The sequence below is a fragment of the Pseudarthrobacter oxydans genome (assembly GCF_030812335.1).
In the GTDB taxonomy this organism is placed as follows: domain Bacteria; phylum Actinomycetota; class Actinomycetes; order Actinomycetales; family Micrococcaceae; genus Arthrobacter; species Arthrobacter oxydans_B.
On the sequence record NZ_JAUSSN010000008.1, the window covers coordinates 113942 to 171361 of the forward strand.

49 protein-coding genes (1 of these 49 running past the window's edge) are annotated in these 57420 nt (G+C 67.5%); 31 read left to right on the forward strand and 18 right to left on the reverse strand.

What is annotated here, in order from left to right; translation table 11 throughout:
* Positions 1–269 precede the first annotated feature (269 nt).
* On the forward strand, positions 270–845 hold the full coding sequence (locus tag J2W14_RS14335; RefSeq protein ID WP_307463683.1) for a helix-turn-helix domain-containing protein: 576 nt from the start codon (positions 270–272) through the stop codon (positions 843–845).
* 167 nt (positions 846–1012) lie between these two features.
* On the opposite strand, the gene J2W14_RS14340 is transcribed toward J2W14_RS14335, so the two are convergent.
* Complete coding sequence (locus tag J2W14_RS14340) at positions 1013–1843, reverse strand: type IV toxin-antitoxin system AbiEi family antitoxin domain-containing protein (protein WP_307463685.1); 831 nt, start codon at positions 1841–1843, stop codon at positions 1013–1015.
* A gap of 308 nt (positions 1844–2151) precedes the next feature.
* Here J2W14_RS14340 and speB point away from each other — a divergent pair, with 308 nt between their 5' ends.
* From speB to J2W14_RS14360, 4 genes are all read left to right on the forward strand, one after another.
* On the forward strand, positions 2152–3240 hold the full coding sequence (speB, locus tag J2W14_RS14345) for an agmatinase (RefSeq protein ID WP_307463688.1): 1089 nt from the start codon (positions 2152–2154) through the stop codon (positions 3238–3240).
* Positions 3237–4925 carry a thiamine pyrophosphate-binding protein gene (locus J2W14_RS14350; protein WP_307463691.1) on the forward strand — a complete coding sequence of 563 codons (1689 nt, stop codon included), beginning with the start codon at positions 3237–3239 and terminating at the stop codon, positions 4923–4925. Before speB ends, J2W14_RS14350 begins: the two co-directional genes overlap by 4 nt.
* Before the next feature lie 202 nt (positions 4926–5127).
* The gene (locus J2W14_RS14355) at positions 5128–5607 is read left to right on the forward strand and encodes a MarR family winged helix-turn-helix transcriptional regulator (protein ID WP_307463694.1); all 480 of its coding nucleotides are present in this window, start codon (positions 5128–5130) and stop codon (positions 5605–5607) included.
* Positions 5608–5617: 10 nt separating this feature from the next.
* Positions 5618–7399, forward strand: a complete 1782-nt coding sequence (locus tag J2W14_RS14360) for an MFS transporter (RefSeq protein ID WP_307463696.1) — start codon at positions 5618–5620, stop codon at positions 7397–7399.
* 29 nt (positions 7400–7428) lie between these two features.
* On the opposite strand, the gene J2W14_RS14365 is transcribed toward J2W14_RS14360, so the two are convergent.
* Positions 7429–8181, reverse strand: coding sequence for a class F sortase (locus J2W14_RS14365; protein ID WP_307463699.1), 753 nt, complete (start codon positions 8179–8181; stop codon positions 7429–7431).
* Positions 8182–8284: 103 nt separating this feature from the next.
* Entirely contained in the window at positions 8285–9037 is a 753-nt protein-coding gene (locus tag J2W14_RS14370; RefSeq protein ID WP_307463702.1) for a hypothetical protein, read from the reverse strand.
* A 447-nt stretch (positions 9038–9484) separates the two neighbouring features.
* Here J2W14_RS14370 and J2W14_RS14375 point away from each other — a divergent pair, with 447 nt between their 5' ends.
* The 6 genes from J2W14_RS14375 to J2W14_RS14400 all read left to right on the forward strand — a co-directional run bounded on the left by J2W14_RS14375 (position 9485) and on the right by J2W14_RS14400 (position 17736).
* Positions 9485–11218 carry an ABC transporter ATP-binding protein gene (locus tag J2W14_RS14375; RefSeq protein ID WP_307463705.1) on the forward strand — a complete coding sequence of 578 codons (1734 nt, stop codon included), beginning with the start codon at positions 9485–9487 and terminating at the stop codon, positions 11216–11218.
* On the forward strand, positions 11215–13302 hold the full coding sequence (locus J2W14_RS14380) for an ABC transporter ATP-binding protein (protein ID WP_370871305.1): 2088 nt from the start codon (positions 11215–11217) through the stop codon (positions 13300–13302). The genes J2W14_RS14375 and J2W14_RS14380 overlap by 4 nt, the downstream gene beginning before the upstream one ends.
* 47 nt (positions 13303–13349) lie before the next feature.
* Positions 13350–13778 carry an acyl-CoA thioesterase gene (locus tag J2W14_RS14385; protein ID WP_307463962.1) on the forward strand — a complete coding sequence of 143 codons (429 nt, stop codon included), beginning with the start codon at positions 13350–13352 and terminating at the stop codon, positions 13776–13778.
* A 96-nt stretch (positions 13779–13874) separates the two neighbouring features.
* Positions 13875–14153, forward strand: a complete 279-nt coding sequence (locus J2W14_RS14390) for a hypothetical protein (RefSeq protein ID WP_307463707.1) — start codon at positions 13875–13877, stop codon at positions 14151–14153.
* Between the two features lie 93 nt (positions 14154–14246).
* Positions 14247–16478, forward strand: coding sequence for an McrB family protein (locus tag J2W14_RS14395; RefSeq protein WP_307463709.1), 2232 nt, complete (start codon positions 14247–14249; stop codon positions 16476–16478).
* On the forward strand, positions 16465–17736 hold the full coding sequence (locus J2W14_RS14400) for a 5-methylcytosine restriction system specificity protein McrC (protein WP_307463964.1): 1272 nt from the start codon (positions 16465–16467) through the stop codon (positions 17734–17736). The genes J2W14_RS14395 and J2W14_RS14400 overlap by 14 nt, the downstream gene beginning before the upstream one ends.
* A gap of 13 nt (positions 17737–17749) precedes the next feature.
* Here the strand turns inward: J2W14_RS14400 and J2W14_RS14405 are convergent, their stop codons facing one another.
* From J2W14_RS14405 to J2W14_RS14415, 3 genes are all read right to left on the reverse strand, one after another.
* Positions 17750–18058, reverse strand: coding sequence for a hypothetical protein (locus J2W14_RS14405; RefSeq protein ID WP_307463712.1), 309 nt, complete (start codon positions 18056–18058; stop codon positions 17750–17752).
* Between the two features lie 188 nt (positions 18059–18246).
* Positions 18247–18678 (reverse strand): very short patch repair endonuclease, encoded by a 432-nt coding sequence (locus tag J2W14_RS14410; RefSeq protein WP_307463715.1) that lies wholly within the window; start codon positions 18676–18678, stop codon positions 18247–18249.
* 40 nt (positions 18679–18718) lie between these two features.
* Positions 18719–19153 carry a pyridoxamine 5'-phosphate oxidase family protein gene (locus tag J2W14_RS14415; RefSeq protein ID WP_307463718.1) on the reverse strand — a complete coding sequence of 145 codons (435 nt, stop codon included), beginning with the start codon at positions 19151–19153 and terminating at the stop codon, positions 18719–18721.
* Positions 19154–19375: 222 nt separating this feature from the next.
* On the opposite strand from J2W14_RS14415, the gene J2W14_RS14420 reads away from it, so the two are divergent.
* Together J2W14_RS14420 and J2W14_RS14425 are read left to right on the forward strand one after the other, a co-directional pair.
* Complete coding sequence (locus J2W14_RS14420) at positions 19376–20032, forward strand: DUF6318 family protein (protein ID WP_307463721.1); 657 nt, start codon at positions 19376–19378, stop codon at positions 20030–20032.
* 110 nt (positions 20033–20142) lie between these two features.
* On the forward strand, positions 20143–20955 hold the full coding sequence (locus J2W14_RS14425) for a PKD domain-containing protein (protein WP_307463724.1): 813 nt from the start codon (positions 20143–20145) through the stop codon (positions 20953–20955).
* 45 nt (positions 20956–21000) lie between these two features.
* On the opposite strand, the gene J2W14_RS14430 is transcribed toward J2W14_RS14425, so the two are convergent.
* Positions 21001–22338, reverse strand: a complete 1338-nt coding sequence (locus J2W14_RS14430) for a GAF domain-containing protein (RefSeq protein ID WP_307463726.1) — start codon at positions 22336–22338, stop codon at positions 21001–21003.
* A gap of 204 nt (positions 22339–22542) precedes the next feature.
* Between J2W14_RS14430 and J2W14_RS14435 the strand changes: the two genes are divergently transcribed.
* The 3 genes from J2W14_RS14435 to J2W14_RS14445 all read left to right on the forward strand — a co-directional run bounded on the left by J2W14_RS14435 (position 22543) and on the right by J2W14_RS14445 (position 26678).
* On the forward strand, positions 22543–24333 hold the full coding sequence (locus J2W14_RS14435) for an NAD(P)/FAD-dependent oxidoreductase (RefSeq protein ID WP_307463728.1): 1791 nt from the start codon (positions 22543–22545) through the stop codon (positions 24331–24333).
* Between the two features lie 133 nt (positions 24334–24466).
* Entirely contained in the window at positions 24467–25522 is a 1056-nt protein-coding gene (locus J2W14_RS14440; protein WP_307463730.1) for a 2,3-butanediol dehydrogenase, read from the forward strand.
* Positions 25523–25604: 82 nt separating this feature from the next.
* Positions 25605–26678 (forward strand): alkene reductase, encoded by a 1074-nt coding sequence (locus J2W14_RS14445; RefSeq protein WP_307463734.1) that lies wholly within the window; start codon positions 25605–25607, stop codon positions 26676–26678.
* 338 nt (positions 26679–27016) lie between these two features.
* On the opposite strand, the gene J2W14_RS14450 is transcribed toward J2W14_RS14445, so the two are convergent.
* On the reverse strand, positions 27017–27469 hold the full coding sequence (locus J2W14_RS14450) for a hypothetical protein (protein WP_307463736.1): 453 nt from the start codon (positions 27467–27469) through the stop codon (positions 27017–27019).
* A 231-nt stretch (positions 27470–27700) separates the two neighbouring features.
* Between J2W14_RS14450 and J2W14_RS14455 the strand changes: the two genes are divergently transcribed.
* The 9 genes from J2W14_RS14455 to J2W14_RS14495 all read left to right on the forward strand — a co-directional run bounded on the left by J2W14_RS14455 (position 27701) and on the right by J2W14_RS14495 (position 36141).
* Positions 27701–28411 carry a GntR family transcriptional regulator gene (locus tag J2W14_RS14455; RefSeq protein WP_307463740.1) on the forward strand — a complete coding sequence of 237 codons (711 nt, stop codon included), beginning with the start codon at positions 27701–27703 and terminating at the stop codon, positions 28409–28411.
* A gap of 204 nt (positions 28412–28615) precedes the next feature.
* Positions 28616–29620: a sugar phosphate isomerase/epimerase family protein gene (locus J2W14_RS14460; RefSeq protein WP_307463742.1), complete on the forward strand. Its 1005-nt coding sequence runs from the start codon at positions 28616–28618 to the stop codon at positions 29618–29620.
* 97 nt (positions 29621–29717) lie between these two features.
* On the forward strand, positions 29718–31475 hold the full coding sequence (gene dhaL, locus J2W14_RS14465; RefSeq protein WP_307463743.1) for a dihydroxyacetone kinase subunit DhaL: 1758 nt from the start codon (positions 29718–29720) through the stop codon (positions 31473–31475).
* Positions 31472–31954, forward strand: a complete 483-nt coding sequence (locus J2W14_RS14470) for a ribose-5-phosphate isomerase (RefSeq protein ID WP_307463745.1) — start codon at positions 31472–31474, stop codon at positions 31952–31954. The genes dhaL and J2W14_RS14470 overlap by 4 nt, the downstream gene beginning before the upstream one ends.
* 2 nt (positions 31955–31956) lie before the next feature.
* Positions 31957–32943, forward strand: coding sequence for a 3-hydroxyacyl-CoA dehydrogenase family protein (locus tag J2W14_RS14475; protein WP_307463747.1), 987 nt, complete (start codon positions 31957–31959; stop codon positions 32941–32943).
* Positions 32944–32976: 33 nt separating this feature from the next.
* On the forward strand, positions 32977–33744 hold the full coding sequence (locus J2W14_RS14480) for an SDR family NAD(P)-dependent oxidoreductase (RefSeq protein WP_307463751.1): 768 nt from the start codon (positions 32977–32979) through the stop codon (positions 33742–33744).
* Between the two features lie 12 nt (positions 33745–33756).
* Entirely contained in the window at positions 33757–33882 is a 126-nt protein-coding gene (locus tag J2W14_RS14485) for a hypothetical protein (protein ID WP_307463754.1), read from the forward strand.
* A 63-nt stretch (positions 33883–33945) separates the two neighbouring features.
* On the forward strand, positions 33946–35331 hold the full coding sequence (locus J2W14_RS14490; protein WP_307463756.1) for an MFS transporter: 1386 nt from the start codon (positions 33946–33948) through the stop codon (positions 35329–35331).
* Positions 35332–35343: 12 nt separating this feature from the next.
* Positions 35344–36141, forward strand: a complete 798-nt coding sequence (locus J2W14_RS14495; protein WP_307463759.1) for a triose-phosphate isomerase family protein — start codon at positions 35344–35346, stop codon at positions 36139–36141.
* A gap of 166 nt (positions 36142–36307) precedes the next feature.
* On the opposite strand, the gene J2W14_RS14500 is transcribed toward J2W14_RS14495, so the two are convergent.
* Positions 36308–39937 (reverse strand): TM0106 family RecB-like putative nuclease, encoded by a 3630-nt coding sequence (locus J2W14_RS14500; protein WP_307463761.1) that lies wholly within the window; start codon positions 39935–39937, stop codon positions 36308–36310.
* Positions 39938–40163: 226 nt separating this feature from the next.
* Here J2W14_RS14500 and J2W14_RS14505 point away from each other — a divergent pair, with 226 nt between their 5' ends.
* From J2W14_RS14505 to J2W14_RS14525, 5 genes are all read left to right on the forward strand, one after another.
* The gene (locus tag J2W14_RS14505) at positions 40164–40778 is read left to right on the forward strand and encodes an SOUL family heme-binding protein (protein ID WP_307463763.1); all 615 of its coding nucleotides are present in this window, start codon (positions 40164–40166) and stop codon (positions 40776–40778) included.
* Positions 40779–40936: 158 nt separating this feature from the next.
* Positions 40937–43384, forward strand: a complete 2448-nt coding sequence (locus J2W14_RS14510) for a Tex family protein (RefSeq protein WP_307463965.1) — start codon at positions 40937–40939, stop codon at positions 43382–43384.
* A 169-nt stretch (positions 43385–43553) separates the two neighbouring features.
* Positions 43554–44948 (forward strand): OFA family MFS transporter, encoded by a 1395-nt coding sequence (locus tag J2W14_RS14515; protein ID WP_307463765.1) that lies wholly within the window; start codon positions 43554–43556, stop codon positions 44946–44948.
* A gap of 1 nt (position 44949) precedes the next feature.
* Entirely contained in the window at positions 44950–45081 is a 132-nt protein-coding gene (locus tag J2W14_RS14520) for an MFS transporter small subunit (protein ID WP_307463767.1), read from the forward strand.
* A 100-nt stretch (positions 45082–45181) separates the two neighbouring features.
* Positions 45182–46990 carry a gamma-glutamyltransferase family protein gene (locus J2W14_RS14525; protein ID WP_307463967.1) on the forward strand — a complete coding sequence of 603 codons (1809 nt, stop codon included), beginning with the start codon at positions 45182–45184 and terminating at the stop codon, positions 46988–46990.
* A gap of 106 nt (positions 46991–47096) precedes the next feature.
* Here J2W14_RS14525 and J2W14_RS14530 read toward each other — a convergent pair whose 3' ends face one another.
* The 7 genes from J2W14_RS14530 to J2W14_RS14560 form a co-directional block, all read right to left on the reverse strand.
* Complete coding sequence (locus J2W14_RS14530; RefSeq protein WP_307463769.1) at positions 47097–47495, reverse strand: VOC family protein; 399 nt, start codon at positions 47493–47495, stop codon at positions 47097–47099.
* A gap of 87 nt (positions 47496–47582) precedes the next feature.
* On the reverse strand, positions 47583–48623 hold the full coding sequence (locus tag J2W14_RS14535; protein ID WP_307463771.1) for an alpha/beta hydrolase: 1041 nt from the start codon (positions 48621–48623) through the stop codon (positions 47583–47585).
* Positions 48624–48734: 111 nt separating this feature from the next.
* A complete protein-coding gene (locus J2W14_RS14540) occupies positions 48735–50657 on the reverse strand; it encodes an HNH endonuclease (RefSeq protein ID WP_307463773.1) in 1923 nt (640 codons plus the stop codon).
* Positions 50658–50753: 96 nt separating this feature from the next.
* On the reverse strand, positions 50754–51605 hold the full coding sequence (locus J2W14_RS14545) for a DUF2071 domain-containing protein (RefSeq protein ID WP_307463775.1): 852 nt from the start codon (positions 51603–51605) through the stop codon (positions 50754–50756).
* 154 nt (positions 51606–51759) lie between these two features.
* Positions 51760–52149, reverse strand: a complete 390-nt coding sequence (locus J2W14_RS14550) for a DUF1622 domain-containing protein (protein ID WP_307463777.1) — start codon at positions 52147–52149, stop codon at positions 51760–51762.
* A 45-nt stretch (positions 52150–52194) separates the two neighbouring features.
* Positions 52195–53127, reverse strand: a complete 933-nt coding sequence (locus J2W14_RS14555) for an SDR family oxidoreductase (protein WP_307463779.1) — start codon at positions 53125–53127, stop codon at positions 52195–52197.
* A 47-nt stretch (positions 53128–53174) separates the two neighbouring features.
* Entirely contained in the window at positions 53175–54077 is a 903-nt protein-coding gene (locus tag J2W14_RS14560; protein WP_307463781.1) for an MSMEG_6728 family protein, read from the reverse strand.
* 215 nt (positions 54078–54292) lie between these two features.
* Between J2W14_RS14560 and J2W14_RS14565 the strand changes: the two genes are divergently transcribed.
* Positions 54293–54820 (forward strand): hypothetical protein, encoded by a 528-nt coding sequence (locus J2W14_RS14565; RefSeq protein ID WP_307463783.1) that lies wholly within the window; start codon positions 54293–54295, stop codon positions 54818–54820.
* 178 nt (positions 54821–54998) lie between these two features.
* Here J2W14_RS14565 and J2W14_RS14570 read toward each other — a convergent pair whose 3' ends face one another.
* On the reverse strand, positions 54999–55685 hold the full coding sequence (locus tag J2W14_RS14570; protein WP_307463785.1) for a transglycosylase family protein: 687 nt from the start codon (positions 55683–55685) through the stop codon (positions 54999–55001).
* A gap of 188 nt (positions 55686–55873) precedes the next feature.
* Positions 55874–57420 carry the 3' portion of an excinuclease ABC subunit UvrA gene (locus J2W14_RS14575; protein ID WP_307463787.1) on the reverse strand. It continues 1087 nt past the right edge of the window, so the window shows 1547 of its 2634 coding nt (coding positions 1088–2634); its start codon lies beyond the right edge, outside the window; the stop codon is at positions 55874–55876.

A 57420-nucleotide genomic window follows, 5' to 3' on the forward strand; every position in this document is an offset into this window, starting at 1 on the left:
GCGCACGCGGAGGTTCTGCTGCTTTATCGGATTGATGGGGGATGACCCCGCAGGGCTCCCGGTGGTTTGACTCGTAAATACAGTGACTTGTGGTCGCCGTATCCGGCAATTGCCTAATAGGCAACACTTGTTGCCCAAGAGTATGTTGTGATGCGGGTAACAGTCAAGACGTATTCCGCGTCCTTGGCGGATCAGGCCTCCAGCAGGGGCGGTCCCGCTAGTATTGCTCCAACAATGGGGCCGAGCGGCCGGCCGTGAAAGGTTCCAAAATGAAGGCTCTACCAGTTGAACCGAGCAACGTTCCCGTTGCCATCGGTTCCCGGATCCGCGCCGCCCGCCAGTCGCAGCGGCTCACCATCGAGCAGGTGGCCGACGCCACCGGGCTGACCAAGGGCTTCCTCAGCCGCGTCGAGCGGGACCTCACCTCACCCTCGGTCGCATCCCTCGTGACGCTGTGCCAGGTGCTCTCGATCTCGATCGGCGACCTCTTTGCCGCCCCGGAAACACACCTGACCAAGAAGAACGAAGGCCCCCGGATCTCGCTGGGCGGCGAAGGGATCGTGGAGCGGCTGCTGACCGCCCGCTCAGAGCGCCGGGTCCAGATCATCCAGGCCGTCATCGAGCCCCGCGGCCGCGGCGAATCGGAGCTGTATGCGGTGGACTGCGACGTCGACGTGCTGCACGTGGTCAAAGGCAGCATCCGCCTGATCCTCACGAATGAGGAATTCGAACTCCACACGGGGGACACGGTGACCTTCCCGGGCCGCGAGCCGCACACGTGGGTCAATCCGACGGATGAAGCGGTCGAGGTCCTCTGGGTTCTGGTCCCCGCCGCCAGCCGCTAGGTTCCCGTACGTCGGGCTGCGTTCCTGCCCAGTTACTTGCCTACTGGCCGCCCTCCGGAAGCGGCGGACCCCGGAAATCCGCGGGCGCCCCGGCCGGAGCTCGCCGGTAACTGGGCGGGAGTGTCAGGGCCCGGGCCGCGGGCGCCCCCGGTAACTGGGCGGGAGTGTCAGGGCCTGTGCCGCGGGCGCTGATCCAGCACCGTCCGGATCTCGTCCAGGACGCGCTGGGGTTCGAACCAGATGTGCTCGGGCATGTACCGGAGCACCGCAAAGCCGCTCAGGGTCGAGGCATTGTTCCGGCCCAGGTCCCGGCGCATGGCCTCGCGGCTGGAGTGGAACGCGAAGCCGTCCACTTCCACGATCAGGAACCCTTCGATCAGGAAGTCCACCCTGCCGATCCCGGGCAAGTAGACCTGGGCGTCGTAGCCGATTCCGTTGGCCCGGAACAAATGCTGGGCATCGACCTCCACGATGGACTCGGCCCGCAGGTCCAGCTCGTGCAGCGCCTTGCGGACCTGGCCGGACCGGTCGGCCGTGAGCTGGGCCTTTAATAATTCCAGCGGGACGCCATGCAGGCGCATCGCCGATGTCGCGATGGCCGTTGACGCCGGGGGTGCGAGGCACGACATGGCATGCAGCACCACATCCTCGACCGCGGCCAGCGGCAGCGTCGGATGCCCGTCGAACCGTACCGTGCGGTGCCGAACGAAGCCCGCGCCATGGCCGTGGTTGCATGCCAGGTGGTGCTGTGCCGGCGGTTCCCGGAGCCAGAGCCCGTAGTCACCGGCCGCGCTGGCGCACGTGACACGGGCGTTGTGCCGAAGCGCTGCCTCGAATTCCGGCCGGCATTCCGGAAGGGCCAGCACGCCGCGCCCCGGTCGGCGGATACCCGAGGAACCCGCCAGCCGGGCAATATCCGTCCGGGAAAAGCCGGCCGCCAATAGTTGCCCGGTCCGGGCGACGCCGCCGAGCTGGGTCAGGTAGTCCAAGGGGTCCATTAAGCCAGTACAGGGGGTGGCGGATACCCGCGAAACCCTGGAACCGGGCTATCTGGACAACCGGGCTGGGGCCGGCCTGTGCTCCCGCCCAGTTACTCGCCGCGGCACCGGACCCGGCTCGCTTGAGAACCCCGGATTTCCGCGGTTCCGCGGGGCGCGGGCAGGCTGCGGTGGACAGTAACCGGGCTGGAGCGTCGGGACCCGCCAGCGCTCCTGAGTTCAGGTAAACATTTGATGCACAAGAGGCAACTTCAAGTGTATGATGGCTGTCACACCCGTCGGTCAATCCTCGAAGGAGAGGCTTTCTTTTGGAAGAGCTGCGCATCGAGGCCAATGGCAACCTTGGCCCCATCGATTCATCCCGCATTCCGCGCTACGCGGGAGCCGCCACCTATGCGCGCCTGCCGCGGCTAGACCAGGTCGCCAAAGCGGACGTCACCGTTGTCGGCGTCCCCTTTGACTCGGGCGTCTCGTACCGGCCCGGTGCCCGCTTCGGGTCCAACCACATCCGCGAGGCCAGCCGGCTGCTGCGCCCGTACAACCCGGCCTGGGATGTCAGCCCCTTCGAGAACATCCAGGTGGCCGACGCCGGCGACATGGCCGTCAACCCCTTCAACATCCATGAAGCGATCGAGACCATCCAGCAGAACGCGCTGGACCTGACCGCCTCCGGCAGCAAGCTGGTGACCCTCGGCGGAGACCACACCATCGCGCTGCCGCTGCTCCGCGCCGCGGCCGAACGCGCCGGGCAGCCCATCGCCATGCTGCACTTCGATGCGCACCTGGACACCTGGGACACCTACTTCGGCGCCGAATACACCCACGGCACCCCGTTCCGCCGCGCCGTCGAGGAAGGGATCCTGGATACCGAGGCGATCAGCCACATCGGTACCCGCGGTCCGCTCTACGGCAAGAAGGACCTCGACGACGACCACCGCTTCGGCTTCGGCATCGTCACCTCCGCGGACGTCTACTACCAGGGTGTCCTGGAAACCGTCGCCAAGGTCCGCGACCGCATCGGCAACCGCCCGCTCTACATCTCCGTGGACATCGACGTGCTCGATCCCGCCCACGCCCCCGGCACGGGAACCCCGGAAGCCGGCGGCATCACCAGTCGTGAGCTGCTGGAAATCATCCGCGGCTTCCGCGGCATGAACCTGGTCGGCGCCGACGTCGTCGAGGTCGCCCCCGCCTACGACCACGCCGACATCACCGGCGTGGCCGCCAGCCACGTGGCCTACGAACTCGTCACCCTGATGGCGGACCGCGCGGTGGACGGTGACCGCTTCGGCGCGGCCACCGGCTACGCCGCCCAGGCCCTCGGCCAGGAATCCCGCCGGCCGGCCGGCTTCGCGACTCCGGCGGCCGAGCGCGCCGGGAGCGGGGTTTCCCAGTGACCGGCGTGCGCAACGGCGGCGACCTCGTCGTCGAAACCCTTGAAGCGCTCGGCGCGAAAACCGTCTTTGGCATCCCGGGCCAGCACGCGCTGGGTCTCTTCGACGCGATGGGCCGCGGCAACCTGCACTTCGTCTCCTCCCGGGTGGAGAACAACTCGGCCTTCGCCGCGGACGGCTACTCCCGGGCGACCGGCGAGGTCGGTGTTCTCTTCCTCTCCACCGGCCCGGGCGCGCTGACGTCCCTGGCCGGCCTGCAGGAGGCCTACGCCACCGGCGTCCCGATGGTGGTCATCGCGAGCCAGATCCCGCTCGAGGGACTCGGCGCGCGCCGGAAGGGCATGCTGCACCAGCTCGATGACCAGAAGGCCTCGGCCGCGAACGTCACCAAGAGCCAGCGGCTGATCCAGCATGCGTCCGGTATTCCCTCCGCCATCCAGGACGCGTGGACCGAGGCGATCTCCTCGCCGCAGGGTCCCGTGTGGCTGGAAATCCCGCAGAACGTGCTGCTGGACCCCATCATGGTGCCGCCGGTCGAGGACGCCCTCGCCGAAGCTGCCGATAATCCGCCGCGCGTCGAGCTGGTCCGCGAGGCCGTGAAATGGCTCGCGACGGCGGAACGTCCCGCCATCATCGCCGGCGGCGGAACACGCCGCGGCCGCGCCGAGAAGTCGCTGCTCTCCATCGCGGAGAAGCTGCGGGCCCCCGTCATCTGCACCCCCGGCGGCAACGGCGCGTTCCCGTGGAACCACGAGCTCTCGCTGCAGGCCTGGATCGAAGACCAGTACATGACGGAGCTGCTCGAGGACGCCGACGTGCTGATCGTGATCGGCTCCTCGCTCGGCGAGGTCACCTCCAACTACTTCACTTTCGAGCCGCGCGGCAGGATCATCCAGATCGACGCCGAACCGCGCGTCCTCGAGTCCAACCGCCCCGGCCTGGGCATCCGGGCCGACGCCGGCCAGGCGCTCGCCGCCCTGGACGCCGCGCTAGACACGGCCCTCGACGCCGCGCTGACGGAACCTCACGGAGAGCGCGCGAACTGGCACGGCACCCCGCCCGAGACCCTGGTCCGGGAAACGCTGGCCAAGGTCAAAGCCCGGCTGGAATCCCAGGATCTCGGCAAGGAACTGAAGTTCATGGCGGACATCCGGGAGGCCGTTCCCGCCACCATGCAGACGTTCTGGGACATGACCATCTCCGCGTACTGGGCCTGGAGCTGCTGGGACGCCCGCGAGGGCCAGTTCCACTCCGCCCAGGGCGCCGGCGGGCTCGGTTTCGGCTTTCCCGCGGCGATCGGCGGAGCCGTCGGCCTCGAAACCACCGGCACACCCGGCGGTTCGGCCCGCGTGCTCGCAGTCTCCGGTGACGGCTCGGCGATGTATTCCATCTCCGAACTGGCCACGGCGAAGCAGCACAACGTTCCGGTCACCTGGCTGATTGTCGACGACGGCGGCTACGGCATCCTGCGCGAATACATGGTCGGTGCCTTCGGCAAGGCCACGGCCACGGAACTCGCCCGTCCTGATTTCGTCAAGCTGGCCGAGGCCTTCGGTGTGCCGGCTGTCCGGGTGGCCCCCGAGGGTGTCGGGGACGCGCTCAAGGCCGGGTTCGCCGCCGACGGGCCGAACGTCGTCGTCGTCGAAACCCTGCTGAGGATGTTCGCCCCCACCCATATGGAGGCCTAGGAACCACGCTCCGCGCTTCCATCCATAGGGAGGCCTCAGCACCACGTTCCATGCCACGCTCCACGCCAAGCGCGGACCTGCAGCACAGCTGCCGGTCCGCGCTTGGCATTTAAGCGGAAAGCCCGGCCGGAAAGGGTTAGTTTCCCAAAGTAACTAAATTCCTGCTATATTGTTGCCTTAGGCAAGCAAAGAGGGGGCCGCTATGGCAGTTGCGCCGGACACCGCAGCCAAACTCGTTCATCAAATCTTCGATCTGCAGCGCGCCGTGCGGTGCGTGGCCGCGGTCAAGCTCCGCGGGGAGGACACCGGCGTGGCCCTCCAGGGCGTGCTGCGCTTCGTGGGGGAGGGGGAATCCCGGGCCACCGCCCTCGCGGAACGGCTCGGGGTCAGCGCCCCCGTCCTCAGCCGGCACATCGCCGAACTGGAGGACCAGGGCTACGTAGTCCGCCGGCCCGACCCGCTGGACGGGCGGGCCCAGCTGATCGCCCTCTCCGCGTCGGGCACCGCCAAGCTCCGATCCATCGAGGACCAGCGCGCCGCCACACTCCTTGGCTTCCTGCAGGACTGGAGCGAGCAGGACGTCGAAGAGACAACGAAGACCCTGCAGAAACTTGCTGAGTCCCTCAGGACGTCAGCCCGGGCAACGACGGCCGGATCCATCAATACGACCGACATTGTTTAAGGAGCGCCCCATGGCAGCAACTACCGAAATGCCCCCGGCACCAGCGGCGGTGATGACCCACCGCCAGATCATGGAGGCCCTGACCGGCCTGCTGGCCGCGTTCTTCACCGCCATCATCAGCAGCACGATCGTCGCGAACGCCCTGCCCACGATCATGTCCGAGCTCAACGGAACCCAGACCGACTTCGCCTGGGTCATCACCGCAGCCCTGCTGGCCAACGCCGCCACCACCCCCATCTGGGGCAAACTCGCCGACCTCTTCAACAAAAAGATGCTGGTCCAGCTCAGCATCGTAATCTTCGTGGCCGGATCCGTGATGGCGGGCCTGGCCGAGACGATCCCGCTGCTGCTGACCGCCCGCGTCATCCAAGGCATCGCCATGGGCGGGCTCACCGCACTGGCCATGGCCATCATCGGCTCCATCATCCCGCCCCGCGACCGCGGCAAGTACTCGGGATACATGGGCGCCGTAATGGCCGTGGGCACCGCCGGCGGACCGCTGCTCGGCGGGTTCATCGTGGACAGCCCGCTGGGCTGGCGCTGGACCTTCTTCGTCTGCGTCCCGCTGGCCATTGTGGCGCTCATCCTGCTGCAGGTCACCCTGAAGCTGCCGCACGTCCGGCGCCCTGCAAAGATCGACTGGCTCGGCTCCATCCTGCTGACCTCCGGCGTCAGCCTGCTGCTGATCTGGGTGTCCTTCGCCGGGAACCCGGACTACTACGACTGGTGGTCCTGGCAGACCGCGGCCATGGTCGGCGGCGGCCTTGCCCTGCTCGCCCTGTTGGTCCTGGTCGAATCCAGGGTGTCGCAGCCGATCATTCCGCTGAAGATCATTTCGCAGCGCACCACCGCCCTCGCCATCCTGGCCTCGATCGCCGTCGGCGTCGGGATGTTCGGTTCCTCCACCTTCCTGGGCCAGTACTTCCAGGTGGCCCGCGGCGCATCACCCACCGAAGCGGGGCTCCTGACCCTGCCGATGATCGCCGGCAACCTGATCGGCTCCGTCGTCTCCGGCCAGCTGATCAGCCGGACCGGAAAGTGGAAGCGGTACCTGGTCGCTGGCTCCATCCTGCTGATCAGCGGCCTCGGACTGACCGGAACCATCGACCACACCACCGACCTCTGGCTGACCGGTCTCTACACGGCGATCCTCGGCCTCGGCCTGGGCCTGCTGATGCAGAACCTCGTCCTGGCAGTGCAGAACACCGTGCGGGCCAGCGACATCGGAACCGCCAGCGCCTCGGTGGCCTTCTTCCGGTCGGTCGGCGGCGCCATCGGCGTCTCCGTGCTGGGGGCCATCATGGCCAACCGGGTCAAGGAACTCGCCACCGAGGGCCTTGCCGCCGCCGGGATTCCCGCCAGCGGCGGCGCCGGTACCAGCATGGACCTCAAGGACATGCCGGAGCCCGTCCGCGAGATCATGCGGACCGCCTACGGGGACGCCACGGCGCAGATCTTTATGGTCTCCGCGGTCGTCGGCCTGGTGGCCCTGATTGCGATCCTCTTCATCAAGGAAGAGCCGCTGCGGCGCACCGTGGACATCGTCACCCCCTCCGCCACAGGCGACGACGACGGCGGCACGGCCGGCAAGTTCGGCGGCACGACAACCAAGTACGACGGCGGCACGGCCGGCAAGTTCGGCGGCACGGCCACCGGGAACGGCGCGGCCAACGGTTCCACTGCAGAGGCTGGGTCCCACCCCACGGCCGCGCGGTCCGGCATCGTCGACCTCGACCGGGAATTCGTCGAGGTGCTCAGCCAGCAGCGCGAAAGCCAGCGCCGGGCACGGTAGGCGGCGGGCGCGGTAGGCGGCGGGCGGACTTAGGGTCCGGCCGCGGGGGCGGGAGACGCCACGAGCACGACGTTTTTCCCGAACAGATCCTCCGTGTAGCAGCTGATGAGTACCAGGCGGTTGGGAACGACCTGCCAGATTTGATGGTCCTTGAGCGTGGATTTGTCCTCGGTGGAAATCGACTCCACCCGGTAGCTGATCGTCCCCGCGGTAGTCGTCACGTCGAAAATGTCCCCCGGGGCGGTGGCGGAACTGAGCCGGTTGAACGGTGCGTCCCGGCCTTCCCAGCTGTGGCCCATGATGTACGTCGTATTGGCGGATCCCGCACCGGGCGTGCCGAAGGTCGTCACCCAGTATCCATCGAAGGAGACGGGCGGAACGATGGTCCGGGATGCGATGTCGCCCGGGCTCGGATCCAGCGGGTGGACCGCGACGTCGATGCCGGCGGCCGGATATACGATGCCCAGGGGTGCCGCCGCCGGGGGCAGCGCGGGCAGCTGTCCGGCTTCGGCTTGCGTGCCGCCGGTGCCGGGGGCGTCGGCGGCCAGTCCCGCAGCGCCGTCCTCTGGGGCGCTGCGGCCGGGGCTTCCGGCGGCCACGGGCGCCGGTACTGCCGGCGTGAGGCCGGCCAAATCGGACCGGGCGGAGGGTCCCGGGCCGGATAGAAAGGTCAGGATAAGGAAGGCGACGAGACCGCACGCCAGAATCAGCAGATCGCCGCGGTTCCACGTCCGCCGCTTCGCGGTCTTTGAACCGCGGGACGGGGATCGGAGGAAGGGCATCGGAGCTCCTTCGTGAGTTCGCATGGTCGGGGCACCGGCCCAGGAGTTCGAAAGGGTCGGGGCACCGGCCCAAGCGGACCGGTGCCCCTTCGCTACAGCAGCCCTACAGGATTGCGTCCGCGCCCAGCCCGCGCCCTCTGCGCCTCAGCGCGACCACCGCACCGGCCGTGAGCAGCGCCGCCAGACCTGCCACCCATCCCGGAAGTCCGGCATCGGAGTGGCTGGCCACAGCCGTTTGGGCGTTGAATCCCTGGTTGACTGCAACCGCGGCGCCGGCGCCCGCAGGTACTACAACTGCTGCGCCCTCCCCGGGCGGCACCGCTGCATCTTCTCCGGGCGGAACGACGTCATCTTCCCCTGGCGGCACCGTGACGTCTTCGTCCGGCTTCTCCCCGTCGTGGTCGTCGTCATCGTCGTGGTGAGCCGAGACGCAGCCCTTATCGGGGACCGGGTAGATGTCGGCCTTGCCGTTGTGCCCGTCCTTGTGCCCGTGGAGCCACGCCTGTTCGGCAACGGTGATCACAACATACGGGTTCTTCTCAGATCCCGTCGCGTGGCAAATGGTGACCTTCTTTGAATCCGATCCGTGGTCCCCGTCGTGGTCCCCCCCGTTGCCCCCGCCGTCGCCCGCCGGGCAGCCGCCGGCCGGGGCCGGGACGATGTCGCCGTCGTGTACTCCCTGGGCGTAGTGGCCGTTGAGTCCGTTCTCGCTGATCGTGATTTCAACGTACGGGTTCGAGTCCGAGCCGGTCGCATGGCAGATGCTGATGTTGTCGTCTGGGCCGGCAGTTGCGGGGGCGCTGGTAGCTAGTAGGGCAAGGCCGGCGATGCCGGCCGCTGCAAGGACTTTCTTCATGGCAGTGCTCCATCTGGATCATTTTGGACTGACCAGACTGCGGGAGTTGGCGATTCTTGACAGAGCCGACCGATAACGCGGGTTCCCAGATGACCTCTGTTTCCCCAGCAGCGTTGTCCAGTAACTGACGACTCCACGCTAGGCCGAAGGCCGCCGGCGGACACGAGTAATCGCTACCCGCTGGGCTACCGGTTTCTTTTGCCGGCACTACTGTGGCCGCAGGTGACTACTGGGGCCGAAGGTTACTGAGTTCCTGCCAGCCTTCGGAATGTACGCCGTATGGATGATTTTCGGTGTCCGATGTTCCACGCGGGCCGGTCGTTTCGTAGAGTTGGATGGCTATGGCTGTCGGCCCCCTTTGCTACTAATGGGAGCATCCGGTGGATGGTTCCCCGCCAGACTCTTCTCCAGCCTCATTTACTCGGTATTTCCTAAGGACTCGTGGGCATGCTTGTCACTCTCATACGGCGCTATTCGAAGCCGTATCTGCCATACATCTGGGCAGTCATCTTTTTCCAGCTCGCCTCCACCATCGCGGCGCTGTACCTTCCCAGCCTGAACGCCCAGATCATTGATGAGGGTGTCTCCCGCGGCGACACGGACTACATCTGGCGGACCGGCGGGGTCATGCTCGTCGTCGCCCTGGTCCAGGTCGTCACCGCGATCGCCGGCGTCTATTTCGGGTCCAGGGCCGCCATGGCGTTCGGCCGCGACCTGCGCCGCGGGGTCTTCCGCCAGGTCACGAGTTTCTCCGCCAAAGACGTCAACGTCTTCGGCGCCCCCACACTGATCACCCGCGGCACCAACGATGTCCAGCAGGTGCAGATGCTCATGCTGATGGGGCTGAACTTCATGGTGGCCACGCCCATCATGTGCATCGGCGGCATCTTCATGGCCCTCCGCGAGGACCTCAACCTGTCCTGGCTGGTCTGGGTGTCCGTTCCGGTGCTCGTGGTCGTAGTGGGCTACCTGGTGGTCCGCCTGATGCCGCTCTTCCGGGCCATGCAGAAGAAGATCGACCGGCTCAACGGCATCCTCCGCGAGCAGATCATCGGCATCCGCGTCGTCCGGGCCTTCGTCCGCGAACCCCACGAAGCCGAGCGCTTCGGTGCCGCGAACAAGGACCTCACCGACGTTTCACTGAAAATCGGCGCCCTGTTTGTCCTCATGTTCCCCGCCATCGGCATGATCCTGCACGTCTCCACCGCCGCCGTGCTGTGGTTCGGCGGCCAGCGGGTCGACGCCGGCGAGATGCAGGTCGGTGCCCTCACGGCCTTCCTGCAGTACCTGCTGCAGATCCTGATGGCCGTCATGATGGGCACCTTTATGGCCATGATGATTCCGCGCGCCTCGGTCTGCGCCGACCGCATCGGCGAGGTGCTCGACGTCGAACCCTCCATCCACGAGACGCTGACCCCGGTGGCACCGGTTGAAAAAGCCGGCCGCGTCGAGTTCCGGAACGTGTCCTTCGCCTACCCCGGCGCCGAAGCGCCCGTCCTGAGCGACATCAGCTTCACCGCCGAACCCGGGCAGACCGTGGCCATCATCGGCTCCACCGGCGCCGGCAAGACCAGCCTGCTGGCCCTGCTGCCCCGCCTGTACGACGCCGCGTCGGGGGAGGTGCTGCTCGACGGCGTCCCCGTCACCGACCTGGACCGCTCGGAGATCACGCAGCGCGTGGCCATGGTTCCGCAACGGCCCTACCTGTTCTCCGGAACCATTGAGCACAACCTGCGCTTCGGAAAGCCGGAGGCCACCGACGAGCAGCTCTGGGACGCGCTGACCGTGGCCCAGGCAGCGGACTTTGTGCGCGAGAAGAAGAACGGGCTCGGCTCACGGATCTCCCAGGGCGGCACCAACGTCTCGGGCGGCCAGCGCCAGCGCCTCTGCATCGCCCGGGCCCTGGTCACCGAGCCGAAGGTGTTCCTCTTTGATGACTCCTTCTCCGCCCTCGACGTCGCGACCGACGCCCGGCTCCGCCGCGCCCTCAAAGCGAAAACCGCCGACGCCACCGTCATTATCGTCGGGCAGCGCGTCTCCACCATCGCCGACGCCGACCAGATCCTGGTGCTCGACAACGGCCGGATCGTGGACCGCGGCACGCACGACGAACTGCTGCAGAGCTCCAGCACCTACCAGGAAATTGTCGAATCCCAGCTGACCGCGGAGGCCGTGGCATGAGCACCAACGAAAAGACCAAGCTCCCACCCTCCGGCACGGAACTACCTGCCACGGAACCATCTGCCACCGGATCCGACGTCACCGAGCCCGACGACGATTTCTACGAGGAGGAATACACCCCCGGCGAGGCCGACGGCGGCATGTTCGGCGACCTGCCCGCGAAGAAAGCCCAGCACTTCTGGCCCTCCGCGAAGCGGCTGATGGGCCTGCTGGCGCCCGAACGGGCCGGCATCATCGCCGTGCTCGCCATGGTGACGGTCGCCGTCGTCCTCAACGTGGTGGCGCCCCGGATCCTCGGCCAGGCCATGGACGTCATCTTCGGCGGCGTCGTCGGCAAGCAGCTGCCGGCCGGCGGCACCAAGGAGGAGTTCGTCGAGGGCCTGCGCGCCCAGGGCCAGGACAACTTCGCGGACATGCTCTCCAAGATGGACGTCATCCCCGGCGTCGGCATCGACTTCCAGCAGCTCGGCTTCCTGATCAGCGTGGTGCTGGTGATGTACTTCGTCGCCAACATCTTCCTCTGGCTGCAGGGCTACGTCCTGAACATCCTGGTCATGCGGGTGGTCCGCCAGCTGCGCGACGACACCGAGAAAAAGCTCAACCGGCTGCCGCTGAACTACTTCGACACCCGCCAGCGCGGCGACATCCTCTCCCGGGTCACGAACGACGTGGACAACATCCAGCAGGCGCTGCAGCAGGCCTTCGCGCAGCTCGTTAACTCGGCCCTGACGGTGATCGGCATCGTCATCATGATGTTCATCGTGTCCTGGCAGCTGGCGCTCATTGCCCTGGTCGCGCTGCCGCTCTCGGCCGTGGCCGCCGGGATCATCGGCTCCCGCAGCCAGAAGCTCTTCGCGGCCCAGTGGAAGAACACCGGCGAGCTCAACGGCCAGATCGAGGAATCCTTCTCCGGCCACGACCTCGTCCGGGTCTTCGGCCGCGACGCCGACATGCTGGACCGCTTCGACGAACGGAACGAGGCGCTCTACAAGGCCAGCTTCGGGGCGCAGTTCGTGTCCGGCATGATCATGCCGGTCATGCAGTTCGTGTCCTACCTCAGCTACGTGGGCATCGCCGTCGTCGGCGGGCTGCGGGTGGCCTCCGGCGGGATGAGCCTGGGCGACGCCACCGCGTTCATCCAGTACTCGCGCGAGTTCACCCAGCCGCTGGGCCAGATGGCGGGCATGGCGAACATGCTGCAGTCCGGCGTCGCCTCCGCGGAGCGGGTCTTCGAATTCCTCGACGCCGAGGAACAGGACGAAGAGACCGCCACGGAGCAGTTGCCGGCCAAGACCGACGGCCACGTCGGGTTCCGGCACGTCACGTTCAGCTACACCCCGGACAAGCCGCTGATCGAGGACCTGTCCTTCACCGCGGAGCCCGGGCACACCGTCGCGATCGTCGGCCCCACCGGTGCCGGCAAGACCACCCTGGTGAACCTCGTGATGCGCTTCTACGAACTCCAGGGCGGCAGCATCACCCTGGACGGCGTCGACATCACCCACCTGAGCCGTGCGGAACTGCGGGCCAAGGTGGGCATGGTGCTGCAGGACGCGTGGCTCTTCGGCGGGACCATCTACGACAACATCCGCTACGGCAAGCTGGACGCGACCGAGGAGCAGGTGATGGAGGCGGCGAAGGCCACCTTCGTGGACCGCTTCGTCCGCGCCCTCCCGGACGGCTACAACACCGTCATCGACGAGGAAGGCAACAACGTCAGCGCCGGCGAGAAGCAGCTGATCACCATCGCCCGGGCATTCGTGGCGAACCCCTCGCTGCTGATCCTGGACGAGGCCACCAGCTCGGTGGACACCCGCACCGAGGTGCTCGTCCAGAAGGCGATGGCCGCCCTGCGCACCGACCGCACAAGCTTCGTGATTGCCCACCGCCTCTCCACCATCCGCGACGCCGATACCATCCTGGTGATGGAGGCCGGCCGGATCGTGGAGCAGGGCGCCCACGCCCAGCTGCTGGACCTCAAGGGCGCCTACTACCGCCTCTACATGTCCCAGTTCGCCGGCGAGGACGCCGAGACGGCCTTTTCGGAAAACACGGCCGACGACGCGACCGCGGTGCACAGTTGAGCGCCGCCGTCCGGGACCCAGAGTCCCGCATCGAGGTGCAGATCCCGATGCGCTGGGGCGATATGGATGCCTACGGGCACATCAACAATGTCCAGGTCGTCCGGATCCTGGAGGAGGCCCGCATCGCAGCCTTTGGTCCGCCGCGCGGTCCCGGCCTACCCGGGATCGAGCCGCCCGTGCCGCTCTTCAGCGAGGTCCCGGAGGGGACCCTGGCGCTGATCGTGGAACACAGGATCCGCTATGTCCGCACCCTTGAATACCGCAACATCCCGGCTGTGGTGCAGCTGTGGATCGGCGCGGTCAAGGGCGCCAGCTTCGACATCCACTACCTCGTCCAGGACCCCGTGACCGGCGAGGACTGCGTCCGGGCCACCAGCCACCTGGCCTTCGTGGAGGAATCCACCGGGCGGGTGCTGCGGCTGACGCCGGAGCAGAAGGAGAAGCTCGCCCGCTTCGCGCCGGTTCCCGCCGGCTGAGCCAAACCGGTCCGTTTGGCTCTACCTCGGTCCACCGATCGTCCCTAGAATAAACAATCCGCGGGCACCCAGCCCCGAAGCCAAGGAGCACAGATCATGGTGAACAAACGAGCACAGATGATGGCGCACAAGCGCAGGAGGAACGCCCGGAAGAAGACCTGGAAGGAACTCTCGCCGATGGCGAAGTTCGGCACCATCACCGCCGCCATCGTCCAGCTCTCGCTCCTGTTCGCCGCGCAGAAGGATATTTCGCACCGGCCGGCGGAGCAGATCCGCGGCAGCAAGATGTTCTGGCGGCTGGCGACCCTGGTCAACTTTGTCGGCCCGGGCAGCTACTTCACGTTCGGCGTCAAGCGGACGCCGGCGGCCAAGTAGCAGCGGGTCCGTCCCCCGCGCCGGGCTACCGGACAGTAACTTTGGGCCGCCCCCGTGATGCGGGCGTCCAGCTTAAGCCTGTAAATTGAAGGCATGACCCCAGCCAAAAAGCCTGCCATGCACCGCGCCCTCGGCATCTCCAAGGAGATTGAGGACGCGGCGTGGTTTGTCCTAGGGCCCGGGCTGCTGGGCAAAGCTTCAGCCCTGGACGGCCGCACCAAAACGTGGTCGGTGCCGGCCGCCGCGGAGCTGCTCGGCCGCCTCGAACGCGGGGTGCCGGATCCCAAAGCGCCCATGATGACCAACCTGCGGCAGAACCTGGCGGACGCCTCGAGGGGGGCCAAGCAGTTGGCCGTCGAGCTGCTCTTCCTGCAGTCCCTGCCACTGGCCCATGAAGTGAAATCCCTCAAGGTCAAGCGTGCGCGCGTGGCCGAGGCCGCCTCCTGGCTGGAGCCGCCGCTGGAACTTCCCGATGAGCTGTTCGCCGGCATGACCGACCACGGGGTCATCCGGGACCGCACCGCGGAGTTCAACTGGACCATCTGGGACCACCTGAAATGGCTCTGCCGGCTGGTGAAGCACGTCGCCCAGCGCCCGGCCGGGGAAGTCGCGGCCGCCGTCAAGGATCCGCTGGCCTTCCACCGGCTCGTTGCCGGCACGCCCGATGACCAGCCGGCGATCCGCCGCAGCATCGAATTCCTGGTCTGGCCCAGCTACTTCGAGCCCGTTGTGGCCGACGTCGAGCGCCAGGAGATCCGCGATGCGTTCGCCTCCCTCGTGGGCGGCGCGAAGGGCGACAGCGACGAGGACATCTCCGCCGACGTCCACCGCATCCGGCTGCACCTCGACGAACAGGCCGGCCAGCGGATCGACTGGTACTCCCGGCAGCTCGTGAGCCAGTGGCGCAAGGTCGGCGACCCCGGCCGGCGGGCCTGGCTGCTGCGCACCCACCAGGACAACGCCGAACTGCTGGGCACCTGGCAGGCCGAGGAATCGGTAACGCTCGACGTCGAGCACCTGCGCCTGCTGGACCCGGGCGTCACCGCCGGGCTGGTCCAGCATGCCGTCGACGAGGACTACAAGCACCTCGGCTACGTGGAACGCGAGGACACCAAAACCGCCGTCTTCGCCTTCCTGACCGTGATGAAGCCCGGCGACCTGGCCCTGTACCAGAACTCCGGCACCGTCAGGGTGGGCGTGGTGCTCGGTGAGCCCGAGCACCACGAGGACAACCGCCGGCTGCGCCGAAAGGTCCGCTGGTTCGATGGGGCCCACACCATGACGGAACTGCCCCGCCACGTGCAGCGGCAGCTGGCCACGTCCGGCATCGTTGTGGACGTCACCCGCGTCATCCAGGCCCTGGAAGCGCTGCTACCCGCCGAAGCGGAAACCCAGCCTGGCGACGGGACCGGGCCGGCCGCCGTCGTCGAACCTGCCTGCGAGGGATTCCGCCCGTTGACGCCGGAGTTCGCCGCGTCGCTGCACATGGACCTGGAGCCGCTGCAGGAAATCGCCGAACTGCTGGAGGAGAACCGCCAGCTGGTGCTGTACGGCCCGCCCGGCACCGGCAAGACATACCTCGCCAAGCACCTGGCTGCCCAGCTCGCCGGCGACACCACCGACGAGCGCGTCAAGCTGGTCCAGTTCCACCCCTCGTACGCCTATGAGGACTTCTTCGAGGGCTTCCGGCCGGACAAGACGGACGAAGGCCAGGTGTCCTTTAAACTCGTCGCCGGGCCGCTGCGCCGGATCGCCGAGGAGGCTGCCAAGCCCGGCAACGAGAGCAAACCGTACTTCCTGATCATCGATGAGATGAACCGGGCCAACCTGGCGAAAGTCTTCGGTGAGCTGTACTTCCTGCTCGAATACCGCGACGACCGGATCTACCTGCAGTACAGCCCCAACGAGCCCTTCACGCTGCCGGATAACCTCTACATCATCGGCACTATGAACACCGCGGACCGCTCCATTGCGATGATGGATGCCGCCATCCGCCGGCGCTTCTCCTTCATCGAACTCCACCCCAAGACCGAACCGGTGCAGGGATCGCTGCTGCGGTTCCTGCAGGCCCGGGACCTGGACACGACGCCGGCCCTGCTGATGGACGCGCTCAACGACGCCATCGACGAATGGGACCGGGACCTGATGATCGGCCCCTCCTACTTCATGAAGCCGTCCGCGCAGACGCCCAAGGGCCTGCGCCGGATCTGGAAGTACGAGCTGATGCCGCTGCTGGAGGAGCATTACCACGGCCAGCTGAACCGCGCGCAGCTGGAGGAGCGGTTCGGACTGGACCAGCTGCTTGACCGCCTTGCGCGCGTCTAGCCAGCCAAGGCCCGCGGGCCGGAACGGGGCGCCGGGGTCACAGCCGGTCCGCCGGGTCGTCCTCGACGAGCTCTCCGGCGGCCTGGTCGAGCGGCTCGACCCTGCCAGCGCGGCCTATGTCAATGGCAGCGGCCTGGCCAACGCCTCGCCTATGGGTATGGGCCTGTACCGGATCGAACCCGTGGGGAAGGTCGGCTCCGTGCGCACCCCGACGGTGCAGCTCGAGGTGCGGCCCAAGGACCGGCTCGGCCTGGACCGGCTCCTGTTCCTGCTGGGCTACGCCGGGGACCAGGGCTTCCGGGAGGACTCCGTCGCGGCGGTCGAGGAAAAGGATCTGTGGAGCGCGCTGGCCGAGTCGCTGGCGCAGCTCGCGGAACGGGCGCTCAGCCGCGGCGTGCTGCAGGGCTACCTGACGGTCGACGAGGCGCTGCGGACGGTCAAGGGCAGGATCCGCATTTCGGACCAGATCTCGCGGCGGCCCGGCATGCTCGTGCCGCTTGAGGTTTCCTACGACGAATTCACCGAGGACATTGCGGAGAACCGTATCCTGCGGGCGGCGCTGGAACGGATGTCCCGGGTCCCGGGCGTGCGGCCGGAGGTGCTCAGCCGGCTCCGCCAGCTCAAGGGCAAGCTCGCGGCCGTCACCCGGCTGCAGTCCGGCGCGCCCCTGCCGGTGTGGCGGGCCAGCCGGATGAACACCCGGTACCAGGGCGCGCTGCGGCTCGCCGAGGTGATCCTGCGCCACGCCTCGGCTGAGGCCGGCGACGGCACCCAGCAGTCGGCGTCGTTTGTGGTGGACATGTCCGTGGTGTTCGAGGATTTCGTCGGCTCGGCGCTCCGCGAGGCCATGGCGGCGTACCCGGGGGAGATGCGGCTGCGGTACAACGCCTTGCTCAACGAAGCCGTGCGCGACTCGGACCGGATCGTGGTCCAGCCCGGCGCCGTGCACCTGCTGGGCGGCCGCCCGGTGGTGGTCTACGACGCCAGGTATCAGGCCGCGGCCGACGCCGGGGCGTCACTATCGGGGGACCACTACCGGATGCTGGCGTACTGCACGTCGCTAAGGGTGCCGACGGCCTGGCTGGTGTATCCGGGCGCGGGGGAGATCAAACTGCGCCAAATCCTCAACACCGATATCGACGTGGTGGAGTTCCCCCTGGACCTGTCGAGGCCGCCGTCGGAAATCCTGGCCTCCGTGGCGGACCTCGCGCAGCAATCGTGGGGCGAAGTGGTCCGGCAGGCGACCATCAGCCGCTGACGTCCGCCGAGTCTTAGTAGCCGGCGGCCTGTTCCTCGGAAACGGACAGCAGGTGGCCCAGGAGAGCCTTCTCCGGCTGGCCAGGGTTGTTGGCGACGTGCCAGCTTAGCCGTTCGCGGACCTGAGCCTCGTCCGGGGTGGTATCGGAGAGGATCGCATCAATGATCGCGGATACCTGCCGGCGCAGGGGGCCGAGATCGGGATCGATATGGTGGGCCCGGTCGGCCTCGGGGGACCGCCGGTGCTCCGGCGGCCGTGACTCGGGGGACGACTTTGACGGCCGAGTTGCAGGCGACGTGGTGGACCTCAGCAAGTGCGGCATCTGGCGCTCTCCCGTGGAGTAGAAGTACGAGTAAATGCGGACTCGATAGAGTCCTTGTCCCCAGATTCGGATATTACCCGAGACAGACGAGTCTGTCTCGGAGCGTTGAAATATTTTTTATTGGCGCTGCAAGCGACGTGCAGGAACGACGTCGGAGAGCCACCTCTGGGAGCCGGAAGGAGTCCGGGCTAAGCGGTCTTTCCCTGCAGGAAGTCATCCAGGTGCTGCTCCAGCGCGGAAACGTCCTTGAGCTCGCACTCCCAGACGGTGAGCACTTCCCAGCCCGAGTGCTCCAGCTGACGGCGTTGTTCGGCGTCGCGGGTCCGAGTCCGGGTGCGCTTGGTTTCCCAGAACTCGGCGTTGGCCTTGGGCGCGTGCTGCCCGGCCCGGCAGTCATGGAAATGCCAGAAGCAGCCGTTCACGAAGATCACTTTGTGGCGGCTGGCGAAGACCAGATCCGGGTTACCCGGGAGCCGTCCGCCGCGGGCAGTGCCGTGCAGCCGGTAGCGGTAGCCCTTGGCGTGGAGCAACCTGCGCACCAGCAGCTCGGGCTTGGTGTTCTTCCCGCGGATGCGGGACATGTTCCAGCTGCGCCGCTCGGGGGTCAGCTTGTCCGCCATGATTTAAGTCTAGGCGGCGGGTGCCGCCGCCGACCGGATGCTAGATCTCACGCTCGGGGTGCTCGCCAAACTGGAAATGGCGCCCACTGACCGAGGTGGGCTGGATCTCAACGTAGAAGTCCTTCAGGGTCGGCACCCACGGCTTGAGCCCCAGGGCTTCTGCCGCTGCGATGTCGGCGGACTGGTCGAGGACCCGGGCCGTGCCGCGCAGGACAACCGACCAGGCCTCGTCGGAGAGGATGCCGTCGGTTTCGAACAGCACTTTGGCATTGATGGTCAGCTCAGCGAGTTTGTTGCCGGGTGCGGTTCGGAGGTAGAGCTTCCGGTCGCTCACGGCGTAGTTCACCGGAAAGATATCGGGTTCGCTGCCAACGATGACCACGAGCCTGCCGTGTTTGGTGCCCTCAATCAGCTTCCAGCTCTGATCGTCATCAAGTACGAGGATGGGGGTTTCGTCTGCATGTTCGAACATCATGGGTTCATTGTTCTGGGCGGTGTAGAAAAACGCCAGAGGCGTGGGCGGGAAAGTCGGTGTGTGTCGGCCGGGAACGGTGCCGGGCGTGTCTATTCTGAGCGCCGGCTCGGGGCGATCCAGGGTTCCTGTGGATAACCACGGTGTCCCAAATGTGATGTCAGTTACCCTTAGAGCATTGATTGGCTTCAGGCGTCTTGATTTCTATCGGGGGAGTAGCTGACCATGACATCTCGCACTTCAATTTTTGACCGCCGCAGACGCATTTTTGCCGCCGCGGTTGCCCTAAGCCTGTTGCCAGTCACAGCCTGCACCGGCGGGGGGAAAACACCAGGCGCAACGGCCGCACCTGAGTCCTCAAGCCCGACGGCGTCGCCGACACAGACGGCCACCCCCACGCCAACGGCGAGCTATAAACCGGCCGATGCCTCGGGCAAGGCCCAAAACGTGCCAATTCCCGTGCTCCCGGAAGCTGCGAAGGCGGAGACGAGGGAAGGTGCAATCGCTTTCGCGAAGCACTGGTATGAGGCTCTGAATTACGCCTATCAAACCGGAGATTTCGTGCCGTTAGATGCGGTAACGGGTGCTGGATGTCGCATGTGTGCGAAGGTTCGCCCCGGCATAGTTGAATGGAACTCGGAGGGCCGTTGGATTGCGGGAGGTCTTGTGGCGGTCAAAGGGGCCTTCACGGAATTCGTGAAGACCGCTGACGGCCACTATCAAGTCACTACACAGCTGGAACAACCTGGCGGGTCCCTTCATCGGGCAGATTCCAGCATCGAAAAGTCCGTGGCTGCCTCGCAAGTTCTTGCCGACATAATGACCATTCGTTTCACAGACGGCGGGTGGAACGCAGTGGACGTCGATCGGCTCGGTGGATGAAAAGAGGCTGTGGTCTTCGTAGCTCTCTCGGGCACTCTCTAAAGGTCCTGGTAGCAGTCATTCTGATTTCGGTGTCCGGCGGAGCTCCAGCTGTCGCCGACACATCGGACGTGTTCTGGAACTCGACTGGCGTTGGCGTTTGGCGATACGACGCGTCCACCAAAGTCTGGGTGGACGCGCCCAACGCCGTCCCTCAGAGCCCATACCAATACCGGTTCGATTACCTGTGCTTGGTGGACAATAATTCCTTCGATGTCGACTGTCTCGCCGCGGCGACAGAGTGCAGTGCCGGTGAAAACGGACGCCCCGTCAGATGGTGGTGGAAGTTGGTGGTGGCGGGACCAAACGATTGGAGCCGGATCGCCCCGGACCGCTGCGTGTATTCCGAGAAACCGGACGACGTACTGGGTAAGATCGCCGCTCAGATTCAGACGAAGTTTCAGCAACTTCCCGTAAGCGCAGGAAACTCGGTGATGCAACCGAATCCGCACACGCTCAGAGGCGCCGAGACCAACTTCTATGTGGAGGCAGCTGAGCAATCATTCACGGTAGACATGCTCGGCCAGAGTGTCTCAATCGTTGCCAAACCCGTCCAGTACACCTGGAGTTACGGGGACGGAACCTCGCTGGGGCCGCAGACGGCGGCCGGTGGACCCCTCCCGCAGGACCGCTGGGGCGAAAAGACCTCCACCAGCCACGTCTATACCCAGACGGGCGATTTCTCGGTGGTGCTGACGACCCATTTCCAGGGAACCTACTCGGTCAATGGCGGGCCGCCGCTGCCCATCCCGGGGCAAGGGCAATTCAGTTCGCCGCCGCAGACCGTCAGCGTCTGGCGCTCCATCACCCGGAACTACGCCGACGACTGCCTCCGCAATCCGCAGGGCCAAGGCTGCCCCGGCGTCGTACCTCCTGCCCCCTAGCGTTGAGCCCGGGCGCTGCCGGCGCATGCACCGATGACACGCGAGCTACGCCCGCAACTCCCGGTCGAGCCGTTCCATCCGGGCACTCACCAGCTGGCAGCGGGGATCCTGGGGCCCCAGCAGTGTGGCCGCCGTGGCTGCGGCCGCAGTGTCCCAGGAGCCCATGTCGCTGCTGCACCACTGCAGCATCAACCCGGCGTCACCGCTGGCCCGGACGGAGGCGCCGACCGCTTCATTGAGCTCGTCGCGCATAAACCCGACCGCAAGATTGGTCGAACGGTTGAGGAATTTGGCCCGGTACGCCGCGAAGGCCTCGGCGACCCGGCCGTCCCGCAAATGGCCAGCCACCTGAGCGGCATCCGTAACCACCCTGACGGCCGACGAGAATCGGTAGGGGTTGGCTTCCACGACATTGCCCAGGATGCTGCGTATCCGGTGCATCTCGGTCCGGATCGCCGCAGCAGTGCCCGCGTCGCCGTGGATCTCGTAGGCCAGTTCATCGGCGCTCCAGCCCTGGGTCCGGGAGGCCAGCAGGGCCAGGATTTCGGCACGGCGCAGTGTCAGCGGGCGAGGGGCGCCGCCGTCGAGCGCCGCGGACGGCGCGTCCCCCAGCAGCCGCAGCGTCAGTAGCGACCGGACCCCGGCCTCGGAGCGCCCCGCGGCAGCAGACCCCGCAGACTGTCCGTGCTGGTGACCGGCCCCAACCGGCGGGGTGGCGGATTTCAGCAGCTCCTCAGCCAGCCGCACGCCGCAGCGCACCAGCCGCAGGCTGTCCGGCGTGACGGATTCGAACGGGCCGGAAACGTCCAGGACGCCGATGACTTCCCCCGACAACGGGTCGCGGATCGGGGAGGCCGTGCAGGCCCAGTCGTGGTGCGTCCGCACCAGGTGCTCGGCCGAGAAGAGTTGTGCGGGGGCGCCGGTCACCAGGGCTTCGCTGATGGCGTTGGTGCCAACGCCCGATTCGGACCAGTCGGCCCCCTCCACGAACTCCAGGGAGTCCGCGAGTTTCAATGCCTGTTTGCTGCCGACGCGCCACAGCACTTCGCCCTCGTGATCGGTCACGATCAGCAGGTGGCGCCCGGTCGCGGTCTCATCGGCCAGCAACTGGGACAGCGCCGGCATCACGGCCGCCAGCCGGTGGCCGGCACTGAGCGAGCGCGCCTCGGCGACTTCATGCCGGTGGATCGGACGGTGCTGGTCCGGATTGATGCCCAGCGCGAGGGAACGCTGCCAGGACTTGACGAGGGACGGCGACAAATGCGGGTTCGGAGTGCCGGAAACCGTGGCCTCGTGCGCCTTCCGCAGGGCGCGTGCGTACTCCGCCGGCGCAGAAAACCTCAGGTCAGAGAGCTGCGTGATGGAGCGACTCCCATGCCGCATGCTCATTGTTCCAACTCGCCCTCGAATCGTCGCACCCGGCCAGCTGCCGCCCTCCCGGCCGGCGGAGGCGCGGGCCAGGAGCTTGAGAGCCCTGTGTAACCCGATTGTAACCCCCCGCGGACTTTACTTGTGATGCGGGTCACGGCATGGACTGGACGTCATGCAACGGGACCGGCCCACAGTTAGCAACGGAAAAGAGGAAACATGCCTGAGACTCCAAACGGCGTGGTCGGGGCGTGGCTGGCGCGGTTCGATGAGGCGCTGCGCAGCCACAACACGGACGACGCCCTCGAGCTATTCGACGACGATTCGTACTGGCGCGACTTCGTCTCCTTCACCTGGAACCTCAAGACCCTGGAGGGCAAGGAGGACATCCGGCGGATGCTGGACGCGACCCTTGACGACGTGCAGCCCAGCAACTGGACCCTGGCCGAGGACGCCACCGGGGACGCTGCCAACGCCGAGGCGTGGGTGAATTTCGAGACCGCCCAGGCCCGCGGCCACGCCCATCTGCGGCTCCGCAACGGCAAATGCTGGACCCTGCTCACCACCATGCAGGAGCTCAAGGGCTTCGAGGAAAAGAAGGGGGCCAACCGGGAGAAAGGTGTCGCCCACGAGATCACCAAGGGCCGCAAGTCCTGGCTGGAGCTGAAGGAAGAGCAGGAAGCCCGGCTCGGCTACGAGGACCAGCCGTACACCGTCATCATCGGCGGTGGCCAGGGCGGGATCGGGCTGGGGGCACGGCTGCGCCGGCTCGGTGTGCCCACCATCATCATCGAGAAGAACGATCGCCCCGGCGACTCCTGGCGAAACCGCTACAAGTCCCTGCACCTCCACGACCCGGTCTGGTATGACCACCTGCCCTACATCAAGTTCCCGGACGACTGGCCGGTGTTCGCGGCCAAGGACAAGATCGGCGACTGGCTGGAAAACTACACGCGGATCATGGAACTGAACTACTGGTCCAAGACCGAATGCACCAACGCCCGCTTCGACGAAACCTCGCAGGAGTGGGTCGTGGAGGTAGTGCGCGACGGCGAACCGGTCACCTTGCGCCCCCAGCAGCTCGTCTTCGCCCTGGGCGTCTCGGGGTATCCCAGCGTTCCCGCGTTCGACGGCGCCGACTCCTTCCTGGGGGAGCAGTACCACTCGTCCAAGCACCCGGGCGGCGGTGACTGGACCGGGAAGAAGGCCGTGGTCATCGGCTCCAACAACTCGGCGCACGATATCTGCGCCGATCTCTGGGAGCACGGCGCGGACGTCACCATGGTCCAGCGGTCCTCCACCCACATCGCCCGCAGCGAATCCCTCATGGACCTGGCCCTTGGCGGCCTGTATTCCGAGAAGGCGCTCGCCAACGGGGTCACCACGGAGAAGGCCGACCTGCTGTTCGCCTCGCTGCCGTACCGGATCCTGCCCGAAGCCCAGATCCCGGTGTACGCGGAGATGGCCGAGCGGGACGCCGAGTTCTACTCCCAGCTGGAGGCCGCCGGCTTCGACCTAGACTTCGGCGTGGACGGCTCCGGGCTGTTCCTCAAGTACCTGCGGCGCGGCTCCGGCTACTACATCGACGTCGGCGCCTCGCAGCTGATCATCGACGGCCGGGTCAAGCTCGCCAACGGCGAGGTCGGCAAGATCACCGGGAACGCCGTCGTGATGGCCAACGGGGCGGAGCTGGAGGCGGACGCCATCATCTACGCCACCGGCTACGGCTCCATGAACGGCTGGCTGGCCGATCTGGTCTCACCCGAGGTCGCCGACGCCGTCGGGAAGTGCTGGGGCTTCGGCTCCGACACTCCCAAGGACCCGGGGCCGTGGGAAGGCGAACTGCGCAACATGTGGAAGCCTACCAACGTCGACAACCTCTGGATCCACGGCGGCAATCTGCACCAAAGCCGCCACTACTCCAACTATCTGGCGCTGCAGCTCAAGGCCAGGATGGAAGGGCTGCCGACGCCGGTCTTTGAGCGCCAGCCCACGCACCACACGCGCTGACCCGGACGGGCCGTGACAATCACAGCCCCGGGAACCACACTGGGGGTGACGGCCTCCTTGTGAGAATCCAACGACATGCCGTGGATGCGCCTGACCGGGCGCATCCACGGCCCGTAATGCGAAGGAATACACCATGAAAGCTGCACGATTCCACGCCCGTGAGGACCTCCGGATCGAAGACGTTCCGGCGCCGGAGCTGCGCCCCGGAGCGGTGAAGATCGCCGTCGCCTGGTGCGGGATCTGCGGGACTGATCTCCACGAGTTCCTGGAGGGGCCGATCTTTACGCCGCCGCCCGGCCACCCCCACCCGATTTCACACGAGGAAGCACCGGTCACCCTGGGGCATGAATTCTCCGGCACGGTCGAGGAACTGGGGGAGGGAGTGACCGGGCTCGCCGTCGGAGACAGCGTCGTGGTGGAACCCTATATCGTCTGCAACGAATGCGGCCCGTGCCTCAGCGGCCACTACAACCTGTGCACCAAGCTGGGCTTCATCGGCCTGGCCGGCGGCGGCGGGGGCCTGAGCGAGACGGTCGTCGTCGACACCCGGTGGGTCCACCCCGTGGGCGACATCCCGCTGGACGAAGCCGCCCTCATCGAACCCCTCGCGGTGGCCTATCACGCCGTCGGCCGGAGCGACGTCAAGGCCGGGGACGTCGCCGTCGTCGGCGGTGCGGGTCCCATTGGCCTGCTCACCGCGGCGGTCCTTAAGGGCCTGGGAGTCACCACGATCGTCACGGAGCTGTCCGCGGCCCGGAAGGACAAGGCGGTTTCCTCGGGCGTGGCGGACCATGTGCTGGACCCGAGCTCGGATGACGTCAAGGCGCGGGTGCTGGAACTGACCGCCGGTGCGGGGGCGGATGCAGCCTTTGAATGTGCCGGCGTGAATGCCGTGCTGGACACGATGCTCGACGTCGTCAAGCCGGCCGGCGTCGTGGTCAATGTCTCGATCTGGGGACGTCCGGCCACTGTGGACATGCAGAAGGTCGTCCTGAAGGAAATCGACCTGCGCGGCACCATCGCCTACTGCGGTGATCACGCGGCCGCGATCAAGCTCGTCCAGGAGGGAAAGGTCGACCTGAAACCGTTTATCACGGGACGGATCGGCCTGGATGACCTCGTGGACAAGGGCTTCGACACGCTGATCCACCACAACGACACCGCGGTCAAGATCATCGTCCACCCGTAGTGATCCGGGTCTCACCCGGAATAGTTGCAGACGCTCCGCAGTTGCAGCCAGTGAACCCAATCCCTGGTGAAAGGAACTGCGCATGCTGTTTTCCCCGATGACTCTCGGCGAGCTGGAACTGCCCAACCGACTTGTGATGGCGCCGCTGACCCGCGTCCGCTCCGGCAAGGAGGGCATTCCCGGCCCGCTGGTGGTCGAGCACTACCGGCAGCGGGCATCCCTCGGCCTGATCGTCAGTGAGGGCACGTATCCCAGCCCCGCCGGCCGGGGGTTCCCGGGCCAGCCGGGCCTGGTCACCGAGGAACAGCTCAAGGGCTGGGCCGATGTCACCGCTGCCGTGCACGCCGAGGGCGGCCGCATCTTCGCCCAGGTCATGCACGCCGGGCGCGTCACGCACGAAGACACCAACGGTGGCTACCGGGTGGTGGCGCCCAGCGCCATCGCAATCGACGGCGAGACCCGCACCTACGAGGGGAAGAAGCCGTTCCCGGTTCCGCACGCCCTGACCGCCGAGGAACTGCCGGGCATCGTCCAGGAGTTCGTCACGGCGTCCCGCAATGCGATCGGTGCCGGGTTCGACGGCGTCGAGCTGCACTCTGCCAACGGGTACCTGCTGCACGAATTCCTGGCACCGTCCGCCAACCAGCGCGACGACGTCTACGGCGGCTCGCCCGCGAACCGTGCGCGCTTCGTCATTGAAGTGACCCGGGCCGTGGTGGACGCGATCGGCGCCGACCGGGTCGGCATCCGCATCTCGCCCGAGCACAACGTCCAGGGCGCCACCGAACTTGACGCGGCGGATGTCAACGAGACCTACAAGATTCTGGTGGATGCCCTGGCGCCCCTGAAGCTGGCCTACCTGAGCGTGCTGCACAAGGATCCGACCACCAGTGAGCTGGTGCAGGACCTGCGCACCCGGTTCGGCGGAACCTTCCTGCTGAACTCGGGCTTCGGCGTCATCACCACCCGCGAGGAAGCCAGGGCGCTGGTCGCGGACGGCCACGCGGACGCCGTCGTGGTCGGACGCCCGGCAATCGCCAACCCGGACCTGGTCCGCCGCTGGCGTGAAGGACTTCCGGTCAACGAGCCCGACCCGTCCACCTTCTACAGCGACGGCGCCGAGGGCTACACGGACTACCCGGCCTACCAGAACTAGCACCGGCCTACGGCACCCCGGCCGCCGCCGCCGGACATGTCCAGCCTTGGGACACACTTCCCCCTGGACATGTCCCCCCGCCGCCACGAACAGTGGGCAGAATGCCATTCTGCCCACTGTTCGTGCTTAAGGATGGGCATGTCCCGCGGCGACGTTGGTGAATAGTGGACATGTCCGTGGCGACGTTGGTGAATAGTGGACATGTCCCGTGGCGACGTGGGTGAAGAGGGGACATGTCCCGTGGGTACGGTGCTGCCAATGGGCATGTCCCGATATGTCGCCAATCCATTGCCAAGAATTGCGGCCGCAGGGTGACCCGTTCCTGATGTCAGTTCATTTCAAGGGTGCGGAATGTCCCCAAGAGTCATTATTCGCCCGTCGATATCTACACGAATGAAGCCGTCGTCTCGTGAGGGGCCGTCATAGTTCCAACCGAAGATAATCAGTGCCTCAGCAGCCACCAAGAGAAGTCCGTCTCTCGTCTCCTCATCAGGAAATTCGTATGACTCAATTTTCCCGAGGAGTTTGGCGGTGGGGCTAACTCCAAAGCTGTCAAAGCGCCGGAGAATGTACATTTTCCCGCTTTCAGGATCTGTCAGCTGATCGCCGGTGACCTCAAAGGGAATGACCGCCTCGCCGACAGTCAGCTTGAAGGCGCCTCCGGGGCGATTGGCCAGCCCAGCGACCCTTCGCAGCCTGATCGTTCGTTCCGGGTCGCCAACATACCGGATGCCGAGGAGTGGATCCTTGGACTCGAGTTGATAAATACCAAACACTGTTCCGCGTCTCACGGAAAGTTCGCTAGGGGAGTTACACGCCGCCCTGTGATGGGCCAGGACAGGCTGCGGGACCAGCGACCCTTTAGCGCTGCTTGTGCCTGCTGTGGATTGTACTTCCGGGGCGGGAAAATACTCGTAGGCCTCGGCGGCAGCTCCTAATGTGGCCGAGAGGCTACAACGCCCCGATCCGGCCCCAAGAGCACAGTAAAGACCCATGCAACGGCAGTCCTATAGGATTTGATCATGCAACCAGCTTCGTCCGGGAGCCGGCCCGAGGCCCGCCCCGCAGGCCGTCCCGTCAGCCGTCAGGTCCTGGCTGATCACGTTTACGAAGAGCTCCTGGCATCACTCATGGACGGGCGGCTTGAGCCCGGGGCCGCGGTGAGCATCGACGGCACCGCCAGGGAACTCGATGTGTCGCCGACGCCGGTCCGGGAAGCGCTGGCACGGCTGGAGCACACCGGCATGGTGCGGCGAGTGGCACTCAAGGGCTACCGGGTTGCTCCCATGTTCACCAGGGAAGACTTCGCTGAGCTCATGGAGGCACGCCTGGCGATTGAGCCCGTCAATGCTCGCCTCGCCTGCGGCCGGTTGACGCCAGGGCGGCTCGCTGAACTGGGGCAGGCGGTCGCTGACCTCAAAACCGCGCCGCGAGGTCCGTCGTTCGCCGAGTACCGCGACTATCTGGAAGCGGACGAGAGGTTCCACCGGCTGATCGCGGAATTTACCGGCAACCAGTTCATGGTCGCCGCCTACGGGGCACTCGGCGGGCAAGTTCAGCGTTTCCGTCTCTTCGGGGGCGTGGGCATCACCGACGCTGAAAATGCCATTGCCGAGCACCAAACCGTCCTGGACGCTTTCGCGTCCAGTGACCCGGAGAAAGCCGCCCTGGCGATGGCGGATCACGTGCAAAAGGTGCGTGGCCGCGCCATCGCCGACGCCCCGGCCGGCTGATTCCGAGCTGAATCCGGGCTGAAACCGGCCTGATTTACCGTTCGTCTGGCCAACCCATCTCTCTAAGGTGCCTAAGGGGCCTTCCCCTCCTGAAGACTGCCCTATAGGATCTTTGATTGTTGCCTAGAACCCGGATGTGATCTTGACAACACCCCTTGGATAGTAGATCCTATAGGAAACAGGATTCCACAAAGGAGTGAACCCATGGCTTACACAGCCGAAAACTGGCCCATCACCGCGGCCCTGCTGCAGTTCCCGGGAACCGACGCCCAAGGTAACCACGTCAACGACGCCGAGGCCTCCGCCTGGGCCGAAGTCCTCACCGAGGTCAAGGACGCAGGATTCGCCAATGCGGATCTCACCGACAGCTGGGTCCGCCCCGGTGACCTCAGCCCCGCACGCCTTGCCGAATTCAAGCAGACCGCGGACAACGTGGGCATCGGCATCCCCGTCATCTCCGCCATCCGCCGCAGCGTCATCGAGGAAGGCAGCTGGGAAGCGAACCTCGCGTACAGCCACCGCACCATCGATGCCGCCGCCGAGCTCGGCTGCGAGGTGGTCTCCTTCGGGCTGCACCAGGCCATCACCGCGGAGCAGCAGAAGCAGCTCTGGTTCTGGACCGTCGAAGGCTACAAGGACCCGGTCGGGGACAAGGAAACCTGGGACAAGGCCGTGACCCGCCTGCGGGAACTCGGTAAGCACGCGGCCGAGGTCGGCGTCCTGCTCTCGCTCGAAATGTACGAGGACACCTACCTCGGGACCGCGGATTCCTCCGTGCAGCTGGTCCAGGACATCGGACTGGCCAACGTCGGCATCAACCCTGACATCGGCAACCTCATCCGGCTGCACCGCCCGATCGAGGACTGGCGCGAGATGGTCGCCAAGACCCTGCCGTACTCCAACTACTGGCACATGAAGAACTACATCCGCGACGAGGACGTCGCCCGCGACACCTACGTCGCCATGCCGGCCCCGATGGAAAGCGGCCTGATCAACTACCGCGAGGCGTTCAAGGTCGCGCTCTCCGTCGGTTTCCAGGGCATCCTCTGCACCGAGCACTACGGCGGCGACGGACTGTCCGTTACGGCCAGCAACCAGGACTACCTCCGCCGCCAGGTCCTGCCGAAGAGGGACGGCTACACCCTGGGCCAGAGCCAGGTCGCACAAGGCCGGCAGCAGCCGGCAGCCACGTCACTCGCCAGCGCCTGACCCCGCAGGGTGCGGCCGCCAGGCAATTTGGGGGGCGGCCGCACCTCGGGGGGATTCACCTCTCTTACTTCTCCAACACGGATTCAATGAGGAAACCATGACCCAGATCTTCGACAACCCCGCTGACTTTGCGGATGAAGCGTTGGACGGCTTTGTGGCGGCCAACCGCGGGTACGTTGCCCGTGTGGACGGCGGCGTCGTCCGTTCCACCGAGGTCCCGGCCGGGCAGGTCGCCCTCGTCGTCGGCGGCGGCTCCGGCCACTATCCGGCCTTCGCCGGACTCGTGGGCCCCGGACTGGCCGCGGCCTCGGCCTGCGGCAACATGTTCGCGTCCCCCGCCGCCGGCCAGGTCTACCGGGTAGCCAAGGCCGCCAACGCCGGCGGCGGGGTCCTGCTGAGCTACGGCAACTACGCCGGGGACGTCCTGCACTTCGGCCAGGCGCAGCTCCGCCTCAACGCCGAGGGCATCCCGACCCGCACCGTTCTGGTCACGGACGACATCGCCAGCGCGCCGCTGGACCAGATCGGGAAGCGCCGCGGGATCGCCGGGGACCTGACCGTCTTCAAAATCGCCGGAGCCGCCGCCGAAGCCGGACTGGACCTGGACGGCGTCGAACGGCTGGCCATCCGGACGAACTACCGCACCCGCTCGCTCGGCGTCGCGTTCGGCGGCTGCACCCTGCCGGGCGCCGACGCGCCGCTGTTTTCCGTCCCCGCAGGACAGATGTCCCTGGGCCTGGGCATCCACGGCGAACCCGGAATCTCCGAGCACCCGATGCCCACGGCCTCGGAACTCGCCGAGCTGCTCGTCACCAAACTGCTCGCCGACAAGCCCCACGACGCCGGCAGCCGGGTCGTGGCGATCGTCAACGGCCTCGGCACCGTCAAGTATGACGAGCTGTTCCTGCTCTTCGGAAAAATCGAAAAGCTGCTCCTCGCGGCCGGACTCACCGTCGTGGAACCCGAATGCGGCGAGCTCGTCACCAGCCTGGACATGTCCGGACTCTCCCTGACCCTGCTGTGGCTGGACGAGGAACTCGAACAGTACTGGGCGGCCCCGGCCGACACCCCGGCGTTCCGCAAGGGCAACCTCGCACCCCGCGCCGCGCGTCAACTGGCCGCCGCGGACGCGGAAGTGGCGTCCGACGTCGAGCGCCCCACCCCGGCCGCGGCAGAGCTCGGCCGGCAGGCCGTCGCAGTGCTCCGCCAGGTGCGGGACGTCGTCGTCGAACACGAAGAGGAACTGGGCCGTCTGGACGCGATCGCGGGCGACGGCGACCACGGCATCGGGATGCGCCGCGGCGTGGACGCAGCGGTCACCGCTGCTGAGCAGGCGGCCGCGGCCGACGGCGGCGCCTCGCCGGCGAGCGTCCTGACGTCCGCGGGGGAGGCCTGGAGCGAACGCGCCGGCGGTACTTCCGGAGCGCTTTGGGGGTCCGCGGTCATCGCGGCCGGACTGGCCTTGGGCAACCGGGACAGCTACTCCGCCGGGGACGCAGCCGCCACGGTCAGCGCCTTCGTTGACGCCATCACCGAACTCGGCAAAGCCGACGCAGGGGACAAGACCATGGTGGACGCTTTGCTGCCCTTCCGGGACACCTTCCTGCTGGCGCTCGACGGCGGCGCTACCGCCGCTGCCGCGCTCGCCGCCGCTGCCGCCGCCGCCCAGACCGCGGCCGACCGGACCGCGGAGCTCCGGCCCCTGAAGGGACGCGCCCGGCCGCTCGCGGAAAAGAGCCTGGGCCACCCCGATCCGGGAGCGGTGTCATTCGCCCTCATCGCAGCAAGGATTTCCGCACACACCGACAACCGGCTCGGTAACCCCGAACCGGCCAAACAAGGAGCACAGGCATGAGCACAGCAGCAGGCTGGCGCGTGATCGTCGGCAACGACGAAGCCGGCGTCGAATACAAGAACGCACTCAAGGCACTCCTGGAGGCCGACCCCCGCGTCGCCTCCGTGCAGGACATCGGAGTCGGCGCCAACGATTCCACCGCCTACCCCCACATCGCCGTTGACGCCGCACGCAAGGTGGCCGAAGGCGAAGCCGACAGGGCCCTGCTGATCTGCGGCACGGGCCTGGGCGTGGCCATCGCGGCCAACAAGGTCCCCGGCATCCGTGCCGTCACCGCGCACGACAGCTACTCGGTGGAACGGTCCGTGCTCAGTAACAACGCCCAGGTCCTCACCATGGGCCAGCGTGTCATCGGCCTGGAACTCGCCAAAAACCTCGTCACCCAGTGGCTGGGCCACCGCTTCGACGAAACCTCTTCATCCGCCGCCAAGGTGGACGCCATCTGCTCCTATGAGCCCGACTACACGAAGGCAGTCTGATCATGACCGAATCAACCACCACCGCGGCCGCCATTAACGCCGCCCGCAAGATCGCCGTCGTCGGCTCCGGCTACATGGGCGGCGGGATCGCGCAGGTCCTGGCGCTCGGCGGTGCCCGCGTGGCCCTCGCAGACGTGTCCGCCGAAGTGGCGCAGAAGAACTACGAGCGGCTGCTGACCGAATCCGACGAGTTCGTCGCCGCCGGTCTCTTCCCGGAAGGCTCCACCGCCATCCTGAAGGCGAACCTCTGGGCCGCCAAGGACATCGAGGAAGCCGTGGCCGACGCCGACTTCATCGAGGAAGCCGTCCCCGAAGTCATCGCCATCAAGCACCAGACGCTGGCGCGCATCAGCGCCGCCGCCCGCCCGGACGCCATCATCGGGTCCAACACCTCCACCATCTCCATCAGGGAGCTGTCCGAGCCCGTTGCCAACCCGGGCCGGTTCCTGGGCGTGCACTTCTCCAACCCCTCGCCGTTCATCCCCGGCGTGGAAATCATCCCTCACGCCGGCACCTCGGCGGCCACCGTCGGCGCTGTCCGTGACCTCGTCCACGCCGCCGGCAAGCAGACCGCCGTGGTCAAGGACGTCACCGGCTTCGTGCTCAACCGCCTCCAGTACGCCCTGTTCCACGAGGCCGCCCAGCTGGTGGAGCAGGAGATCGCGACGGCGGAGGACATCGACACCCTGGTCCGCACCACCTTCGGCTTCCGGCTGCCGTTCTTCGGACCGTTCGCCATCGCCGACATGGCGGGCCTGGACGTCTACAACTTCTGCTACAAGTCCCTGCAGACGGAATTCCCGGAGCGCTTTGCGACGCCCAAGGTCCTCAGTGACCTCGTCGAAGCCGGCAAGCTGGGCACCAAGACCGGTGCCGGCTTCCTCAACGTCCCCGCCGAGCGCACGCCCGAGCTCATCGCCTACCGGAACAAGGCGTACGTGGCCATGCAGAAGCTCATTGATGAGCTCGGCCCCGCCCCCATCAACTGAGCCCCTCCCTTTGACCCTTTCAGGAGCACTCCCATGAGCACTTTCCCGGCAGAACGCACCGCCATCATCACCGGCGCCGTTTCCGAGCGCGGCATCGGCCGCGCGACCGCCAACTACCTGGCGGCCCAGGGCTGGAATATCGGCATCATCGATCTCGACGACGCCCGGTGCAAGGCCGCGGCCAAGGAACTCGCGGCGGAGCACGGTGTCCAGGCGTTCGGCGCCGGCGCGAACGTCGGCGACGAGGCATCCGTCCGCGCCGCCATCGACGCGATCGAGGCCGAACTGCCGCAGATCGTCGCCCTGGCGAACGTGGCCGGCGTCAGCTCCCCGGTCCCGTACCTGGAACTCGACGCGGCCGAATGGGACCGGGTCCTTGGCATCAACCTCAACGGCGTGCACTACGCCACGCGCCGGGTCGCCGAGTCCATGGTCCAGAACCGGATCGGCCGCATCGTCAACATCTCCTCCGTCTCCGCCCAGCGCGGCGGCGGCACCTTCTCCAAGACGCCGTACTCCGTGGCCAAGGCCGGTGTGATCGGGCTGACCCGCTCCACCGCCCGCGAACTCGGCGAGTACGACATCACGGTCAACGCGATCTCTCCGGGCCCCATCGACACCGACATCATGGGCGGCACCCTCAGCGAGGAACGCAAGGACGAACTCACCAAAGACCTCGTGGTGAACCGGGTGGGCTCCACCCGGGACATCGCGGCCGCCATCGCCTTCCTCATCAGCGAGGACGCCGGCTACATCTCCGGCCAGACGCTGAATGTGGATGGCGGACTCTACATGCACTAGGGAAGAAGCACCGTGGCACAACGCAACAACACCCCCACCTCAGGGTTCGCGTCCTGGAGCAAGGGACGGAAGCTCTACCTCGCCGTCGGAATCCTCGCCTGCCTGGCCGGAATCATGATCATCGCCCTTTCACGCTAGAAGATTTCCGCTCCTGCGCTACCACCTGATTCGCTCACCTGATTTACTCAACGAGGAGTTTTGATGTCCGTAGTAACAACGACCACCAGGGACCTTCTGGAAACGCCGGTACTGAAATCGGCGATCTCCAAGGCGTCCCGCCGGCTTATGCCCATGCTGGTCATCCTCTACGTGGTCGCGTTCCTGGACCGCACCAACGTGGGCTTCGCCGAAGCCGCCCTGGGCGTGGACAAGGGCATCACCGCCGGCGCCTACGCGCTCGGTGCCGGAATCTTCTTCATCGGCTACGCGCTCTTCGAAATCCCCAGCAACCTGCTGCTGACGAAGTACGGTGCCAAGATCTGGCTCGCCCGGATCGCCATCACCTGGGGCATCGTCTCCGCCTGCTTCGCGTTCGTCCAGGGCGAGACCTCGTTCATCATTCTGCGGTTCCTGCTCGGTGTCACCGAGGCCGGCCTGTTCCCGGGCGTCATCATGTTCCTCGCCGCCTGGTTCCCCAACAAGGTCCGCGTCAAAATGTTCGCCATCTTCTACCTGGCGCAGCCCTTCTCGCAGATGATGGGCGCGCCTCTCTCCGGCTGGCTCATCAACATTGGCGACCAGGTGCCCGGCGTCCAGGGCTGGCAGGTCATGTTCTTCGTTGAAGGCATGCTGGCGGTTGTGGCCGGTATCGCTGCGTTCTTCTTCCTCATCAACAGCCCGCAAGATGCCAAGTTCCTCACCAAGGACGAGAAGAAGGCACTCCTCGACGTCATGGCACTGGAGGACAGCGTCAAGGAGGAGACCGGTCCGCGCGGCGTGCTCGCCGCCATGAAGAACGGCAAGGTCTGGTACTTCACGGTCATCTACTTCTGCCTCCAGATCGCCGTCTACGGTGTGACGTTCTACCTGCCGCAGCAGGTGGCCCAGTTGACCGGACAGAAAGTCGGCTTCGCGGTGGGCATGATGGCCGCCATCCCGTGGTTCTTCGGCATCTTCGCCTGCTACTTCATCGGCAAGGCCGCCAACACCGTGATCCGCCGCCGCAACTGGGGCACCGCACTGTTCATCTCCACCGGCCTGTGCATCTTCGGCTCCGCGTGGGCGGGCGCCAACCAGCTGCCGGTGCTGGGCATCATCTTCATTACGCTGGCTGTCTGCAGCTTCCTCTCCATCGGCCCCATCGCCTGGTCCTTCCCGACGGCGTTCCTCACCGGCACGGCCGCGGCGGCGGGCATCGGCCTCATCAACTCGCTGGGTAACCTGGGCGGCTTTGTGGCTCCGATCCTGCGGACCTCGGTTAACCAGATGACCGCCTCGGACACCGGGACCATGGGCGTCTACGCTCTTGGTGTGCTACCGTTCCTGGCCGCGGCCATGATGTTCGCGACCAGGCGGTTCAAGAACAAAGCCGACGAGCTTCTGGAGCAGGAGCCCTCCGTCGAGACCGGCGCACCCGGATCCAAGTAGAAAGCAACACCAATGCAGCAGCACCACCCCGGCCAGACCACCAGCGGCAGCATCCTGGTGGGCGTCAGCACCAAGATGTACCTGGGCTACCAGGACAGTCTGGACTGGCTGGAGCAGCTGCGCCCCGAAGTGGACACCCGTCCGGCCCTCGCGGCCGGGCGGGTTGTCCCGTTCGTGATTCCGTCGTTTCCGGTCCTGCCGGCGGCCGCCGGGCTTCTGCACGGTTCGCCGCTGCTGCTTGGCGCGCAGAACTGCGGCTGGGCGGACGGGCCGTGGACCGGGGAAGTCGCCCCGTCCATGCTTGCCGAGCTCGGCGTCAGCCTCGTTGAAATAGGCCATGCGGAGCGCCGCCGGCACTTCGGCGAAGACGACGCCATGATTGCCCGCAAAGTGAGGGCTGCGGCTGATGCCGGGCTGACGCCGCTGCTCTGTGTGGGAGAGTCCGACGGCGGCAGTGCCGCCAGCGCCGCCGAATTTGTGTACCGCCAGATCCGGTCGGCCGTCGAGGGTGACTGGGCGCTCGCGGCCGGGATCGTCATCGCCTACGAACCCGTCTGGGCCATCGGTGCGGCGGAGCCCGCAGGCGCCGGTTACGTGTCCGACGTCGTCCGGCGGCTCAGGGGCCACCTCGCCGCCTCCGGACTGGAGGGTCTGCCGGTCATCTACGGCGGCTCCGCCAAGCCAGGCCTGCTGCCACGGCTCGACGGCGTCTCCGGCCTCTTCCTAGGCCGGTTCGCGCACAACCCCGCGAACTTCGGCGCCGTGCTGGACGAGGCACTCCTGCTGGATGAAGCACGCCAGGCTGGCTGAAACACGGCACAGTTCCCGCTGGACATGTCCCGCCCCAGCCACGAACAGTGGGCAGAATGCCATTCTGCCCACTTCTCATGCCTAAGACTGAGCATGTCCCGCGGACTCGGGGGCGAAGGATGGGCATGTCCCGCGGCCTTGGCCGTGAAGAATGGGCATGTCCCGTTTAGCTGGAGGCGACGGACCTCTGGCACAGCCCGATGAAACCGCCCAGCTGCTCCAGGCCTTCGGGGTGGGCGGGGAGGTGGTTGGTCAGCTCGGGCGCGCGGACCACGACGGCGCGCCACTGGCCGCGGGACACCGCCACATTGATCCGGTTGCGTGAGAGCAGGAATTCCATGCCGCGCGGAGCTTCGGCCACCGCGGAGCACGCCATGGACACGATCACCACGGCGGCCTCCTGGCCCTGGAACTTGTCCACGGTTCCCACCCGGACGCCGGCCAGGGCCGCCGCATCGAGCGCGTCGCGGATCACGTTGACCTGGGCGTTGTAGGCGGCGACCACCAGGATGTCCGCCACGTCCAGCGGCCGGGTGCCCTGTTCCGAGTGCCAGCTCAGCCCCAGATGGCGCCGCACCTGGCGGACGACCTCGGCGGCTTCCTCGGTCGACGACGTGACGTTGCCGCTGTGGTCCACCATGACGGTTTCGATCCCGGCCGGAACCCCTTCGAGCCGCCGGAGGTCCGCCGCCGGAGCTGAGCGCAACTTCCCCTCATAGGAGAGCTCGGAGACGGCCCGGCACAACTCGGACGTCATCCGCCACGAGTCGGCCAGGAAATAGCCCAGGTCCGGCGGCAGCGTGGCATGACCGGCCGAGACCCAGCCCAGGGCTGACTCGTCCACAGGCTCGGGGTGCGCGCCCTGGCTGACCTGCGGCAACTGTTGGGGATCACCGAGCAGCAGCAGGCGGCTGCTCGCCTGCGCCACGGCGAGGGTGTTGGCCAGCGAGAACTGCCCGGCCTCGTCGATCACCAGCAGATCCAGCGACCCCGCCGGGACGTTGGCTCCCGTCATGGTCCAGGCGGTCCCGCCGATGAGCGCCCCGCCCGGCGAGCCCAGCAGGCGTGCGACGTCCTTCGCCGACCGCTGCTCCCAGGGGAGCGGCTCCGCGTGTTTCACATCCTTGGCCACGCGCCCCGGATCGACGCCGGCCTTGGTCACCGCGGTCTTCAGCAGGTTTTCGACCACGGCATGGGACTGCCCGACGACGCCGACTTTCCACCCCCGGTCCACCAGCCTAGCGATGACGTGCGATCCCACATGGGTCTTGCCGGTTCCGGGCGGCCCCTGGACGGCGATGTAGGAGTGATCCAGGGCCAGCACCGCCGCGGTAATCGCGTCGATGAACCGGTCCGGGCCCTCGCCCGGCACGGGCAGCGCCGCCCCCGAGGCCAGCCGAGGCGGAACCCGGCGGATGAGATCCAGGGCCGGATGGCGCGGAAACACAGGCGGGTGGGACTGCAGTCCCGCAGCGGCGGCGGAGGCCAGGGCCGCCAGGGCATCCTCCAGGCTCTTGGTCTGGATGGGTTGGTCCTCGGTCAGCGCGACCGGGACCTGGAAATACGGTTCGGTGTTCTTGCGGAGCTTGTCCCGGATGACGACGGTGTCCTTGCCGTCCTCGTGGCCCAGTTCCAAAACCTCGGTGCCGAACCACCCGTTGCGTCCGGTTCCGTTGCTCCCGGTGCCCTCCAGCCCGGCCGGCAGCGGCGGCTCATACATGCGGAACCACGTGCTGCCCTCACGGAGGTCCGATCCCGGACTGACCGTGCCAATCAGCTTCACTCTCCGCTCCGGAAGTTTGGCGCCGTCTTTCCACCAGTCCTCCAGCACCTCCGCCTCCTCGACGAGGAAGACGTTGCGGTCCTGCCGGTGATGCGTGTCCGGCCCGTTCTCGCAGCGGTCGAAGTGCGCCCACCAGAAGGCCTTGCGCTCCCGGCGGTGATAGCTGACCGCAGCCGCCAGCATGGAAACCGCCTTTCGGTCGTCCTCGGACAGCCCGACGGCGGCATCCGCCAGCCCGGCCAGCGCCGCTTCCAGCGGGTCCAGGTCAGCTTCACCCGGCGCGACGTCCAGCGCGGCGTCCGCCAGCCCGTGGCCGGCCGTGGAGATGGCGGCGGACCCGGCGCCGTCTCCGGCCGGCTTGATCCCGCGCTCCTGAGCCAGCCCGAGGAGCCAGTTCCGAAGCTCCAGCGTGGAGAGGCAGTCGTATTCGTTGTAGTCGGAGATCCCGGCGAGGATGCCGGCCGCTTCCTCGGCCCGGCCGTCGTCGCGCGCGTGGCAGTAGTGGGCGTAGGCGACCACGGAGGCGCCGGCGTCCTTCACATCCCCGGAACGCAGGTTCGTCCCCATGTACAGCGGCTCGAGTTTCTTGATGCTGTAGGAATTCTCGGAGATCCGGATGCTGTTGCGGACCGTCTGGTAGAGGTCCACCAGGAGCCCCGCACGCAGCCACTCGTCCACGATGTCTTCGCCGGCGACGTGCAGCACGGAGAGCTTCCGGAGCGCCGTCTTCTCGTAAGGGGCGTAGTGGTAGACGTGCATGTCCGGGTGGACCTGCCGGCGTTTCTGCACGTAGTTGAGGAAATCGAGGAAGGCCTGTTTCTCCGCTTCGCGGCTGTGCGCCCAGAACGGCCGGAACACCCCGGGGACGCCGGGACCCGTCGGCGCTTCGATGACGCCGAACAGGTACTCCAGTCCCCAGACCCCGGTGGCGCTCTCCTGCCACAGCGGATCGCCCTCGAAGTCGAAGAAAATGTCGCCCGCGCTGGGCGGGGGCAGTTCGGCAAGCGTGTTTTCCGGAATCACCCCAAAACGGATGGTGTGCTCTTCGCCGTCCTTAACGTACCGGACTTCCCCCTCCGAGGGACCGATGCCGCTCTGCATCCGTGCCTGGTCCTGCAGGCGCAGCAATGCACCGTTCGCCCCGGGAAGCCGGGCTTCCGCCAGCTCCTTGACCGTAAAGATGCTCCGTTCATGGAGTGCCTTGCGTTGCGCCGAGTTCATCCGCGCCACGAGCAGCAGATCGTCGGTGGCCACGACCTGCTCCTGGCAGTAGTCGCAGCGGCCACAGGCGCTGAGCCCGGGCGCGCCCCATTGCACGGTGCCGGGCTGCGCCAGATGCGAGGAGGTCAAGGCCAGGAAGCGGTCCCGCCGCTCGCGGAAGACCGGCAGGATTTCCGACAGTTTGTGGTGGCTGCGGACGTAGTCGAAACCGCCGCCCGGGACCGGGACCGTGGCGCCGAGGACCAGGGTCACAACCGGGGACGGTGGTATCCCGGCCTTGAGCAGCTGATCGCCGTAGGCGGCCAGCTGGAGCAGCGCGGTCACCTTCGCATGGCGGGCCAGTTTGGAGTCGAAGACGGCGTAGCTGCCGTCGGCCTGGCGGACCAGGAAGTCGGAGCGGCCATGGAACTGGCCGTCGAAGAAGGCGGCCTGGAACACGACGTCGGCGCCGGAGCGCAGGGCGTCCAGAGATTCCCGGTGCTTGGCCAGCAGGGTGGCGCGGTCCATAGTCTGTGCCGGCACGACGTCGTACACACCGTGTCCGGAGGCCGGATCCCAGTGTCCGAACTCCTCGACGAAACCCTCGAGGACCCTGAGCTCATGGCGGTCACCCAGCACTGCTGCATGCTTGAGCATCTCATCGGCGTCGAAGGCGGCCTTCGGCGTGCGGCCGAGCTTCTCGTCGAGTCTGCGCAGCAGCTGGTACTCGCAGCTGGCGGCCGTGACGAGGTCGCTCGCGGAGAAGACCAGCTCCTGCGCGGTGCCGGCTACTTCCGGTTCAAGAAGAAACACTGTGCCCCCGATGTTCGTGCGCCGCGGACGTAACGGCTTGCTGCCTACGACCTGCAGTCAGCACAGCCTGTCCGTCTGCTATTCAAGCTATCAAAGCCCTCTGACAATCCATCACGAGCCACGAGCCACGAGCCACGAGCCACGAGCCACGAGCCAGGAACCAGCCACCAGGAACGGGCAAAAGACCGTTGTTTCCAGTCGGTGGATCGGCGTAGGGTCTGGGACCATGACCGAACAGCAGCACTACGAGCTGGTCCAGCGCTTCCCGCACTTCGAGCTGCGCCGCTATCCCTCGCACGTTGTGGCCGAAATTCAGGTCAATGCGACGTTTGACCAGGCCGGGAATGCTGCCTTCCGGCACCTGTTCAACTACATCAGCGGCAGCAACACCGCCCGGCAGAAGCTGGCGATGACAGCCCCGGTGATCCAGGAGCTCGGTCCTTCGCAGAAGCTGGCGATGACCGCCCCGGTGCTCCAGAGCGGTCCGCTGCCGGGAAAGGAAGGTAGCGCTGACTTTGTCGTTGCCTTTGTGCTCCCCGCAGGCGTGACGGCGGAGACGGCCCCGGTCCCGGCCGACCCCCAGGTCAAGATCCGGACCGTCCCCGGGTCTCTGGCGGCTGCTCTGCGGTTCTCGGGCAGCGGCTCGGAAGCTGCCTTTGAACGGCGCAACACCGGCCTGCAGGCGGCACTGGTGCTGGCCGGGCTGACTCCGGCGGGGCCGCCACGGTTCGCCCGCTTTGATCCGCCGTTCAAACCGTGGTTCCTGCGCCGCAACGAGGTTATCCAGGACGTGCAGGAGCCCCACCCCGAGTCGGGCGAGCCCGGCCCCGGAGCCGGGTAAGGCAAAATGGCAGGGTGACTCAACTCCCGCAGCGCCCCGCCAGTTCAGCCTCCGCACCGCAGCCCCGGACTCCGTCCGCCGGTGCCCAGCCTCCCCAGACTCAGGCCCGGCAGGCACAGGCCCAGCACCCCCAGTCCCCGCACACGCAGGAGTCCGGCATCGCTGCCCAGATCGCCGCCGAGCTCGGCGTGCAGGCGTGGCAGGTTAAGGCGGCCGTGGACCTGCTCGACGCCGGCTCCACCGTGCCGTTCATCGCCCGGTACCGCAAGGAAGCCACCGGGACGCTCGACGACACCCAGCTCCGCGAACTCGACGAGCGGCTGCGCTACCTCCGCGAGCTCGAGGACCGCCGCCGGACCGTTCTGGAGGCGATCGCCGCGCAGGGTGCCCTGACCCCGGGACTGCAGGCCGCCGTCGTCGGCGCCGAGACAAAGTCGCGGCTGGAGGACATCTACCTGCCGTTCAAGACCAAACGGCGGACCAAGGCGCAGATCGCCCGCGAGGCCGGGCTGGAGCCGCTCGCCGACGCTCTGCTGAAGCGGCCGGAGCTGGATCCGGAACGCGAAGCCGCCCGGTACCTCAACGCCGAACATGCCATCGTCGACGCCGCCGCGGCGCTCGCCGGCGCCCGCTCCATCCTGGTGGAGCGTGTCGCGCAGGACCCCGATCTGGCCGCCACGCTGCGGGAGCGGCTCTGGACGCAGGGCCGGATGGTCTCCCGCGTGAAGAAGGGCAAGGACGCCGAGGGGCAGAAGTTCAAGGACTATTTCGAGTTCTCCCAGCAGCCGTCCGGGATGCCCTCGCACCGTGTCCTGGCGCTGCTGCGCGGCGAGAAGGACGGGGTGCTGGAGCTGGATCTGACCGAGGCTGAACCGAACGACGACGCCGCCCTCACCGCCGCGGGCGGCCGGTACGAAGCCGCCGTGGCCCGGTTCCTCGGGGTCGCCGACCGCGGCCGGCCCGCCGACGCGTGGCTGCTGCAGACCGCGCAGCTCGCCTGGCGCTCGCGGGTGCTGGCCCGGCTGACCGCAGACCTGCGGAGCCGGATGTTCGCCGCCGCCGAGGACGAGGCCGTTCGGGTCTTCGCCGCCAACCTCCGGGACGTGCTCCTCGCCGCACCGGCCGGAAACCGCGCCACCCTGGGCCTGGACCCGGGACTGCGCACCGGGGTGAAGGTCGCGGTGGTGGACGGCACCGGCAAGGTGGTGGCGACGGACACGATCTACCCGCACGCCCCGGCCCGGAAGTGGGACGAGGCGCTGCGGACGCTCGTGGACCTGGCCCGGAAGCACCGCGTCGAGCTGGTGGCGATCGGCAACGGCACCGCGTCGCGGGAGACCGACAAGCTCGCCGCGGAACTGCTCAAGCAGCTCACGGCGTCGGGCGCTGCTTCAGCAGGCACGGCCAAGCCCCAGAAGATTGTGGTCTCCGAAGCGGGCGCCTCGGTGTACTCCGCGTCGGCGCTGGCCTCCGCCGAGCTGCCTGGCATGGACGTGTCCCTGCGGGGTGCCGTGTCCATCGCGCGGCGCCTGCAGGATCCGCTCGCGGAGCTGGTGAAGATCGAGCCGAAGTCGATCGGCGTCGGGCAGTACCAGCACGACGTCACGGCCGCCAAACTCGACCGCAGCCTCGATGCCGTCGTCGAGGACTGCGTGAACGCGGTGGGCGTGGACGTCAACACCGCCTCCCCGGCGCTGCTGAGCCGGGTGGCCGGCGTCGGGCCGCTGCTGAGCGAGAACATCGTGGCGTACCGGAACGAGCACGGCCCGTTCAGCAAACGCAGCGAGCTGAAGAAGGTTCCCAGGCTCGGCGCCAAGGCGTTCGAACAGTGCGCCGGCTTCCTGCGGATCATCGGGGGAGCGGAGCCGCTGGACGCCTCCAGCGTGCACCCGGAGGCGTACCCGGTGGCGCGCAGGATCAAGGCCGCCGCTGGCGGGAAGGCCCCGGCCGCGGGAAGCTTCGCCGCCCTGAACCCGCAGGACTTCGTCGACGGCTCCTTCGGCCTGCCCACGGTGCAGGACATCATCGCCGAACTCGAGAAGCCCGGCCGTGACCCGCGTCCGGCCTTCGCGGCGGTGACGTTCGCGGAAGGCATCGAGAAGATCTCGGACCTCCGGCCCGGGATGGTGCTGGAGGGGACGGTGACCAATGTGGCGGCGTTCGGCGCGTTTGTCGACGTCGGGGTGCACCAGGACGGCCTGGTGCACGTCTCCGCGCTGGCCAACCGCTTCGTGTCCGATCCGCGGGAAGTGGTCAAGTCCGGCCAGGTGGTGCGGGTCAAGGTGCTGGAGGCCGATCCGGAGCGGAAGCGCATCTCGCTGACGCTGCGGCTCGACGACGAACCGGTTGCCGGTGGATCGGCCGCCGGCGGATCCCGTGCCGGTGGACGTGCGGCTGACCGGCCGGACCGCCCGCGGCAGACGGCTCCACAGGCGGCTCAGCAGCCGTCCGGACAGCCCTCCGGTAAGCCGACCGGTCAGCCGGCCGGCAAGCCGGCACCCGACCGGAGGACCCCCGCCAGGCAGCCTCAGCGGTCGACTCCTGTTCCGGCGCCTGCCAACACGGCGATGGCGGAGGCGCTGCGGAAGGCCGGACTTGGAAAGTAGGGCCCGGAGGTAATCCGTCCGTTCATCGCGGATTTCCTACCGCTCGTCGCATAAATAGTACGTTTGCTGTCGATTTGCACCATGATTGCCGGAGGCAACGGCCGAATTGAGGCCGTTCGCCTCTACGCCGTTGGGACACCGACGTCTTCGACAAGTAATGGGAGCACTTATGGGCTGGCTAGACCGTGAACGAACGATTGCCCCACCCGGATTCAACCGGTGGCTGGTGCCGCCCGCAGCGCTCGCCGTGCACCTGTGCATCGGCCAGGCGTACGCGACGAGTGTCTACAAGACGGCGCTGGTAAAGCACTTCGGCGCCAGCCTGACCGAGATCGGTGTGATCTTCTCGATCGCCATCGTGATGCTGGGACTCTCCGCCGCCATCATGGGCACGTGGGTGGATAAGAACGGTCCGCGCAAGGCGATGTTCACCTCGGCGATGTTCTGGGCCAGCGGCTTCCTGATCGGCTCGCTCGGCATCTTCAGCGGCCAGCTCTGGCTCGTCTACCTGGGCTACGGCTTCATCGGCGGCATCGGACTCGGGATCGGCTACATCTCGCCGGTGTCCACCCTGATCAAATGGTTCCCCGACCGTCCGGGCCTCGCGACCGGCATGGCCATCATGGGCTTCGGCGGCGGTGCCCTGATCGCCAGCCCGGTCTCCACAGGGCTGCTGAAAATGTACGACCCGAATTCCGGCGCCCAGGGCTGGGTGGCCAGCGGCGACTCCGTCGGCAAGCTCTTCCTGACCCTCGCCGTCGTCTACCTCGCCTACATGCTGTTCGGCGCCTTCACGATCAAGGTCCCGGCCGAGGGCTGGAAGCCGGCCGGCTTTGACCCCTCCAAGGTCAAGACCGCCACGCTTGTCACCACCGACAACGTCTCCGCCAAGAACGCCGTCAAGACCAAGCAGTTCTGGCTCGTCTGGATCGCCCTTTTCTGCAACGTCACCGCCGGCATCGGCATCCTGGAGCAGGCCGCCCCGATGATCCAGGACTTCTTCCGCCAGTCCGACGGCGTGTCCCTGGTCAGCGCCGCCGTCGCCTCCGGCTTCGTCGGGCTGCTCTCAATAGGCAACATGTCCGGCCGCTTCGCCTGGTCCGCCACCTCCGATGTGACCGGCCGCAAGCGCATCTACATGATGTACCTCGGGGTCGGCGCCGTGCTCTACACGGTCCTGGCACTGGGCGGGTCCTCCAGCACCTTCCTCTACGTGGCGCTGGCGTTCGTCATCATCTCCTTCTACGGCGGCGGCTTCGCGACCGTCCCGGCCTACCTGCGAGATCTCTTCGGCACGTTCCAGGTCGGGGCGATCCACGGCCGGCTCCTCACCGCGTGGTCCGCGGCCGGCATCGCCGGGCCGCTGATCGTCAACGCCTTCCTGGATGCCCAGGGCAAGCCCGGCCAGCTGACTGCCGCGTCCTACCAGCCCGCACTGCTGACCATGGTGGGGCTGCTGATCATCGGTTTTGTGGCTAACCTGCTGGTCAAACCGGTCGACGCCCGTTTCCACGAACCACGCCCGGACCGCGTCCGGGCCGAAGAACCCGCCATGGAGGCCTGAGATGAGCACAGTACAAACATCGGTGAAACCGTCCACCACCGGGAGGCTGGTCGCTGCCTGGGCGCTGGTTGGAGTGCCGCTGGGGTACGGCGTGTACGAAACCCTGACGCGAGTGGCGGCCCTGTTTGGCTGACACCGCTGGAGGGTCCACGGCCACCGCACACGCCGCTGCCGCGTCATTCACGCCCCCGGTGACCTTCACCACCCGGCCCACACTGCAGGGCACCTTCGGGATGAGCGCGTCCACGCACTGGCTGGCGACGGCGGCGGCTCAGGCCGTGCTGGAACGCGGCGGTAACGCGTTCGACGCCGCGACAGCGGGAGCGTTCGTGCTGCACGTCGTTGAGCCGCACCTGAACGGGCCCGGCGGGGACATGACCGGCGTCTTCGTCACCGCCGAGGCACCGGGCACGCCGGTGGTCCTGATGGGCCAGGGCCCGGCCCCGGCCGGAGCCACCGTGGAGCACTATCTCGCCGAGGGCCTGGAACTGGTGCCGGGCTCGGGGGCGCTGGCCGCCGCGGTGCCCGCCGCCGTCGACGCCTGGCTCCTGCTGCTGCGCGACCGCGGGACGTGGGAACTGGACGAGGTACTGGAATTCGCGATCGGCTATGCCCGCGACGGGCACCCGATGCTGGGCCGGGTCGGGATGACGATCGCAGCGGTGGCGGAGCTGTTCCAGACGCACTGGCCCACCTCGGCCGAACTCTGGATGCCCGGCGGCCGGATCCCGGCCGAGGGGGAGCTGGTCCGGAACCCGGCCTACGCCCGGACCTTGCAGCGGCTCGTCGACGCCGGGACCGCCGGTCCGCTGGAGTCTGCGGTGGTTGCTCCGGCCGGGACTCGGGTTGTCTCTCCGGCTGGGCAGTCCCGCGAGGGCAGGATCGACGCGGCCCGCCGCGAATGGCGCGAGGGCTTCGTGGCCCAGGCCATGGTGGACTCCGTCCAGACCCCGCACCGGCATTCCTCCGGCACGGACCACCGCGGTGTCCTCACACTGCAGGATCTCGCGGGGTTCGAGGCCGGCTACGAGCCGGCTGTCACGGTCGAGTTCCGCGGGCGCACGGTCGCCAAGACGGGGCCGTGGGGCCAGGGCCCGGCGCTGCTGCAGACCCTTGCGCTGCTCGAGGGGTTCGACGACGAGTACCTCGATCCGTCCACCGAGCTCGGCGCGCACACCATCCTGGAGGCCCAGAAGCTGGCGCTCGCGGACCGCGAAGCGTACTACGGCGACACCGACGTGCCGCTGGAGTACCTCCTGTCCGAGGAGTACTGCGCCGGCCGCCGGGCGCTGATCGGCGAGCGGGCCTCGCACGAATTCCGGCCCGGTTCGGTACCCGGGAGGGCGCCGTACCTGCCACCGCTGCGCACCCACTACACGCCGCCGGCGCTCGGGGCCGGGGGCTCCGCCGGGCTCGGCGTGGGGGAGCCGACCGTGGCGCCGAGCGGGGAAACCCGCGGCGACACCTGCCATATCGACGTCGTGGACCGCTGGGGCAACATGGTCTCGGCCACCCCCTCCGGCGGCTGGCTGCAGTCCTCACCCGCCATCCCGGAGCTGGGTTTCTGCCTCGGTACCCGGCTGCAGATGACCTGGCTGGAACCGGGCACACCGTCCACCCTGACGCCGGGCAAACGGCCGCGCACCACGCTGACCCCGACCCTGGTGCTGCGGGACGGCACGGCCGTCACCGCGCTCGGTTCGCCGGGCGGTGACCAGCAGGATCAGTGGCAGTTGCCGTACCTGCTGCGCACGATCGTCGGCGGCTACTCACCGCAGCAGGCCGTCGACGCCCCCACCTTCCATACGACGTCGATGCCCGGGTCGTTCTGGCCGCGCACCTGGGAACCCGGCGGCGCCGTCGTCGAGGACCGGCTGGGGGAGGACGTCATTGCGGGTCTGGAACGCCGCGGTCATGTCATCACCCGCGCGGGCGGCTGGGCGCTGGGGCGGCTGTCCGCCGTCGTTCGTGATCCTGCAACCGGCGTCCTCCAGGCGGCAGCCAACCCCCGCGGCGCGCAGGGGTACGCTGCGGGACGCTAGGCGTGGAATCGTGCCGGGGGACGCGCAGCGTGGAGTTCTGAGGTCTGCGTTCCTCGTCCTGAGCCTGCCTGACGTGTCGGCCCGGAGGAGCAGGACGTTCAGGCTCTCAGCCGAGGAATTCGTTGAGCGCGATCAGGTTGCCTTCGGAGTCTTCCAGGAACGCTGATTTCGCCGGGCCGAAGTCCATGACGTCCCCGCTGGTCCTGCCTTCGACGCCGGCGAAGCTGGCCGGGGCGGGTGGCTGGAACGTGGCGCCACGGGCCTTGAGCAGCTCGACGACTTCCTCGATGCCGGTGACCATGAAACTGATCATGGGGTAGGGCGGCGGAACGCGGTCCGGCATTTCGCTCAGTGCAATGCTCGAGCCGTTTGCCGCGCCGAACACCATGGGGTCGTCTGTTGGGCCGGTGAGTAGGTCGAGGCCGAGGACGTCACGGTAGAACCTTCGGGCGCGGTCTCCGTCCTGGGCGGGCAGGATTGGATTGACGTAGAAGCGGTTGAGCATGCGGTGCCTCCTCGTTCGCGGTGCGATGCCGGATGCTTCCATCGTGGCAGAAGGCGGCCGCCTGCGACGGGGCCGAGGCAACGACTGTTAGCCGGCCCTCACGAGCCGGTCCATGAAGCGGACCGACTCCGCGGCGATCTGCTGCTGTGCCTGTTCGCGGGAGATGCCCGGCTCGCCGTCCCCGGGTTGCTCACCGTAGTCCCCGAAGAAGGCGTGCACGCCGCCTTCCACTGTTGTGTAGATGGCGGTCGGGGGAAGCATCGGCTTCGACGCCGCGATCTTGTCCGGAGTGGTGAGGCCATCGTTCGAGCCGGAGATCGACAGCACCGCGAGGTCACCGGACTCCGCCATGCTGTCCGCGGGGTACGAGGCAAACAGCAGAAGTCCGGACACCTCGGGGTTCGCCTGCGCGAAGGCTGACGCGCTGACTCCTCCCAGCGAGTGGCCACCAACCGCCCACGTGGTGATCTCGGGGTGCCGGTCGATGGCTCCGCGTGCCTGGCCTGGGTGCAGCAGAGAAATGCCCAGAGGTACTTTCAAGACGACGACCAGATAGCCTGCGTTCGCGAGCGGGCGCAGGATGTCCTGGTAGGCGCGCGCATCAACCCGAGCCCCCGGGTAGAAGACGAGGCCCGCTCTGGCCTTCCCTTCCGGGGCGAGAGTGATGGTCGTGGCGTCTTCGGTGGTGCTGGTAGGCGTAGTCCCGGGCGACCCTAGTGCCTCGCCGGCACTACCGCCGGGCTGGTACGTAAACGGATTGAGCCACGCCAGAGCCGCGACCAGGCCCAAAGCAACAATCCGGCCCGCGAGGCCGCGGAGCAGTTGCCGGCCCGACACGTGGCGCTGCGCCCGTTGGTGTTCTGGCAGGTCCGTGTGGTTGTCGTGGTTCCAGCGTTCGAGCAGAGCCGAGCGTGTGACCAGCCTGAACATCCAGAGGAAGCCGAGCGCGGCAGCTGCCGAGAGCAGGATGGGCAGGGCGGGGTGGCCCCCGAGGACGGCGCTGTTGCCAAGCAACATCCATAGCGGGACCACGATCAGCGCCAAAGCGGCGACGACGCCGCTCCAGTCCAGGACTTCCGCGCTGAGGTGCGTCGAGTGTTCGGGGTCGTCCGGTCTGGCATCCTTCACAGTTCGATTTTATCTCCATGATCGAGATAGCTGGATCCTGGAAAGTCCCAACGCCACCTTTGATCTCTTCGCCCGCTGCCTGCCTGCCTGCGGCCCTCATCGGCCGCACGGTCAGGCTGCGGTGGCGAGGTCTGTGGGGTGGAAGTAGTAGTTGCGTCGGGGTTTTTGGCGTGGGTCGAGGTGTGGGGGCGGGATGAACCAGGGGATGCCGGTGCGGACCTGGATGGTCCAGTGTTCTTTGTGGATCAGGTGGTGGTGGTGGGAACAGAGAAGTGCGGCGTTCTCGGTGCCGGTGGTTCCGCCGCGGGACCAGTAGTCGATGTGGTGCGCTTCGCACCAGGGTGCGGGGATGGTGCAGCCGGGGAACGCGCAGCCTTGGTCGCGGGCGGTGAGGGCTTTGCGGATGTGCGGCGGGAAGACCCGTGAGGTGCGGCCGATGTCCAGGATCCGGCCTTCGGTGCCGAGGAGGACGGGGATGATGTCCGCGTCGCAGGCGATCTTCCGGACGGTGGAGGCGGTAACGGGTCCGGTGAAGAGCAGGTTTCCGGTGTGCTCCGGCGTGACGCCCGGGCGGAAGGGACCGCCGGCGGTGCCTTGGACGTCGCCGTCGGTGGGCCCGTCGCTGGGCCCGGCGCCGTGTCCGAGCCGGGTGAGTAGGTCGCGGTAGTCGATGGTGACCATGACCTGGGGGCGGAGTCCTCCGGCGGCGGGCAGGGTGCCGGCGGCGAGGGCGACCTTGGCGGCGCCGACGAGGCCGTCGAGGAGTTTCTGCGGGCGTGAGCGCAGGTCAAGAGGAACGTCCACGCCAGCATTCAGGCGGTCATTCCCGCTGCTATTGCCGCCAGGGTTCCCGCTGTTGTTGCCGGCCTCGGGCCAGGCGCTGGCGTCGGTGACGGCTCCGGCGCAGTGGGTGGCCGCCGCCGCGGCGGGCCTGCCCGCGGACCCCGCACCGGAAGCCGCGCTTCCCGGTGCCTCGGCGGCAGTTCCCGGTGCCGCGGTTCCCGGCGTCTCCACCGCGGTTCCCGAGGCTCCCGGTGTTTCCGGGGCGGTGGTGCGGGGGTTGGTGGCGGTGTTCATGACGGTGAGGAGGTGTTCGAACTGTTCGGCCGTCGCGAAGATTTCCAGGTGCTGGAGTCCGTGGCGGGGTTTGCGGATGAAGGCGCCCTGGAGCTGGCGCAGGAGTTCCTCGGAGGGCTCGGCGCCGTCCTGGTCCAGCGCATCGGTCCAGCTCCGGGCCACCCGGGTCAGGAAGTCCGGGTCGTTCTCGACCGCGGTGCGGGTCAGGGCGTGTTCCATCCGGTCGGCGGCCTCGGCGTCGGAGACGTGCCGGACACGGTCCAGGGCCAGGGCGATGATGGTCGCGGCCCGGGACGCGACCTCGCCGGCGGCGACGGCGGAGCCGAGTTCCCCGTGCACGGGCGGGAGGGGTTCGCCGGTGAATCCCTGCCGCGGCAAGAGGCTCTCGGCGAGGGACAGCCGGCGGCGGGCCTCGGCGGCGCTGATCCGCAGCCGCGCCCGCAGGAACTCTGTGGTGTTCCGGTATCCGTCATCCACAGCAGCAACCGCCGGGGCGTCCACGGCAACAGCAACTGCCGGGCCGTCAGCGGCTGCCGGGGCGTCCACAGCTCCCGCCGCCGTATCCTCGGCCACGCTGTCCGGTCCGGCGGTCCCGGCCTCCGTGAAAGCGTCGGGGCCGGTGGTTTCCCGCCAGCCGGTGGTCCACGACGTGCCCGCCCTCATGGCGGCGGCCGCGGCCTGTTTGCGGGTCCGGTCCACGGCCCCGGCCGCCACGAGCTGAAGATATTCCGCGATCCGCGAGAGCTCCTCCACGGTGCCGGCGAAGTCCGACGCGGCCTGGAAGCCAAGCAGCGCCGCGTCCTCGACCGCCGTCAAACCCACCTCCCGGAGGGTGGCGAGGGCGTCGTTCACACCGTCGATACCGGGCCGTCCGGCCCGGGAGGCACCGCGGCCGGTGCTGTTCCCAGCGTCCCGGTCCGTGCCCTCGAAAAGAATGAAATCCCTGACGGTTTCCATGAAACAAAATTTACCGGGGAGCTATGACATTTTTCCGACCCGTTACCTTGGCGTCAGAATCCCGCGTCAGGAAGATTCAGGAGGATACGGGAAGACTCAGGACCCGCCATCCAGGAACCGTGGCCGGCCAAACTGCGTGCGAACCCCGGGTGAGAAGAGCACCGATTCGGGCGGCCCCGCGACGTTAATGCCAGCCGCCGCGACCAGCTGATCCTCGAGCTGGGTCAGTTGCGCCCGGTACAGTGGCCACGCCGTGTGCGTGTTGGGAACATACAGGGTCCTATCTCGGAACCGGGTATGTAGACCGAAACGGGCAGTGACGTGGAGGGACAGCGGATCGGTTGCTTCGACGTCGAACTCCGGGGCGACCGCAAAGTCGCTCCGGGCGCCGCCTCGGAAACGCCGGACCCAGTATCCGGCCCGTGGTCCGACCAAATCGACCGAATCGACCGAATCGGCCGGGACGGACGGTGCCGTCTGCCCCGCCGGCCCAGCGGCCCCCGTCAGCCCGGCCGGACGTCCGCCCTCCAAAGAGGCGGACGGATCCAGATCCCCCACCGCGCGGAACCCCGCCCGTGACCACACATAAGGAATCCCGGCCGCCCGCGCAGCCAGCACGACCGCCAGCCGCGTCGCATCCAGGCTGAGGAAAACCACACCCCGGGTTCCGTCGGGCTCGCGGGAGTAAAGCCGCACATTGATCTCGTTGAAGCTTCCGAAATAGGGAATCCCAGGCCCGCGGCCCAAACCGGCGCCCTGCATCCGGAACCCGATCAGCCCCACCCAGGCGGATCCGTCGAACTCGTCCGGCACCACACCCGGCGGCATGAACGGCGCCGCGACGGCATGAGGGATGCGCCAGTGCAGGAAGACCGCGTCCGTCCACCGCTGATCCATGATGATCAGCGTCGGGAGCTCAGGGGCATTCGGCCAGGGATCCTGTCGCATCAAGGCGGGCACGCTAGTTCAGGGGCCGGGCACTGTCCGGAAACGCCCCGCGAGCGAGGAGTTTTCCGGTCGCGTCGGCCAGGGGAAGGGAAGGGAAGCGGCGGATTCACTCATGTCCCGAGCCTAGTGGCAGCCTGTGATACCCGGAAGCGGTTCACACCCCGGTTGACGCGGCGGAGGAATCTTCGGGTTGCTTTTGCCAGGGCCAGCGGCCGGTGATTTCAAGCTCGAGGGAGAAGCTCAGGAAGGTCCGGATCAGCACGATGATGGCGAGCACTCCGACGCTTTCATAGGTGGGTGCGACAGCAACGGTTCGAATGATGTCGGCCGCCACGAGCAGCTCCAGCCCGAGCAAGATGGAGCGGCCCAGCAGTTGCCGGTACGAGCGGTAGACGGAGAGCGGCTCGGAACCCGCAGGATGGCCGCGCGGCCGGAATCCACGGAGCGCCATCGGGATGGACACAACGGCGCCAATCACCATGACGGCCACACCGGCAACGTCCATGTAGCGGCCGGCAGCTTCGATTATCTCCGGAAGTTCCATCGTTCCCCTCACTCGACTGCTGGCTGGCGGCTTGGACGGGACGCCTTAGGGGTACCGTACGCCAACGCCGGCGAGTATGTCCCGGTAGCCCTCGCGGAAAGTCGGGTACCGGAACTCGAATCCAGTGCTCCGCAACAGCGCATTGCTGCAGCGCTTGTTGCCGCCGCGCGACGGCTCGCCGCCGCCGCTCTGCGCACCACCGCTCGCCGCGCCGCTCGGCGAGTTGCCGCTCGACGCCCCGCCGCCCTCAGCGGTGCCCGACGGCGGCCGGGGAAGTCCCAGCTCGGTGGCCAGGAAGCTCAGCACCTCACCCAGCTCGGCGGGCTCGTTGTCCACGCCGAGGTACACCGGTCCCGGGACGGACTCCATGGTGCACAGGTGGACGATCGCGGCCGCTGCGTCGTCGCGGTGGATGCGGTTGGTGAAGCGTGACTCGGCCGGAATGACCGCGGACCCTCCGCGGACCTGATCAATGAGCCGGGTCCGCCCAGGACCATAGATACCGCCGAGCCGCAGCACCACCGGAGTGATTCCGGTCCCGCTCAGCCGGGTGGCGAGGAGATCCTCCGCCTCCCGGATGGTGCGGCCCGAGAACCCGCCGGGTGCCGGCGTCGTGGTTTCATCAATCCAGTTCCCGCCGGCATCGCCGTAGACGGCGGTGGAGGAGACGAACAGCACGCGCCGGACCGGGGCTCCGGAGGCCAACACGGCGTCCAACACGTTCGACAGCCCGTCCACATACGCCGCGCGGTAGGCTGCCTCGGTGGGGGAGTCCGCCGCAATCGCGACGACGACGGCGGTGGTGTCCGCCGGGATGGGCGGCAGTTTCCCGGCGCTCAGGTCAGCCGCTGCACCCTCGATGGCGGCCGGAAGTTTCTCCGGCGAACGCCGCCAGCCGACCACCCGGTGGCCGGCTGCGGCGAACCGCAGCCCCGCCTCGGTGCCCAGATCGCCGCAACCGGCCATAAGTACAGTCATGCTGGCCAGTCTGCCAGTTTTCGGCGGTCACGGCCGCCGAATCCCGGTTAGCGCGCCGGGATCGGGAAGAAGACCCGCGGATCCTGCAGCAGTGCCGGGTAGTCAAAGTCCGAGCGGTTCAGGATCTCGTCGACCTTGAAGTTGCGCGCGAAGCGGCCCTCCACGGTGATCGGACGGCCCAGGACCTTGCCCACGGCGAAGGATGCGCCGCCGTCGAACGGGATGGCGACGGTCGAGTTGCCGGGAAGGGTGTTGAACGCTTCCTCCTGCTGCTGGCGCTTGCGGGTGGGCTTCTTCACGAGCTGCTTCGGCGGGAGCTTGCGCTGCTTCGCGGGGCGGCGGGCGCCGGAATCGGCGTACACGAACTGGTATTCGTCGTCGCCCGCGGCGGCGGCCTTCGCCTTGCCCACCAGCGGCAGGCTGACGGTGTCCAGCTTTTCCGGCGCGGTGTCATCGAGCGGCAGACGGAGAACCCACATGCGGTCGCCCGCAGGATCCTCCGGCACCAGCTCAAGCCGGGGCTCGGGCCAGACGTATTCCAGGTCGGGCTCGGTATCCGGGAACAGCTCCGTGTAAAACCGCGGGTCCTTGGCGATCAGCCGGGAGCGGTGGCTCAGGTGCAGTTCGGGGGCTCCGAGCCACGGCGGCATGGGGATTTTCGCGGCGTAGTCAGGGTGCGCGGCCTGCGGGGCGAATTCCATGATTTTCTCGCGGGTGGTGTCCTCGCCGCCGCGGGCCGTCCACTCGTCGACCACGGTCAGGCCGTAGAGGGTCAGTGCGGGAACGTACCCCATCCACATCCGGATGGCCGGGTGCGACTGCCAGCCGTACTCCGGAATCACCAGCGCACGCAGGGTCTGCAGCGCTTCGACGCGCTGCTTGCCGAGCCGTGCGCGGTCCAAAACCGCGGCGCTCTGCTGGAAATCGGGGAACGGGAGAAAAGTCTGCATCTCTCCAGTTTGAGGCCAAGAAGCCAATGCACCAATTGCGGGCGGCCGCGGGTGAGCGTGTTCACATTTTGGAATGGGACAGACAGTCGCAATGTCGGCGCGTAAACTAACACAAAACAGCCCCGCCCCACGGAAGACACGCGCCCATGTCGACGAATCCAGTACCTGCATCTGCGGCGCCGCCTGCGCCTGTCCCGTTGCCCAAATATGGACAATTGTTGAGTCCCGACGCGAACGGCGTCCTGGTCCTGGAGGAGTTCACGATCGACCCGGCAGCCGCCCGCAAGGAGCAGAACGGTTTCCGGACGGCACTGGCCTCCGTGGCGCTGACCATGCGGCGTCTGCTCGCGCTCCGGCTGTTCATCGCGTTCGTGGCGATCGGAAACCTTCCCCTGTTCCTGCTCTCCAGCGGCTGGGAGATCTACGTCGTCTCGCTGACCCTGGTGGTGGCGGTCCACGCTGCCGTGTCATGGCTGAACCGCCACGAGCCCAAGATCCGCCAGCGGCGGATGCTGGAACTGCACCTTAACCGCGAAAAAAGCGACAACTACCGAAAAGTCCGCGACGCCGTGAAGTACGTCATCGACGCCCCGGGCCGGATGAACGAGAACCTCTACCTCGAACTGCTCGCCGCAAAGCGGGTGGCGCTGCACCTCGCCATGGGGACCGTGGCCCTGCTGGACACCAGCGACGACACCGCGTGGAAAGTGCGGATCGTCCGCGAGATTCCCCAGGCCGCCTGAGTGAAGGCCGCCTGAGTTCAGGCCGCCTGAGTCTGGCCGGTTGACGCCCCGGCAGCCACAGCCCGGGAAGAACGAACCAAAGAAGACAGCACGACGCCGGAGGGTCCCCCTGGGGGAACGCTCCGGCGTCGTGGGTTAAGCGTTGCTGTCAGCTGGCCAGGAACCGGCCGAGCTCAGCTCAGGCGGGAAGCTGCAGCACCTGTCCCGGGAACACCACATCAGGATCGCTGATGGTGGCCGCGTTGGCATCGGCCAGCAACTGCCAGCCACCGGCGATGTTGAGCTTGTCGGCGACCTTGCTCAAGGTGTCCCCGCTCTGGATCGTGTAGCTCTCGCCGCTCAGGGGGACTTCGGCCACGTGGCGCGCTGCCGGGGCGGCTGCCTTGGGTGCGGCGGCCTTGGGTGCCGCAGCCTTCGGTGCCACGGCCTTGGCAGGCGCCTTGGCTGCCGGAGCAGGAACGGCAGCGGGCGCCTGCGTCACGGGCACGCTCTGCGGAGCGACTGCCCCGCCGGTCAGGCCCAGCTTCGCGGCGCAGGACGGCCAGGCTCCCCAGCCCTGGCCGGCCTGTACGCGTTCGGCGACGGCGATCTGCTGCTCACGGCTGGCGTTGGCCGCAGACCCGGTGCCGCCATAGGCCGCCCAGGTGCTGGGGCTGAACTGCAGCCCGCCCGAGTAGCCGTTACCGGTGTTGATGCCCCAGTTGCCGCTGCTTTCGCACTGGGCCAGGGAATCCCAGACGGAACTGGCGGTGGCGGTGGGGACAGCTGCGTTCGCAGCCGAGGCGGACAGTGCAACGCCGGCGATCGAAACGGCGGCGAGAGTGGCGCCGCGGCGCGCGACAGTGCTGTACGTGGATTTCTTCATGGGGGTGATGCTCCTGAGGGCCACCGGTGCTCGGTCCGTCCCCGGACGTTATCGCACTACTGCCCGCCCCTGACAATAGAGGTCGTTGCGGTGTCTACCGGTCGGGCAGTATCTGGTGGTGGCAGCACCGGGCATTCATGCCCGGCGTCCGGGCATGCCCACTAGGCTAATTCAGACTCCCGCCGTTATCAAGCCGTTATTCCGCCGAGCACTGCGGCCAGGTACGGCGCCGTCCGGCTCTTTTTGGACCGGGCGACGACGGCGGGCGTCCCCACCGCGATGATCTTGCCGCCGGCGTCGCCACCGGCCGGGCCAAGGTCGATCACCCAGTCGGCGGCGGCGACCACGTCCATCTCGTGCTCCACCACGATCACGGTGTTGCCGGCGTCGACCAGCCGGTGCAGCTGCGCCATCAGGAGTTCGACGTCGGCCGGGTGCAGCCCCGTGGTGGGCTCGTCCAGCAGGTAGAGCGAGTGCCCGCGCTGGGCGCGCTGCAGCTCGGTGGCGAGCTTGATGCGCTGGGCTTCGCCGCCGGAGAGCTCGGTGGCGGGCTGGCCGAGCCGGAGGTAGCCCAGCCCCACCTCGCGCAGGGTCTGCAGGCTCCGCGCGGCGGCGGGAACAGCGTCCAGGAACTCCGCTGCGGCATTGACCGTCATGCCCAGGACCTCTGCCACGTTCTTGCCGCGGTAGGTGACCTCGAGGGTCTCCGGGTTGTAGCGGGAGCCGTGGCATTCCGGGCAGGGGCCGTAGCTGCCGGGCAGGAACAGCAGTTCGACGGCTACGAAGCCCTCGCCTTGGCAGGTCTCGCAGCGGCCGCCGGCGACGTTGAAGGAGAAGCGGCCGGCGCCGAAACCGCGGGCCCGGGCCTCGTCGGTGGCCGCGAACTCCTTGCGGACCGCGTCAAAGAGACCCGTGTACGTGGCGAGGTTCGAACGCGGGGTGCGGCCGATCGGCTTCTGGTCCACCTTGACCAGGCGGTCCAGCTGGTCCAGTCCGGAGACCGGGCCGACGCTGAGCGGGCCGGCGGACTCGGCGTCCGCGGACTCCAGGTCCTCGGTGGCCTTCGCGGTGGCGTCCGCCTCCGGATGCAGCCGGGCGCCGACGACCTCGGCGAGGACCTGGCTGACCAGGGTCGACTTGCCGGAGCCGGAGACGCCGGTGACCGCGGTCAGGACCCCGAGCGGGAAGTCGGCGTCGAGGGCGCGCAGGTTGTGGCGGGTGATGTCGCGCAGCTCCAGCCAGCCGGCAGCGTCCCGGCGGTCAGGTTCCCGGCGCACGCCAGCGGGGGAACCGCCGTCGTCCGCTGTACCTGACCCGTCCGCTTTCCCGGTGCCCGTCGACGCACCGGACCCGTTGGGGAACAGGAACGGCCGGGTCACGGACGACTCCACCTCGGCGAGCCCGGCGACGGGCCCGCTGTAGAGCACTTCGCCGCCGCCCTCGCCGGCGCGCGGGCCGACGTCGACCAGCCAGTCCGCGCGGCGGACGATGTCCATGTTGTGCTCCACCACGAACACCGAGTTGCCGGAGGACTTGAGCTGGTCCAGGACCGCGAGCAGGGGCTCGGCGTCGGCCGGGTGCAAGCCGGCGGAGGGCTCGTCGAGCACGTAGATCACGCCGAAGAGGCCGGAGCGCAGCTGGGTGGCGATCCGCAGCCGCTGCATCTCGCCGGGGGAGAGCGTCGGGGTGGACCGGCCCAGCGCGAGGTAACCCAGGCCGAGGTCCAGCAGCACCG

What these genes read in the sequence shown, in the direction of transcription:
- J2W14_RS14335 (WP_307463683.1), top strand. Translation starts at nt 270, where the DNA reads ATGAAGGCTCTACCAGTTGAACCGAGCAACGTTCCCGTTGCCATCGGT.
- J2W14_RS14340 (WP_307463685.1), bottom strand. Translation starts at nt 1,843, where the DNA reads ATGGACCCCTTGGACTACCTGACCCAGCTCGGCGGCGTCGCCCGGACC.
- J2W14_RS14355 (WP_307463694.1), top strand. Translation starts at nt 5,128, where the DNA reads ATGGCAGTTGCGCCGGACACCGCAGCCAAACTCGTTCATCAAATCTTC.
- J2W14_RS14360 (WP_307463696.1), top strand. Translation starts at nt 5,618, where the DNA reads ATGGCAGCAACTACCGAAATGCCCCCGGCACCAGCGGCGGTGATGACC.
- J2W14_RS14365 (WP_307463699.1), bottom strand. Translation starts at nt 8,181, where the DNA reads ATGCCCTTCCTCCGATCCCCGTCCCGCGGTTCAAAGACCGCGAAGCGG.
- J2W14_RS14370 (WP_307463702.1), bottom strand. Translation starts at nt 9,037, where the DNA reads ATGAAGAAAGTCCTTGCAGCGGCCGGCATCGCCGGCCTTGCCCTACTA.
- J2W14_RS14375 (WP_307463705.1), top strand. Translation starts at nt 9,485, where the DNA reads ATGCTTGTCACTCTCATACGGCGCTATTCGAAGCCGTATCTGCCATAC.
- J2W14_RS14380 (WP_370871305.1), top strand. Translation starts at nt 11,215, where the DNA reads ATGAGCACCAACGAAAAGACCAAGCTCCCACCCTCCGGCACGGAACTA.
- J2W14_RS14385 (WP_307463962.1), top strand. Translation starts at nt 13,350, where the DNA reads ATGCGCTGGGGCGATATGGATGCCTACGGGCACATCAACAATGTCCAG.
- J2W14_RS14390 (WP_307463707.1), top strand. Translation starts at nt 13,875, where the DNA reads ATGGTGAACAAACGAGCACAGATGATGGCGCACAAGCGCAGGAGGAAC.
- J2W14_RS14395 (WP_307463709.1), top strand. Translation starts at nt 14,247, where the DNA reads ATGACCCCAGCCAAAAAGCCTGCCATGCACCGCGCCCTCGGCATCTCC.
- J2W14_RS14405 (WP_307463712.1), bottom strand. Translation starts at nt 18,058, where the DNA reads ATGCCGCACTTGCTGAGGTCCACCACGTCGCCTGCAACTCGGCCGTCA.
- J2W14_RS14410 (WP_307463715.1), bottom strand. Translation starts at nt 18,678, where the DNA reads ATGGCGGACAAGCTGACCCCCGAGCGGCGCAGCTGGAACATGTCCCGC.
- J2W14_RS14415 (WP_307463718.1), bottom strand. Translation starts at nt 19,153, where the DNA reads ATGATGTTCGAACATGCAGACGAAACCCCCATCCTCGTACTTGATGAC.
- J2W14_RS14420 (WP_307463721.1), top strand. Translation starts at nt 19,376, where the DNA reads ATGACATCTCGCACTTCAATTTTTGACCGCCGCAGACGCATTTTTGCC.
- J2W14_RS14430 (WP_307463726.1), bottom strand. Translation starts at nt 22,338, where the DNA reads ATGCGGCATGGGAGTCGCTCCATCACGCAGCTCTCTGACCTGAGGTTT.
- J2W14_RS14435 (WP_307463728.1), top strand. Translation starts at nt 22,543, where the DNA reads ATGCCTGAGACTCCAAACGGCGTGGTCGGGGCGTGGCTGGCGCGGTTC.
- J2W14_RS14440 (WP_307463730.1), top strand. Translation starts at nt 24,467, where the DNA reads ATGAAAGCTGCACGATTCCACGCCCGTGAGGACCTCCGGATCGAAGAC.
- J2W14_RS14445 (WP_307463734.1), top strand. Translation starts at nt 25,605, where the DNA reads ATGCTGTTTTCCCCGATGACTCTCGGCGAGCTGGAACTGCCCAACCGA.
- J2W14_RS14455 (WP_307463740.1), top strand. Translation starts at nt 27,701, where the DNA reads ATGCAACCAGCTTCGTCCGGGAGCCGGCCCGAGGCCCGCCCCGCAGGC.
- J2W14_RS14460 (WP_307463742.1), top strand. Translation starts at nt 28,616, where the DNA reads ATGGCTTACACAGCCGAAAACTGGCCCATCACCGCGGCCCTGCTGCAG.
- dhaL (WP_307463743.1), top strand. Translation starts at nt 29,718, where the DNA reads ATGACCCAGATCTTCGACAACCCCGCTGACTTTGCGGATGAAGCGTTG.
- J2W14_RS14470 (WP_307463745.1), top strand. Translation starts at nt 31,472, where the DNA reads ATGAGCACAGCAGCAGGCTGGCGCGTGATCGTCGGCAACGACGAAGCC.
- J2W14_RS14475 (WP_307463747.1), top strand. Translation starts at nt 31,957, where the DNA reads ATGACCGAATCAACCACCACCGCGGCCGCCATTAACGCCGCCCGCAAG.
- J2W14_RS14480 (WP_307463751.1), top strand. Translation starts at nt 32,977, where the DNA reads ATGAGCACTTTCCCGGCAGAACGCACCGCCATCATCACCGGCGCCGTT.
- J2W14_RS14490 (WP_307463756.1), top strand. Translation starts at nt 33,946, where the DNA reads ATGTCCGTAGTAACAACGACCACCAGGGACCTTCTGGAAACGCCGGTA.
- J2W14_RS14495 (WP_307463759.1), top strand. Translation starts at nt 35,344, where the DNA reads ATGCAGCAGCACCACCCCGGCCAGACCACCAGCGGCAGCATCCTGGTG.
- J2W14_RS14505 (WP_307463763.1), top strand. Translation starts at nt 40,164, where the DNA reads ATGACCGAACAGCAGCACTACGAGCTGGTCCAGCGCTTCCCGCACTTC.
- J2W14_RS14515 (WP_307463765.1), top strand. Translation starts at nt 43,554, where the DNA reads ATGGGCTGGCTAGACCGTGAACGAACGATTGCCCCACCCGGATTCAAC.
- J2W14_RS14520 (WP_307463767.1), top strand. Translation starts at nt 44,950, where the DNA reads ATGAGCACAGTACAAACATCGGTGAAACCGTCCACCACCGGGAGGCTG.
- J2W14_RS14525 (WP_307463967.1), top strand. Translation starts at nt 45,182, where the DNA reads ATGAGCGCGTCCACGCACTGGCTGGCGACGGCGGCGGCTCAGGCCGTG.
- J2W14_RS14530 (WP_307463769.1), bottom strand. Translation starts at nt 47,495, where the DNA reads ATGCTCAACCGCTTCTACGTCAATCCAATCCTGCCCGCCCAGGACGGA.
- J2W14_RS14540 (WP_307463773.1), bottom strand. Translation starts at nt 50,657, where the DNA reads ATGGAAACCGTCAGGGATTTCATTCTTTTCGAGGGCACGGACCGGGAC.
- J2W14_RS14545 (WP_307463775.1), bottom strand. Translation starts at nt 51,605, where the DNA reads ATGCGACAGGATCCCTGGCCGAATGCCCCTGAGCTCCCGACGCTGATC.
- J2W14_RS14550 (WP_307463777.1), bottom strand. Translation starts at nt 52,149, where the DNA reads ATGGAACTTCCGGAGATAATCGAAGCTGCCGGCCGCTACATGGACGTT.
- J2W14_RS14555 (WP_307463779.1), bottom strand. Translation starts at nt 53,127, where the DNA reads ATGACTGTACTTATGGCCGGTTGCGGCGATCTGGGCACCGAGGCGGGG.
- J2W14_RS14560 (WP_307463781.1), bottom strand. Translation starts at nt 54,077, where the DNA reads ATGCAGACTTTTCTCCCGTTCCCCGATTTCCAGCAGAGCGCCGCGGTT.
- J2W14_RS14570 (WP_307463785.1), bottom strand. Translation starts at nt 55,685, where the DNA reads ATGAAGAAATCCACGTACAGCACTGTCGCGCGCCGCGGCGCCACTCTC.